This is a genomic window from Pseudoscardovia suis (genome assembly GCF_002797875.1).
GTDB classification, from domain to species: domain Bacteria; phylum Actinomycetota; class Actinomycetes; order Actinomycetales; family Bifidobacteriaceae; genus Pseudoscardovia; species Pseudoscardovia suis.
Map to the genome: position 1 here is coordinate 115,343 of NZ_PGFC01000004.1, position 57,671 is coordinate 173,013.

Annotated in this window: 43 protein-coding genes, 1 tRNA gene and 1 pseudogene (2 of these 45 running past the window's edge); 35 read left to right on the forward strand and 10 right to left on the reverse strand. The window is 60.9% G+C overall.

Annotated features, from left to right (window positions below; genetic code table 11):
* From CLV65_RS05960 to dtd, 5 genes and pseudogenes are all read left to right on the forward strand, one after another.
* Nucleotides 1-1,206 carry the 3' portion of a DEAD/DEAH box helicase gene (locus tag CLV65_RS05960; RefSeq protein ID WP_420848403.1) on the forward strand. It extends 792 nt beyond the left edge of the window, so 1,206 of the gene's 1,998 nt are visible here — the last part of the coding sequence; its start codon lies beyond the left edge, outside the window; its stop codon occupies nt 1,204-1,206.
* Nucleotides 1,207-1,208: 2 nt separating this feature from the next.
* Nucleotides 1,209-1,889 (forward strand): annotated as a pseudogene (locus CLV65_RS05965) (DNA-3-methyladenine glycosylase); the annotation flags it as partial.
* A 243-nt stretch (nt 1,890-2,132) separates the two neighbouring features.
* A complete protein-coding gene (locus CLV65_RS05970) occupies nt 2,133-2,504 on the forward strand; it encodes a DUF488 domain-containing protein (RefSeq protein WP_244569165.1) in 372 nt (123 codons plus the stop codon).
* Nucleotides 2,505-2,828: 324 nt separating this feature from the next.
* Entirely contained in the window at nt 2,829-4,370 is a 1,542-nt protein-coding gene (locus tag CLV65_RS05975) for an MFS transporter (RefSeq protein ID WP_094691453.1), read from the forward strand.
* A gap of 85 nt (nt 4,371-4,455) precedes the next feature.
* Nucleotides 4,456-4,938, forward strand: a complete 483-nt coding sequence (gene dtd / locus CLV65_RS05980; RefSeq protein WP_094691454.1) for a D-aminoacyl-tRNA deacylase — start codon at nt 4,456-4,458, stop codon at nt 4,936-4,938.
* A gap of 737 nt (nt 4,939-5,675) precedes the next feature.
* Here the strand turns inward: dtd and CLV65_RS05985 are convergent.
* Nucleotides 5,676-5,749, reverse strand: a tRNA-Ile gene (locus tag CLV65_RS05985).
* 253 nt (nt 5,750-6,002) lie between these two features.
* Here CLV65_RS05985 and CLV65_RS05995 point away from each other — a divergent pair.
* Nucleotides 6,003-7,940: a hypothetical protein gene (locus tag CLV65_RS05995; protein WP_094691455.1), complete on the forward strand. Its 1,938-nt coding sequence runs from the start codon at nt 6,003-6,005 to the stop codon at nt 7,938-7,940.
* A gap of 195 nt (nt 7,941-8,135) precedes the next feature.
* Here the strand turns inward: CLV65_RS05995 and CLV65_RS06000 are convergent, their stop codons facing one another.
* From CLV65_RS06000 to CLV65_RS06010, 3 genes are all read right to left on the reverse strand, one after another.
* The gene (locus tag CLV65_RS06000) at nt 8,136-9,275 is read right to left on the reverse strand and encodes a 4-hydroxybutyrate dehydrogenase (protein ID WP_094691456.1); all 1,140 of its coding nucleotides are present in this window, start codon (nt 9,273-9,275) and stop codon (nt 8,136-8,138) included.
* A gap of 243 nt (nt 9,276-9,518) precedes the next feature.
* Complete coding sequence (locus CLV65_RS06005; protein ID WP_094691457.1) at nt 9,519-10,967, reverse strand: APC family permease; 1,449 nt, start codon at nt 10,965-10,967, stop codon at nt 9,519-9,521.
* 157 nt (nt 10,968-11,124) lie between these two features.
* Nucleotides 11,125-12,090 carry a carbon-nitrogen hydrolase family protein gene (locus CLV65_RS06010; RefSeq protein ID WP_211278421.1) on the reverse strand — a complete coding sequence of 322 codons (966 nt, stop codon included), beginning with the start codon at nt 12,088-12,090 and terminating at the stop codon, nt 11,125-11,127.
* Between the two features lie 227 nt (nt 12,091-12,317).
* On the opposite strand from CLV65_RS06010, the gene CLV65_RS06015 reads away from it, so the two are divergent.
* Nucleotides 12,318-14,111 carry a PucR family transcriptional regulator gene (locus CLV65_RS06015; RefSeq protein ID WP_100346284.1) on the forward strand — a complete coding sequence of 598 codons (1,794 nt, stop codon included), beginning with the start codon at nt 12,318-12,320 and terminating at the stop codon, nt 14,109-14,111.
* A 210-nt stretch (nt 14,112-14,321) separates the two neighbouring features.
* Nucleotides 14,322-15,677 (forward strand): NAD-dependent succinate-semialdehyde dehydrogenase, encoded by a 1,356-nt coding sequence (locus CLV65_RS06020; RefSeq protein ID WP_244569158.1) that lies wholly within the window; start codon nt 14,322-14,324, stop codon nt 15,675-15,677.
* 496 nt (nt 15,678-16,173) lie between these two features.
* Here the strand turns inward: CLV65_RS06020 and CLV65_RS06025 are convergent, their stop codons facing one another.
* Nucleotides 16,174-16,680, reverse strand: coding sequence for an Lrp/AsnC family transcriptional regulator (locus tag CLV65_RS06025; protein WP_094691460.1), 507 nt, complete (start codon nt 16,678-16,680; stop codon nt 16,174-16,176).
* A gap of 341 nt (nt 16,681-17,021) precedes the next feature.
* Between CLV65_RS06025 and CLV65_RS06030 the strand changes: the two genes are divergently transcribed.
* From CLV65_RS06030 to CLV65_RS06095, 14 genes are all read left to right on the forward strand, one after another.
* Nucleotides 17,022-18,215: an ABC transporter ATP-binding protein gene (locus CLV65_RS06030; protein WP_244569159.1), complete on the forward strand. Its 1,194-nt coding sequence runs from the start codon at nt 17,022-17,024 to the stop codon at nt 18,213-18,215.
* The gene (locus CLV65_RS06035) at nt 18,212-19,348 is read left to right on the forward strand and encodes an ABC transporter permease (protein ID WP_244569160.1); all 1,137 of its coding nucleotides are present in this window, start codon (nt 18,212-18,214) and stop codon (nt 19,346-19,348) included. Before CLV65_RS06030 ends, CLV65_RS06035 begins: the two co-directional genes overlap by 4 nt.
* Complete coding sequence (locus CLV65_RS06040; protein WP_244569161.1) at nt 19,345-20,427, forward strand: ABC transporter permease; 1,083 nt, start codon at nt 19,345-19,347, stop codon at nt 20,425-20,427. Before CLV65_RS06035 ends, CLV65_RS06040 begins: the two co-directional genes overlap by 4 nt.
* A 240-nt stretch (nt 20,428-20,667) precedes the next feature.
* Nucleotides 20,668-21,897, forward strand: coding sequence for an ABC transporter substrate-binding protein (locus tag CLV65_RS06045; protein WP_157847235.1), 1,230 nt, complete (start codon nt 20,668-20,670; stop codon nt 21,895-21,897).
* Between the two features lie 1,472 nt (nt 21,898-23,369).
* Nucleotides 23,370-24,743, forward strand: a complete 1,374-nt coding sequence (locus CLV65_RS06050; protein WP_094691462.1) for an aspartate aminotransferase family protein — start codon at nt 23,370-23,372, stop codon at nt 24,741-24,743.
* A 397-nt stretch (nt 24,744-25,140) separates the two neighbouring features.
* The gene (locus CLV65_RS06055) at nt 25,141-25,470 is read left to right on the forward strand and encodes a hypothetical protein (protein WP_094691463.1); all 330 of its coding nucleotides are present in this window, start codon (nt 25,141-25,143) and stop codon (nt 25,468-25,470) included.
* Between the two features lie 326 nt (nt 25,471-25,796).
* Nucleotides 25,797-26,774 carry an ABC transporter ATP-binding protein gene (locus CLV65_RS06060; RefSeq protein WP_094691464.1) on the forward strand — a complete coding sequence of 326 codons (978 nt, stop codon included), beginning with the start codon at nt 25,797-25,799 and terminating at the stop codon, nt 26,772-26,774.
* Between the two features lie 205 nt (nt 26,775-26,979).
* The gene (locus tag CLV65_RS06065) at nt 26,980-27,684 is read left to right on the forward strand and encodes a hypothetical protein (RefSeq protein ID WP_144441890.1); all 705 of its coding nucleotides are present in this window, start codon (nt 26,980-26,982) and stop codon (nt 27,682-27,684) included.
* Nucleotides 27,685-27,790: 106 nt separating this feature from the next.
* Nucleotides 27,791-28,003, forward strand: a complete 213-nt coding sequence (rpmE, locus tag CLV65_RS06070; RefSeq protein WP_094691466.1) for a 50S ribosomal protein L31 — start codon at nt 27,791-27,793, stop codon at nt 28,001-28,003.
* Nucleotides 28,004-28,096: 93 nt separating this feature from the next.
* Nucleotides 28,097-29,197, forward strand: a complete 1,101-nt coding sequence (gene prfA, locus CLV65_RS06075; protein ID WP_094691467.1) for a peptide chain release factor 1 — start codon at nt 28,097-28,099, stop codon at nt 29,195-29,197.
* Complete coding sequence (gene prmC / locus CLV65_RS06080) at nt 29,197-30,342, forward strand: peptide chain release factor N(5)-glutamine methyltransferase (RefSeq protein ID WP_094691468.1); 1,146 nt, start codon at nt 29,197-29,199, stop codon at nt 30,340-30,342. Before prfA ends, prmC begins: the two co-directional genes overlap by 1 nt.
* Before the next feature lie 382 nt (nt 30,343-30,724).
* Nucleotides 30,725-31,177: an SMI1/KNR4 family protein gene (locus CLV65_RS06085; RefSeq protein ID WP_094661012.1), complete on the forward strand. Its 453-nt coding sequence runs from the start codon at nt 30,725-30,727 to the stop codon at nt 31,175-31,177.
* Nucleotides 31,178-31,644: 467 nt separating this feature from the next.
* Nucleotides 31,645-32,076 carry a hypothetical protein gene (locus CLV65_RS06090; RefSeq protein WP_094691469.1) on the forward strand — a complete coding sequence of 144 codons (432 nt, stop codon included), beginning with the start codon at nt 31,645-31,647 and terminating at the stop codon, nt 32,074-32,076.
* A gap of 13 nt (nt 32,077-32,089) precedes the next feature.
* Nucleotides 32,090-32,620 (forward strand): hypothetical protein, encoded by a 531-nt coding sequence (locus CLV65_RS06095; RefSeq protein WP_094691870.1) that lies wholly within the window; start codon nt 32,090-32,092, stop codon nt 32,618-32,620.
* On the opposite strand, the gene CLV65_RS06100 is transcribed toward CLV65_RS06095, so the two are convergent.
* Nucleotides 32,599-33,339 carry an ABC transporter ATP-binding protein gene (locus CLV65_RS06100; protein ID WP_094691871.1) on the reverse strand — a complete coding sequence of 247 codons (741 nt, stop codon included), beginning with the start codon at nt 33,337-33,339 and terminating at the stop codon, nt 32,599-32,601. The genes CLV65_RS06095 and CLV65_RS06100 overlap by 22 nt on opposite strands.
* Before the next feature lie 137 nt (nt 33,340-33,476).
* Nucleotides 33,477-35,489, reverse strand: coding sequence for a hypothetical protein (locus CLV65_RS06105; protein WP_094691872.1), 2,013 nt, complete (start codon nt 35,487-35,489; stop codon nt 33,477-33,479).
* 452 nt (nt 35,490-35,941) lie between these two features.
* Between CLV65_RS06105 and CLV65_RS06110 the strand changes: the two genes are divergently transcribed.
* From CLV65_RS06110 to CLV65_RS06170, 13 genes are all read left to right on the forward strand, one after another.
* Nucleotides 35,942-39,808, forward strand: a complete 3,867-nt coding sequence (locus CLV65_RS06110; protein WP_158216109.1) for a starch-binding protein — start codon at nt 35,942-35,944, stop codon at nt 39,806-39,808.
* Between the two features lie 12 nt (nt 39,809-39,820).
* A complete protein-coding gene (locus CLV65_RS06115) occupies nt 39,821-40,291 on the forward strand; it encodes a hypothetical protein (RefSeq protein WP_144441910.1) in 471 nt (156 codons plus the stop codon).
* A gap of 89 nt (nt 40,292-40,380) precedes the next feature.
* The gene (locus tag CLV65_RS06120) at nt 40,381-40,965 is read left to right on the forward strand and encodes a KH domain-containing protein (protein WP_094691875.1); all 585 of its coding nucleotides are present in this window, start codon (nt 40,381-40,383) and stop codon (nt 40,963-40,965) included.
* 103 nt (nt 40,966-41,068) lie between these two features.
* On the forward strand, nt 41,069-41,500 hold the full coding sequence (locus CLV65_RS06125) for a hypothetical protein (protein WP_144441911.1): 432 nt from the start codon (nt 41,069-41,071) through the stop codon (nt 41,498-41,500).
* A 13-nt stretch (nt 41,501-41,513) separates the two neighbouring features.
* Nucleotides 41,514-42,044 carry a hypothetical protein gene (locus tag CLV65_RS06130; RefSeq protein ID WP_094691870.1) on the forward strand — a complete coding sequence of 177 codons (531 nt, stop codon included), beginning with the start codon at nt 41,514-41,516 and terminating at the stop codon, nt 42,042-42,044.
* A gap of 367 nt (nt 42,045-42,411) precedes the next feature.
* Nucleotides 42,412-43,875 carry an FtsX-like permease family protein gene (locus CLV65_RS06135; RefSeq protein ID WP_144441918.1) on the forward strand — a complete coding sequence of 488 codons (1,464 nt, stop codon included), beginning with the start codon at nt 42,412-42,414 and terminating at the stop codon, nt 43,873-43,875.
* A gap of 100 nt (nt 43,876-43,975) precedes the next feature.
* Nucleotides 43,976-44,734: an ABC transporter ATP-binding protein gene (locus CLV65_RS06140; RefSeq protein WP_094691934.1), complete on the forward strand. Its 759-nt coding sequence runs from the start codon at nt 43,976-43,978 to the stop codon at nt 44,732-44,734.
* 79 nt (nt 44,735-44,813) lie between these two features.
* Nucleotides 44,814-45,539: an L-threonylcarbamoyladenylate synthase gene (locus tag CLV65_RS06145; protein WP_094691933.1), complete on the forward strand. Its 726-nt coding sequence runs from the start codon at nt 44,814-44,816 to the stop codon at nt 45,537-45,539.
* Nucleotides 45,536-46,663, forward strand: a complete 1,128-nt coding sequence (locus tag CLV65_RS06150; protein ID WP_094691932.1) for a glycosyltransferase family 4 protein — start codon at nt 45,536-45,538, stop codon at nt 46,661-46,663. Before CLV65_RS06145 ends, CLV65_RS06150 begins: the two co-directional genes overlap by 4 nt.
* Nucleotides 46,656-47,306: a hypothetical protein gene (locus tag CLV65_RS06155; protein ID WP_094691931.1), complete on the forward strand. Its 651-nt coding sequence runs from the start codon at nt 46,656-46,658 to the stop codon at nt 47,304-47,306. The genes CLV65_RS06150 and CLV65_RS06155 overlap by 8 nt, the downstream gene beginning before the upstream one ends.
* A 168-nt stretch (nt 47,307-47,474) precedes the next feature.
* The gene (gene guaB, locus CLV65_RS06160; RefSeq protein ID WP_094691930.1) at nt 47,475-49,016 is read left to right on the forward strand and encodes an IMP dehydrogenase; all 1,542 of its coding nucleotides are present in this window, start codon (nt 47,475-47,477) and stop codon (nt 49,014-49,016) included.
* A gap of 1,652 nt (nt 49,017-50,668) precedes the next feature.
* Nucleotides 50,669-51,736, forward strand: a complete 1,068-nt coding sequence (locus CLV65_RS06165) for a hypothetical protein (protein WP_094691929.1) — start codon at nt 50,669-50,671, stop codon at nt 51,734-51,736.
* A gap of 1,955 nt (nt 51,737-53,691) precedes the next feature.
* The gene (locus tag CLV65_RS06170) at nt 53,692-55,404 is read left to right on the forward strand and encodes an ammonium transporter (protein WP_094691928.1); all 1,713 of its coding nucleotides are present in this window, start codon (nt 53,692-53,694) and stop codon (nt 55,402-55,404) included.
* A 441-nt stretch (nt 55,405-55,845) separates the two neighbouring features.
* Here the strand turns inward: CLV65_RS06170 and CLV65_RS06175 are convergent, their stop codons facing one another.
* The 3 genes from CLV65_RS06175 to CLV65_RS06185 form a co-directional block, all read right to left on the reverse strand.
* Nucleotides 55,846-56,385 (reverse strand): peptidylprolyl isomerase, encoded by a 540-nt coding sequence (locus CLV65_RS06175; protein WP_094691927.1) that lies wholly within the window; start codon nt 56,383-56,385, stop codon nt 55,846-55,848.
* A 143-nt stretch (nt 56,386-56,528) separates the two neighbouring features.
* Nucleotides 56,529-57,497 (reverse strand): hypothetical protein, encoded by a 969-nt coding sequence (locus CLV65_RS06180; protein ID WP_094691926.1) that lies wholly within the window; start codon nt 57,495-57,497, stop codon nt 56,529-56,531.
* A gap of 9 nt (nt 57,498-57,506) precedes the next feature.
* Nucleotides 57,507-57,671: the final stretch of a starch-binding protein gene (locus CLV65_RS06185; protein WP_158216111.1), read on the reverse strand. Its footprint extends 3,441 nt past the window's final position; the window shows 165 of its 3,606 coding nt (coding positions 3,442-3,606); the start codon falls outside the window, past its right edge; the stop codon is at nt 57,507-57,509.

Sequence of the window (57,671 nt, forward strand, 5' to 3'; positions counted from 1 at the left end):
ACCCAAGGCAACAAGCATGAGGTGATTCGCGAGCTGGCGAGCGGCATGGGCAAGCGCATTTTCTTCACGCGCACGAAGTTCCAGGCGCAGAAGATGGCCAAGAAGCTCATCCAGCAGGGCATTCCTGCAGTCGACCTGCAAGGCAATCTGTCGCAAAACAAGCGCGACCGCAACCTTGCTGCGTTCGCTGACGGCACTGTGCGCGTGCTGGTCGCCACCGATGTGGCGGCACGCGGCATCGATGTGAACGGCGTGGAACTCGTGGTGCAGACCGAGCCGCCGAAAGACCCCAAGTCGTTCCAGCATCGTTCCGGCCGCACCGCGCGCGCCGGCAACAGCGGCGACGTGGTGACCCTCGTGCTGCCTGACCAGCGCAAGCTCGCAAGGAATCTGTTCCGCAAGGCCGGCATCGAGGTCGAACCGGTGGAGGTCACTCCCGGCAGCGACGAGATCGAGGCGCTGGTGGGCGAGCATGCGCCGCTGGTGGAAGGCTGGAGCCTGCAAGGCGTGCTGGACGCCCAGAAGGCCGCCAAGAAGGAAGCGCAGAAAGCGCAGAAGGAAGCGAAGGCTGAGAAGGAAGCGCAAAAGGCTGCGCGTAAGGCCTCCAAGAAGGCGCACGGAAAGTCCTCTGGCAAGAAGCGTTCCGATGGTGGCGAGGACGTTGCGTTTGCCAAGCGTGGCAAGGCTGCGGCGGGCAATCGTGCGGCGGAGCGCCATGGGCACAAGCATGACCGTGACGACCGCTGGGATGACCGCCGTGACGACCGTCGCGATGACCGTCACAGCAAGCGGAATCGCCGTGATGACCGCCGTGATGACCGCCGCGGTGGTTTCCGCGATGATGGATTCCAGGATTTCGGTCCCCAGCGTGGGCGCAAGGGCAAGCATCATCATGATGATGCGAATTTCGAATACGGGCGCGCCGAGTATGAGCGTTCGCAGCGCGAACGTGGCTGGGATCGAGATGATCGCGACAATGACGGCCGTCACGACCGCAGCGATTATGTCGATTTCGGCAAGCGTGGCGGGGCGCGCGGCGGCAAGCATGGTGGACGCAAGGGCAACGGCGGCAACGGTCACGGCAACAGCCGCGGTGGTCGCGGCGGTGTGCGTTCGTTCGGCGGTTCGCGCGGCGGTGGCAAGCGCGGTGGCAATTATGGTGGCCGTGGCAATGGTGGCCGTGGCTTCTCGCGCGGCAGGCACTGACCATGACTGACGGTTCGCGGGCGGGCAGTCTGCAGGCTGACGGTGTGCAGACTGACGTTTTGCAAGCTGGAGGGTCGCAGACTAGCGGTTTGCATTCCGATGGCCTGCAGGCGGGGGATTCGCAGGCTGACTATTTTCGCGAGTGCTCTGAGCAGGCCGACCGCATGGCCATCAGCCTGCTCGGCAGCCTGATCGTGCGTGATTTCGACGATGGCACGCGCATTGTCGCGCGCATCGTGGAGACGGAAGCATACGATCAGACCGACCCGGCGAGCCATACATACCATGGGCGTAGTCAACGCAACCGCGCGATGTTTGGGCCGGCGCGTCACGCCTACATCTATGTGAGCCATGGCATACACCATTGCATGAACGTGACCGCTGGTCCTGATGGTTTCGGCGCCGGCGCCTTGGTGCGCGCCGCACAGGTAGTGGAAGGCGTGCCGGCGGCGATTCACAACCGTGGTGGGCGTGACGGCAAGGCGTTGGCGAACGGTCCGGCAAAACTGTGCCAAGCGCTGGGCATCGGCATGGACCTGTATGGCCATGACCTGGATCAACCGCCGCTGCGCGTGGTGGATGCGCCGCTGCGTGACGGCGAACGCATCGTGTGCAGTCCCCGCATTGGCATCAGCAAGGCGAAGGAACGCAGGCGCCGTTATTTCATTGATTCCGATCCATGCGTGTCAGCCAGCCCGTTCAATCGGGATGCACAGCTTATTGTGATTCATGACGCTGGCCAGCAAGATGCTGGATGGATGGGTTCAACACACGCAGTTTCACAGGAGCGCATGATGCTTAGCAATGATGAACGCGGCAATGGCATACAGGTCGATGGCACGCAGGTCAATGGCGCGCAGATCAATAGTGAACACGGTGACGGCAAAGTGAAAGACAGCAAAGTGAAAGACGGCAAAGGTCTCGCGATTCCCGTTGTCTCCATCAAACGTGCCTACGCGCAGCCGCAGGAATCCGACGGTTTTCGCGTGCTCGTCGACCGTCTGTGGCCCCGCGGCACGTCCAAGGCGAAGGCGTGCATCGATGCGTGGGTCAAGGATGTGGCGCCGTCCAAGGAACTGCGCACATGGTTCGCGCACATTCCCGAACGCTTCCCTGAATTTGCCGAGCGCTATGCGGGCGAGCTCGATGCCAATCCCGAAGGCATTGAGCGGCTGCGGCAGGCATGGGCGGGAAGCGCGCGTGTGACACTGGTATTCGCCGCCAAAGACGAGGCGTACAACAACGCTGTGGTGTTGCGCGATTATCTTGTGCGTCAAGGATTCGCCCGCGAACAGTAGCAGGGACTGCGCTGGCACGGTGGTTGCGGCACAGCGGTTGCGCAGTGGTTGCGGCACGGTAATCGTATTCATGGCAATTGCATTCGTCAGGATGGCGATTGCGGTGCGTGTGTCTGGTCTCCAGTCCAGACCTAGGACGTAAAGTCACGTGTCGGCGATGCTACCTGTGCTGGACGGGAAGACTGTGCGCAATCTTCCATGAATTCCCGTGAGATCGGCCTGAGCATTCGATATGAAATCAATCGATCGACCAATCAACCAGTTAATCAATGAACCAGGGATTCTGCTATCCAGGATTCCCCTAGATTCATCAGGAGCGTATTCATGACCTCACGGCAGCCCCAGCAATCCCAGCAAACACAACAGTGGGAACGGGAACGACAGACACAGGAACAGCAGACACGGACCGGCACATCCGTCGCGCCATTGCAGGAACCCACCCGCACCGCACCGAACTTCGCAGCGCCCGCCGCTGCCGCATCCCATGTGCCGCTGCGCACCAAACTCGCTATCGTCTCGGTAGGCCTGCTGTCATTCGTTGGCATTCTCACCGAAACCTCGATGAACGTCACATTCCCCACGCTCATGGTGCAGATGGGCGTCTCGCTCGCCACCGTGCAGTGGCTCACCACCGGCTATCTGCTGCTTGTCACCATCGTGATGAGCACCACGGCGTATGTGCTCAAGCGTTTTGGCGCTCGCAGCCTGTTCATCTTCGCGCTCGCCATGAGCGTAATCGGCACTGTGATGTGCCTGGTGGCACCGAACTTCCCCGTGCTGCTCGCCGGACGCATGTTCCAGGCGTGCGCCACGGGCATAGCCACGCCGCTCATGTACCAGCTCATTTTCACGCGCGTTCCGCTGCAGCGCATCGGCCTTTACACGGGCTTCGCCAGCGTCATCATTTCACTCGCCCCCGCGCTGGGGCCCACTTACGGTGGCGTGCTGACGAGCATGTGGTCGTGGCGCACCATCTTTTCCGGCGTGCTGCCGTTGCTGGTGCTCATCGCCATCGCTGGACTGGTGAGCGTGCGCGACGGCGCGGCAAGACAGCGGCCAAGCGGCTTGGCATTCGACGCCGTGGGTGTGGCGTTGCTTGCTGTCACCTTCACCTCCGTGCTCGTCACTTTCGATGCCGCCGGCGTTGGCGGCTGGACGGCGCCAGGATTTTGGATCGGCGTCGTGGCGTGCGCAGTGCTCATCGGCTTGGTTGTATGGCATGCCAAGCGTGGCACGCGCAGGATCTTCGATTACTCGATCCTTGGCATTCGCGCCGTGCGCCTGAGGCTTTTTAGCTATGTGGGATTGCAGTTCATCAACATCGGCATGTCGTTCATCCTGCCGCTGTACGCGCAGAACGTGCTCGGCGCCACGGCAATGCAGGCGGGGCTCATGCTGCTTCCCGGCGCGCTGCTGGGCGCGGTGGCGTCTCCCGTGGCGGGACGTTTCTATGACCGGCATGGCGCGCGTGGACCGCTCGGTCTGAGCGTGGCGCTTGTCTGCGCGGCTCTTGCGCTGATGCTCGCGTTCACGCATTCGTTCACGCTGGTGCTCATGGGTGTGCTCTATGCGCTGCTGCGCGTGGGCTTCAACACTGGTTTCGGCGTGACGATGTCGGATGCCAGCACCCATGTCGCCGGGCCCGCCAAATCAGATCTCAATTCGCTGTTTTCGATGATGCAGCAGTTCGCGGGATCCTTCGGCACGGCTGTCGTGTCTGCGGTGATTTCCGCCCAGACGCTTGTGCAGCCTGCGGCGGCTGGCACGGTGGATGGAAGCCGTGTCGATTTCGCGATATTGCTTGCGCTCTCCGTGTGCATGGCGGCCGCGGTCGTCGCCTCGTTCAGGCTTGCTCGGCGCGACTAACGGCGTGCGGTGGCGCGGGCTGCAATCGGCCTGAAATCGGGCTTTGATGGTGGGGTCCGAAATCGGCCTGCGATACAGTACCGGTATGAGAATCGTATTGCAGCGTGTCAGTGAAGCAAGCGTCGATGTTGTGGACCCGGCGACCAATCAGGTGGATCCGACATTTGAGAAACAGTCGATTGGCGCTGGTTACGTTCTGCTCGTCGGTGTTGCGGATACCGACGGCCAGCGTGAAATCGACTGGCTTGCCCGCAAAATCGTGAATCTGCGGGTGTTCGAGGATTCCGATGGTCGCATGAACGAGTCGATTGCCCAACATGACGGCGCAATCCTGTCAATCTCCCAATTCACCCTGTATGGGAACATCCGCAAGGGGAACCGGCCAAGTTTCATCAACGCAGGCGAGCCGGAACACGCCAAGCGCATCTGGCTCGCTTTCAATGATGCGCTGCGGGCGCAGGGACTCACGGTCAAGGAAGGGCGTTTCGGCGCGCATATGCGGGTGTCGTTGCTCAACGATGGACCGGTGACGCTGATGATCGACACGGCGGAGCTGCTGGGGGACTAGCGGACTCCTGTCGGTTTTGAACTCATGACGGCCGTGTCCGGAAGCCATCGCTAACACCGAGTTCGACGGCTTATCCGTAGGTAGAGGCATGGCAGGAAGTCATGCAGCTGTGTCAGACGTCGTTTCGGACGGCAATGTGTGAGTGTCGGCTGGCACATTGGGGTGTGGATGGGGTGTGTGGTTGGTGTCGGGTTTGTGGGAGTGGCTGTTTTCTGCGGTTGTTGTGTTTTGGGAGTGTCCGTTGCTTGGCTATGTGTGAGGGTCGGCTTGCACATTGCGGACGATGTGGGGTGGATGGTGCTTTGGATGCAGGTTTCTGGTGGCTATGTGTGAGTGTCGGCTGGCGCTTAAGTGGGAGTTGCGTTTGGATCCGGGCCTATGTGTGAGTGGTGACTGGCACATTGTGGGGTAGGTGGGGTGCTGGTCTGGTGGTGGAACTGTGGGAGTGGCTGTTTTCCGCGGTTGTTGTGTTTTGGGAGTGTCCGTTGCTTGGCTATGTGTGAGTGTCGGCCGGCACATTGTGGGGCGGTGCGGGGTGTGCGGCGCTTTGGGTACAGGTATTGGCGGTTATGTGTGAGTGGTGGCTGGCACATTGCGGGGTAGGCGATGTGCGGCCGTGGGGAATGAGATTCGGGGTTTTGTTGAGAAATGGCCCAGATAAGTCATGCATCCGAGAAACGTTGCAATCGCAACGAAAAAACCCTGCAGGCATTGTGTCTGCAGGGTTTTGAGAATCGTAGGGCCGCTGGGACTTGAACCCAGGACCAACGTCTTATAAGGACGCTGCTCTAACCGACTGAGCTACGGCCCCGTGCGGATGGGCTGGCGACGCGTGCGCGGGAAAACCCATGCGTGGCGTTCATCGATGCATCCGTACGCAGATATCATACACATCCCCAAGTCATGTCTGTCGCCGGACTGCTGCGAACACTGTCGTCGGCTGGCTGCGCGCACCGTCGCCGGACGGTTGTGTGCAATACGGCTGGGCGGTCGTGGACGGAGCTGAGTACTATGGCAAAAGAAGCTGGAAAACCGATTGCGCTGTGTGCGCAGAGGGGGACGTTATGCCTTACAGTGATGATGCTTCGCAACAGCGAGATGATTCTGCCGACACCCAGGCGACGCAGGCTTACAATCCCTTCGCAGAAACGATGGCGGGGGAAGAGATGCCAATAGCGGCAACGTCCGTACCTGCCCCTGCGACCACACAGCAGGTGTCGGGTCTGCCCCATACACCGGTTGCACAGTCCATGCCTGCGCCAGCATCGGTGCCAGCCGCGCCAACACCCGATCCGATCTCGTCTTCCTTCCCCATGCCTACGCAGCAGGTGCCCGCTCCGTCCAATGCGCAGCCCACGCAACCGATGCAGGAAGCGCCTACGCAGGCGATGCCACCGTTGCCCCAGCAATCCATCCCGACGCAGCAATTCGCCGCCGCCCAGACAACTCAGGCCACACAGCCTCTGCAGTCCTCCCAGGCAACGCAGCCAACCCAGCCAACACAGCCGCTGCAGGATATGGCAATGCAGCAGCTGGACGATCCCTACGCTGGCCGTCGCATGGCGACGCAATCGATGAACTTTTCAAGCCGTCCGTCCGTGCTTCCCCGGTCGGCGAGCGAAGATGCCCTGATGGGAGCCACCGGCGTGGTGGGCGCTCCCATCGGGTCGGCGCAGGCGCGGGATGCCGCAGAAACCCAGGTGATGCAGCCCACCGTCTCCGTGCCGCCGACCATGCCAATGACCGCCGGACAGACGCAGACGATAGCCTATGGGCAGAATCCCTATGCTGCGGTTGCTCCCACTCCCGATGCGGATGCCGCTGATGCTGCGACCATGGCGTATGGCGGGCGCATTCCCCGTTCTGCACAATCCGCCCGCATGTCATCCACGGCCACCCCGGGCTATGCGGGCGACGAGGATTCCGTATCGATGGAGAGCGCCCCGGCTTACGGCACGCAGACTTTCGGCACCATGCCGCCCGTTTCGGCTGATGCAACCGGCTATGGTCAGCAGAGCGTCGCAGCCAATCGCCAAGGCTCCAATCCGTCTGATGAATTCACCGCCATCGTGGGTTCCGATGATTCGTCGAGCCATTCCTCCCATCGCGATGAGGGATCATCGTCCACTGGCAAAACCGCCCGCGTGATTGCCATCATCGTCGTGGTAGTGCTTGTTATCGTGGGGATTGCCGTGGCATTGAGCCGCAAATCCAAGTCAAATCCGGGGCAGGTCGCGTCATCATCGGCAAATGCAACGACTTCGCTTGCCTCATGCCAGGAATCCGTGAACCGATACAATGATTCGCGCAACCGTTGGAACAGCGTCGTGTCGGAAGCTTCCGCGACGTCGGCAATCACAGCAGACCAAGTGCAGGATGCTTCCACGGTCGCCAATCTGCAGCTTGCGCTCAAGGCGACGGTGCCTGACCTAACCCAATGCGATACCTCCGCCACGGACACGCAGCTTCAGCAGACCACCAGCCTTAACAATGATGCGGCGGATACTTTGCAAAAGAATGCGGATGCCGTGACCGCCGCCGCGCAGAAAGTCACGGATTCCAAGTCCGCGAAGGATTCCGCCGATGCTTCCGCTTCGGCTGAGGCGTCGCAGCAACAGCAGCAGGAGGAAGCGCAGCAGCTGGCGCAGGCGCAAACCGACCTCAAGACTGCAATCGACGCCGCCAACGCCCAGCTTTCCGAAGCCCAGCAGCGGTTGGGGCCCACGGATCCGAACGTGCAGCAGTTCCAGCAAGAGATCGCCGCTTCGCAGCAGGTGCTCAACAACTCCTCGGCGGATTATGCGACGGTGACTGGCAGCACGAACACACTGACTAGCGCGACGTCCTACATGAAGCGGCAGGTGGACTCGGCGACGGTGAGCGCCGCCCCTGATACCAATCCGCAGCCTCAGCCGAGCGAGCAAACGCAGCAAGACCAGCAGACCCAGTCAGATCAGGGAAGCGAGTCAAACCAGCAGGAGTCGGCGAATCAGGGGCAGTAATGGTGAAAGCCCTAGGGCTGGCCAGCACCCTAGGGCAAATTAGAAACCGCAGAGCGAATTGGAAACCGCAGCCGATTCGCTCTGCCATCGTGCGGACCGGGCCCCTGCGGCTTGCAGCCCTGCGGTTCGAGGCTTTGCCGCCCTGCGCCCCTGCGGACCGATGGCGCGACCCCGTGAGATCGGCGCCCCGACGCCTCAGTACAGCTCTTCGAAGATCTTGAGCACGCGCTTCTCGTCGAGGGGCACGAAATTGTTCTTCATCAGGCGGTGCTGCGTGGTCATCACGCGGTGCGTGAACTCCGGCAGGTCCTCGCGCGTCACGCCATACTCATGCAGCGCCTTCTTGGGCAGCAGCTGGTTGATGAGCTTCTCCAACTCGTCGTAGACCACGGCATCGTCGCATCCGAGTATCTGCGCGATGAAGTGATTCATCGTGGCAATCTCGCCATCGGACTTGATCTCCATGTAATTGCGCAGCACGCCGGTGAACATCGCGTAGTTCGATTCGCCGTGCGGCACGTGGTATTTGCCTCCCAGCTGGTAGCTGAGGGCGTGCACGGCAGCGCAGCCGCCCGTTTCGAAGCTCAGCCCCGCGTAGTCCGAGGCGATGAGGAAGTCGCTCATCAGTTCGTTGCGCTTGGCGCGGCGTTCCGGCGAACCTGCGGGTCCGGCGGCGGCAATCTGCATGTATCCGCTGATGATCATCTTCATGGCTTGGTAGCCAAACAGCTTTGTGTATGGCGTGGCGTTGGGCGACAGCGTGGATTCGACGGAATGCACGAGCGCGTCCATCGAGCTGGTTGCGAATACATGGTCGGGCAGGCCGTAGAGCAGCTCGGGGATGAGCACGGCGTCATCGGCGAACATCTCGGGGCTGGCGATGCCGGCCTTGCTTCCCAGACGCGTGCGGTTGATGGCGGCGATCTCCGTCACTTCGCTGCCGGTGCCGCAGGTGGTGGGCACGAGCACAAGGCTGACGGTGCGCTTGTAATCGGGCAGATGGTCGATCACCGAGTCAATGTCGTCGCCGCCTGCGACCGCCACGACCTTCGACATATCCATGACTGCGCCGCCGCCGATGGCGATGATGCGGTTGTAGTCGAACGCCGAGGCATCCTTGAGGATCGCGTCAATCATCTCATCCGTGGGCTCCTGCGAGCCGTACTTGTCGACGGTGAGCACGGATGCTCCGTTGAGCACCGGTTCGAGGAACTGCTTGCGCACGAAGTCGATGGTGACGACGAGGTCATCGGGGCCGAGTGCGAATTCCTCGGCGAATTCCTTGACGGTGGGGAATTCGTGAATGTAGTTGGGGCCAGTGGTGAGCATCTTCATGATGGTCTTCTTTCGGTTGTATTGGCGGGGGATTGGTCAGGATTGGTAAGGATTGGTAAGGATTGATGGGGAATTGATGACGGATTGCTAGACGATTGATGATGGGCGGGTGGTTTGTTGGGCTTTGCGAAGATACGCGAAGACCGGCCACGCCGTGCGGTTATCGCTGGCGGCGTCGTCATCGTTGCGTGGCGCCGACAGCGTTGCGTGGCGCCGACAACGCCGTGCGATAATCGCGGCTGCTTATGCTTCATCCGCGCTGTATTCCGGCGGATCCTTGCGCAATCCCTTCGTGAGGAACAGCAGCACGACGACGCCGATGGCAAGCCATGCCAAGCCCAGCGCAAGGGCATTGGAGTCCAGATGGATGAGCAGATAGAAGCAGAACATCGCGCCGAAGGAGGGAAAGATCACGTTGCGCAGCGCGCCGTGGGGGAAGTTCTCCGCGCGGTCCTTGCGGGACGCCTTCGCATAGGCGACGATGAGCGAGACATTGACGAGGGTGAAGGATGTGAAAGCGCCGAAGTTCACGAACGACGTGGATGTGGACACATCCATGCACAGTGCGATGAGGCCGACGGCGGCGATGATGAGGATGCACGGCACGGGGGTGTTGAAACGCTTGCTCAGGTGGCCGAACACCTTGCGCGGGAGCACACCGTCCCTGCCCATCACATACATGAGGCGGGAGGCGCTCGCCTGCGTGGCGATGCCAGAGGTGAACTGACCCACGCACAGGCCGGCGACGAAGATGGATGTGAACAGGTTGCCGCCGATTGTCATTGCGATTTCATATGCGGCGGAGGAGGAATCCGCGAACATGCCGCCGGGATGCACGAGCTGGGTGAAGTATGCAACGCCGATGAAGATGAGGCCGCCGATCACGGCGATGAGCATGATGGCGCGTGGCATCGTGCGCTTGGGGTCCTTGGTTTCTTCGCTCATTGTGGTCACGGCGTCGAATCCCAGGAACGAGTATGCGGCGACGGCGGCGCCGGCGACCATCGCGGTGAGCGACGAGCCTTGGCCGGTGAACGGCGAGAGGCTCAGCAGCGTGCCGGTGCCTGTGCCGCCCATGACGGAGCGAATGGAAAGTCCCACGAACGTGGCGATGACAATCGCCTGGAACACCATGAGCACGAAGTTGATCTTGTCGGCCACGTTGATGCCGACGATGTTGATGGCGGTATTGAGCGCGATGTAACCGATGATCCACGCCCACATCGGCACCGCCGGGATCAGCGCGTTGAGGTATGACGCGCCGATGAGCCACACGACCATGGGCAGGAACATATAGTCGAGCAGCACAGCCCATCCCACGAGGAATCCCAGCTTGCGGCTGATTGTCTTGCCCACGTAGGTGTAGGCGCTGCCTGATTCGGGGTGGAGCACCGACATGCGGCCATAGCTGTTGGCGGTGAAGAGCATGGCGATTGTGGCGAGCAGGTAGCTCATGGCAGCGGCGCCGTGCGAATCCTTGGCAATGACGCCGAACGTGCCAAGGGCGATGATGGGCGTCATGTATGCCAGGCCCATGAGCGTGACGGAACGCAGGTTCATCGTGCGCTTGAGTCCTGTGCCGCTTTCGGCGGTGGTGGATTGCGTGGTGTCGCGGGTGAGACCGCCGAGGTCGATGATGGAACTCGTGGCGGACTCCGGGATGGTTCCCGGTCCGATCAGTTGTGCTGTCATGGTGTCTCCTTTCGATTGCTCTTCACGGTGTGCTCTATGCGTCGTGTGGTGTGCGGTATGGGTGTGAAGTCTGTGATGTGTTGTGTGGTGTGTGGTGTTGTGTGGTGTGGGGTAGGGGTGTTGTTTGTGGTATGGCGGTATCAGGTGGCGCGCGGTATCAGGTGGCGGTGATGGCGGTGTGCCGCGGGTGCCAGGATTGCGGATCGATGCGCCCGCCATACAACGGCAGGGGAACCGGCAGATCCTCGGGGTGGAACTGATGCCATATGCGGTTCAGGCCGAGCGTGCCATGTTCCTGCGTGCGCCGCGTGGCGCCAAGGTCGATGGTGCGAATCAGCAGGCCGGGCGTGGCGCCTTCCATCGCCGCGATGACGTCGCCTTCGGGGCTGACCAGCAGCGAGCTGCCATAGCCTTCCGGTTCCGGGGCGTTGAGGCTGAGCACGAACGTCTGGTTCGCAATGGCGTTGGCTCGTGCGAGCACGAGTTCCTGCGCGCGGTCCGGGGTGGTGGTGCGCACGAGGTTGATGATGAGGTCGGCGCCCATCCACGCCAGATTGCGGCTGATTTCGGGGAACCACGCGTCGTAGCAGATCGTGAGCCCGAGGCGGCCGAACCCTGGCAGGTCCACCGTCGTGAGGCTGGTGCCGGGGGTGTATTGCTCATAGGGACGCCATGGGCAGATCTTGCGGTATGCGGCGGCGAGTGTGCCGTCTGGCGCGTAAACGGGCATGGTGTTGAACACGTAGCCGCCCGGATTCTTCTCACACACGGTGCCGGGAATCAGCCACACACCCAGCTCCTTGGCGAGCGCGGCGAAGTTGTCTGAGAGCTCGTCGTGCAGGTCGGTCGCTGCGGAGCGTTCCATTGTGTGTCGTTCGTCGTCCGTCATGCCGGGCGTGCCGAACAGGTGCATTTCGGGGAAGGCGATGAGCTGTGGCGTGCGGCCTTCCGCGCCGGTCTCATGGGCGATGTGACGCACCGAGTTGGCGAAGCAGCCGAACGGGCGGCCAATGGGCAGCTGACTGTATTGCGCCATTGCGATGGTGATCTTGCGTGGTGTCTGCTGCGTGGCCTCGGCGACGGCGTTGATTGCTGCCTGGGGTGTGGGGATTGCCTGTGTCATCGTTCGCCTCCTTGGTGGTGTGTTCTGTGGCCGTGGTTTGTGGTTTGCGGTATTGCCGCTTGCGGGCTGCGGCCTGCTGTGTTTTGGCTGGCGCTGGGTGTTTCCATTGCCTGACACTTGAGAAATTAGAGGGACGGGTGATGGTAATCGATGGACGGAATGGATAAAATAGGGTGTGTTCGAGGACGTTCCGTCCATTCGTAACATCGATGGCAGGAGGCCGATACATGTCCGTAACACTGAGCGATTTGCTGGCGGAATCCGCCTTGGGGCTTTCGCTGGTGGTGAGCGGTGACCCGGGCGCACTCGACGCGCCGATCGTGTGGGTGCATTCATCGGAATCCATCGACCCCACGCCGTATCTCGAGGGCGGTGAAATGCTGCTCGTCACCGGATTGCAGTGGCCGGAGGAATTGCCACAGGAACCCCAGGGATTGCCGCAGGAGCGGGAGGGTGCGGCGCCATCCCGCGATGCCCGGCATCTTCCCGGCGCACAACCTGCCGATCTGCAATCCTTCGACGCGCAGACGATCGCAGCGCTGCGCCAATACGCCTCCCGTCTCGCCGATGCCGGGGTGCGCGGCATCGGTTTCGGCATCGGGGTGGCACATGCGGCGATACCCCAATGGCTTGTTGACGAATGCCAGCAGACGGGTGTGCCGCTGCTCAGTGTGCCGTTGGAAACGCCATTCATCGCAATCTCCAAGCGCGTGGCGCGTGGTGTGAGCGATGGCCGCCGCCAGGAATTCGCCGCCCTGTATCACAACCAGCAGCAGCTCATCCGCTCCACCCGCCAGATCGATCCCGTGCGTGGAATCATCACGAAAACCGCGCAACTCGTCGGTGGATGGGCGGCGTTCCTCAATCCTGCGGGCAGCGTCAGGGAATCCTCCCACCACTTTTTGCCCGTGGATGTCAATGGGTTGTCCGACGCGCTCACCTTCAGCAAACTCGGTGAGGCGAAGTTCTTCCAAGCCCGCGGATACGACATCGCGGTGCTTCACGTGGCATCCGCCGACCGCATCACATTGGGCTATTTGGTGGCGGGTTGCAAAGGCGAGAAAGGCGCGCTCGACCAGACGCTGTGCGCCGAAGCGGCGACGCTGCTTGCCTTGTCGGCAGGCGGATCATCCCGCGGCATCCGCGCGCTCACGCATTTCCGTTCCGCCATGACCCGGGATTGTCTTGAGGGGCGCAGCGACGCCGTGGTGCGTTACGCCGACGACCTGTGGGGCGGCATGCCGCGCGAGCCGCTCGAGGTGCTGCGCATCATGGGCGAGGACGCGGCAGTGGAGGACGCCGCCCGTCTGTTCGAGCCCTTTGGCTCGCACATCGCCCGTTCGATGAACCCCGCCGTCTATGGCAAGCTCGACGACGAGCTGTGGGTGGTCGTGTCGCAGGGTAACGCTCCCGAGTGGCTCGGGCAGTTGGCGAAGGATTCGCGACTCACGGTAGGCGAATCGTCCGGCTGCACATGGCATGACCTGGCGCGCGCACGCCATGAGGCGTTCCAAGCGGGTTCCCAAGCGCTTGCCTCCGGGGCGAAGGCGGTGCGTTATGGCGACACCGGCGGTGCGGCGTCCTTGGAGGCGATGGTGGATCCCGCGGCGATGCGCGCTTTCGCCGATCTGCGGCTTGCTCCCATCGTCAATCTCACATTCGACCGTTCCACCGGGCCACGCAAGACGAGCATGGCTGGCGGTACCGGCGGCATGGGTGACACTGGTACCGGCGGTATCGGAGCTGGAAGCGTCGATGCGGTGCATGCGGTGGACATGGCTCATGCGGTTGACATGGCTCATGCCGCGGACGTGGTGCATGCAGTGGATGTGGTGCGCGCGTGGGTGAGTTGCCGAGGCCGTGTGGAAGAGGCGGCACGGTTGCTCGGCGTTCATCGGCACACGATGACGAAATACGTGGCGAAAGTGGGCGAGGCCCTCCACATGGAGATGGGCGACCCCGGTGTCATGGCAGAACTATGGTATGCGTGCCGTTACACGCGTTTCGGCTCCAAGCTGTGAATCAGCCCCGAGTCTGCATGGCGGTCCGTGCGGGAATCCGCCGCATTCCGCCGCATTCCTCAGCATTTCGGCCATCCAATGTTACGAATTACCGTGAAAACGTAACACAACAGATATGAATCACGCATAGCCTGACCGATAAATACAAAGGAATTCGCAATCAGAAGCGATTCGCCAGCGCAAACACTGCGCACGCTATGCAAGGAGACCATGATGAGCGCATACACCGTCACCAATCCAGCAACCGGCACCGTCGAAGCAACATACCCCAACGCGACGGACGAGCAGGTCGCCGCCGCCATTGATGCCGCCGACGAAGCCTACCGCACGTGGGGTCGCACCTCCACCAAGGCCTCCCGCGCCGCGCTGCTCGCGCGCGTCGCCGACCTCTACGACGAACGCAAGGACGAACTCGCCACCATCATCAACCACGAGATGGGCAAGAAACTTGATGAAGCGGTGGGGGAGGTTGAATTCAGCGCATCCATCTACCGTTATTACGCCGAGCATGGCGAGGAATTCCTCGCCGACCAGCCCATTGACCGCGACGCCGCGGGGTCCGCTGTCGTGCGCAAGATGCCGATTGGTGCGCTCGTCGGCGTCATGCCATGGAACTACCCGTACTATCAGGTGGCGCGCTTCGCCGCTCCGAACCTCATGCTGGGCAACACAATTGTGCTCAAGCATGCAGCGCTGTGCCCCAAGTCTTCGGCGGCGATGGAAGCGATCTTTAGCGAAGCGGGCTTCCCCAAAGGCTCGTTCACAAACCTGTATGCTGACTTCGACCAAGTCCATTCCCTGATTTCTGACCCACGGGTGCGAGGGGTGTCGCTCACCGGATCGGAACGCGCCGGCGTCACGATCGCCCAGGAGGCGGGCGCCGCGCTCAAGAAAGTCGTGTGCGAATTGGGTGGATCCGATCCGTTCATTGTGTTGGGAACGTCCGACATGGATGCGCTCGTGCAGACGGCCGTTGCCGGCAAGTACGAGAATTGCGGACAGGTGTGCAATGGTCCCAAGCGCTTCATCATCGTCGATTCGCTGTATGACGAGTTCCTCAAGCGTTTTGCCGAGGCGTCGAGCGCCGTGGAATTGGGGCCGCTGTGCTCCCTCAAAGCCGCGGAAAGGCTGTCGGCGCAGGTGGCCGATGCCGTGGCGGACGGTGCCACGCTCGCGTTGGGTGATGGCAAGAACGACGGGGCGTTCTTCGCTCCTACGATTCTGACCGACATTCCCGCAGGCTCCAAGGCTCGCTACCAGGAGTTCTTCGGACCGGTCTCGCAGTTCTACCGTGTCAAGGACGAGGCGGAGGCGATTGCGCTCGCCAACGATACCCCTTACGGACTGGGCTCTTATGTGTTCACCACCGATCCCGCGCAGGGCGAGCGCGTCGCCGATGCGTTGGAAACCGGCATGACGTATGTGAACGAAGTGGGCGCGGATTCCGCCGAGCTGCCGTTCGGCGGTGTGAAGAATTCCGGTTTCGGTCGTGAATTGGGCTCGCTGGGCATCAATGAGTTCGTGAACCTCAAGCTCATCAGCCTTGATACGCCGGATTACTTCTGAATCAGCCCGGCTTAGGCATAACTGGGGTCGAGGGTGCACGGTGGTGCGCCCTCGATGCGGGTTGGGGTGCTTTGAGGGGTTGGTTGGCAGGGTAATCGTGGTCGAGGGTGCACGATTTTGCGCCTTCGGCGGAGGTCAGCGTGCTTTGAGGGGTTGGTTGGCGGTCTAACTGGGGTCGAGGGTGCACGGTGATGCGCCCTCGATGCGGGTTGGGGTGCTTTGAGGGGTTGGTTGGCAGGGTAATCGTGGTCGAGGGTGCACGATTTTGCGCCTTCGGTGGAGGTCAGCGTGCTTTGAGGGGTCGGTTGGCGGTCTAACTGGGGTCGAGGGTACGATTTTGTGCGCCCTCGGCGCACGGTGGGGCGCCGAGGGCGCATGTGGATGGGGGATTCGGTCGGTGATAATCGTGTACCCTCGCCGGCCAAATCGTCTGTGTATTGCCCGCCGCGCACCGACCGGCCAACCCCGCCGCGCACAGTGCCAACCCGCACCCGACCTAGGCGACGCCCCAGTCGTAACGCTGGCTTTCCAGGCGCATATAGGTGAACAGCTCCGTGTGCCCGATGCCGTCGATGCGTCGAATCGAGCGATTCACCAGACGCAGCAGCGCTTCGTCGTCCGAGGCGAATACTTCCGCCAGGATGTCGAAGCGTCCTGCGGTGATGATGATGTAGTCGATTTGCGAGATCTTGCGCAGGTCGCGCGCCACCTGCTCGATGTCGCCGTTGACGGTGATGCCCACCATCGCTTGGCGGTGGAAGCCCATCTCCATGGGATTCGTCACGGCAACGATTTGTATCACGCCGTCATCGGTGAGGCGTTGCACGCGCAGTCTCACTGCCGCTTCGGACAATCCGATTTCCTTGGCGATCGACACATACGAACGCCGTCCGTTCTTCTGCAGCAGCGAAATGATCTTTTTATTGGTGTCGTCGAGGCCGGTGGCTTCCGCAACGGGCGGGGTCACGCTTTCCTGTGCCGTGTCATCTGTGAGATTCTTCATGCAAATATCGTAAGCAAGCGCATATGAATTTTCGGTTTCGTGCGATGGCGGGCGAGACGTGCGCGAAATCCGCAGTGCTGTTTATGTAAACTTTTGATAACGAAAGCAAATGCCCGTTTACGATGCGGAAATTCCCGTGCCCTTTGATGATTTTCAAGGAAAACATCGAAAAATCAAGAATTGAATGCGAAGTTCGATTCTTCATATTCAATCAGCATCCGACTATCGATATCGGTCGACGGATTGATTGACATTCCGATGCAACCAAGAGCATGCCGTAGCAGCACCTTGTGTATCACCTTGCGCCGCCGCGGCATGGGGACAAGAGGAAACGAGGCATCATGATGAATCCACAGACAACGCCGGTAACGAAACCTCCCGTCGCCGCAAGCGGTGCGTCCGCAGGCGCAGCGCCATCAGCGGTGATTTCACGCGATCCGGCTGTGGAACGACGTGAATCCGGGCTTACGATCAACAGGGCGCGCAAGACGTTCATCTCCGCGGAAGGCAAGCAAGTCAAGGCGATAGACGATGTGAGCCTTGCAATCAATTCGGGTGAATTCTTCATCATGCTTGGCCCCTCCGGTTGCGGCAAGACGACATTGCTCCGGTCAATCGGCGGCATGGAGACGCTGGACGCCGGGGAGATTTACATCGGCAACCAGCGCATAGACCAGTTGCCGCCGTATGAAAGACCTGTCAACACGGTGTTCCAAAGCTACGCGCTGTTTCCCCATATGAGCGTGGCGGACAACGTGGCGTTCGGATTGGAGATGGAAAAGAAGCCCAAGTCCGAAATCCGTTCGACGGTGGCGGACATGCTCGACCTCGTGCACTTGGCTGACATGGGTGCGCGCCGCCCCAGCCAGCTTTCCGGCGGCCAGCAGCAGCGCGTGGCGTTGGCGCGTGCCTTGGCAAAGAAGCCCAAGGTGCTGCTGCTTGACGAATCGCTGTCGGCGTTGGATTTCAAGCTGCGCCGTCAGATGCAGACCGAATTGAAGCGCATCCAGCGCGAAACCGGCATCACGTTCATCTTCGTCACCCACGACCAGGAAGAAGCGCTGTCCATGGGGGACCGCATCGCCGTGTTCCACAACGGACGCCCCGAACAAGTCGGCACTCCCGAAGAAATCTACGACAAGCCGGTAGATCGATTTGTCGCTGATTTCATCGGTGACATCAACTTCCTCTCGGCTACGAAAACCGGCCCCAACGAGGTTTCCATCGCCGGGCAGCGTTTCAACGCCGACAGCAGCGTGCTCAGCCATGCGGTGGGCGAGGACCTTACGGCCGCCATCCGTCCCGAACGCATCGACGTGGTGCCGCAGGGCTCCCCGGTGGCCGCCGGCCGCCCCACACTGACCGGCACGGTGACCGATGCGATGTTCATGGGTTTTGACACGCGTGTTCACATCACTTTGGAGGACGGGCAGACGGTCATGACCCGTGTGGCGCCGCCGTTCGACGCCGAGCTCATCAAACCCGCCTCCCGCGTGCAGCTCGTGATCGATGGCCTCGTGAGGGTGGTGGAATGATGAGTGACAGCAAGCCTCCTACCATGGCAATCGATGGGCGTGATAATTCCGACAATGTCATCAACTCCGCCAGCGGCACGGATTCCGCTGCCGTTATGACCGCTGCGGCCGCTGCGACATCCGGGCTGTCAAGGTCCCAGAAGTTGCAGAATCCACAGGAATCGCAGGAATCACGGGAATCGCAGAAGTCGCAGAAACCGCAGAAACCGCCGTGGTACAAGCGCATGTTTGGGGCGGATCGCAAGGTCAAGCCAGGCATGCTCCACCGCATCTGGGCGCTGCCATCCATCGTCCTGGGGCTGATGTTCACCCTCGGTCCGGTGTGCGTCATCGTGGCATTTTCGTTCATGAGCCGTCCGGACGTGGGCGGCGGCGTGAAATATCAATTCAGCCTTGACGGCTACAAGAAACTGCTGTTCCGTGAGGATTTCTTCGGCAACAGTTACTTTGACGGCCGTTATCTGCAAGTGTTCTGGACGTCCCTGTGGATGGCGCTGGTGACCACAGCCGTGTGCGTGGCGCTGGCGTTTCCCATCGCGTTGTGGATTTCGATGCGCAGCGCCAAAGCCCAGCGCATACTCGTGATGCTCGTCACGATTCCGTTCTGGACCAACCTCATCGTGCGTACGTATGCGTGGATGCTCATCCTCAACGACAATGGTCCGATTAACCAGTTCACGCAACGGCTGGGCATGGGCGCTCACGAGCTGCTATACACTCCGGTGGCGTCGCTCATCGGTCTTATCTACACGTTCTTGCCATTCGCTGTGTTGCCTATGTATTCCGCATTGGCAGGATTTGACTTCCGCCTTGTTGAGGCTGCCTATGACTTGGGTGCCACGCGGGGCGTGGTGATGCGCCGCATCATCCTTCGCGCCGCGCGTCCCGGCATCGCCAGCGGCATTGCGCTGTGCCTCATCCCCGCTTTCGGCGCATACGTGCAGCCCGTGCTGCTGGGCGGAGGCCGCGTGCTCATGGTGGGCAACCTCATCTCCTCGCAATTCTCGGAGGCGCGCAACTGGCCGTTCGGCTCGGCCATCTCCACCGTCATCCTCGTCATTACGCTGCTCGCTGCGCTCATCGCCAGCGCCGTCGGCAACCGTTCGGCACGAAAGGCAGGAATCGCATCATGACGCACGACAATCGCACACAAGGCAATCGCACACGCAGCAATCGCATGCAAGGCAACGAACCCATGGCGGCATCCGCGGCGGAACTTGCGGAGGCAGCCGCGGCAACATCCACGGCAGCTGTCGGTTCGCCAGCCGAATCCGCACAATCGCAACCCAGCTCCGTCAATGCGGAATACGCCGACCTTGTGGTGCGGGCGGCGGCAGGCGGCAACGGCGGAATAGTGGTTCCGGACTGGCTTGAAAGCAAGCAGCCCGACAAACCGCTCACCACACGCCGCGCAGGCCGTGCGAAAAACGACCTCAAGCGCTTCCCGTTCATAGGATTCATCTCCATTCTGGTCCTTGCATTTCTCTACATCCCCATGGCCATCGTCGTCGGCTATTCGTTCAATGGCGGGCGCCAGGCGTTGCTGTGGCAAGGATTCTCGGTACGTTGGTATGGCGAAGTCTTCCATGACCCGGCCATCATCGCCGCCACGCGCACATCACTCGTCGTGGCGCTCGCGGCAACCGTGCTTTCCACGCTGCTCGCGCTGGGCTATGTGCTCGCCATCGACCATATGTCGCGTCTGGGGTCGCGTCTCGCCTCCGGCCTCATCAACGCCTCGATGATGATCCCGGAAATCGTGCTGGGCGTGGCGACCATGGCATTCATCCGCATGATCGGCATGGCGCCGGGCTATCTGCCACTGATCTTGGCGCACACCACGTTCTGCATTCCGTTTGTGGAAATGCCGATTCGCGCACGGTTGCAGACGCTTGACCGCAGCTGCTTCGAAGCCGCGCAGGATCTGGGCGCATCGCAGTTCACCACCGTGCGTCGCATTACCATGCCGTTGCTTACGCCCGGCATCATTTCGGGCGCGCTCATGGGATTCGTTGTGTCGATGGACGATTACATGATTTCGAACTTCCTCACGACAGCAGGCACCACCACGCTGCCCATCTACATCTTCTCGTTGATTCGCAAGGGCGTGAACCCCAGCATCAATGTCATCGCCACGCTGCTGCTCCTGTTGGCGGTGGTCGTGACCGTCGTCTCATCCGTGCTGACTGGCCGCAAGGGCAGCAAGCGGTAGGCGGCGGGCGATACGGCGAGGTTTGGCGCGGTCGGCGCGGTCTGCTTGGCTCCTCGCCCGACGCCATCGTTTCGCAATGCAGCATTCGCTAGGAGGAATATCACCATGTCACAGCACAGCACACACGCATCCCGGGAGTCTTACGAGTCTCAGAGGTTTCAGGGATTGCAGGGGCTTCAGGGATTGCAGGGGCGTCAGAATACTTTGGTCGCTTCGGATACTTCAATCGCTTCGGATACTATGAAATCGCTTCAATCATCGGTATCAGCGTCGGCGTCGGCAACGGCAACCGCATCGGCAACAGCGACGCCGCCGGTGAAGAACGCGCCGCGGCATTCGCTTCGGTCGGCATTCGCTTCACTGCTTCGTCCCCTCGCAGCAGCGGCAAGTGTTGTCGCGCTCGCCCTGTCATGCTCAGCGTGCTCGGGCGGTGTGAGCGATGTCGCCGCCGCCGGCAACACCACCGCCGGACTCGGCCCCTATGTCGAGGCGACAAGCGGCGAGCTGCACATCTACACGTGGGCGGGCTACATGCCCGATGATGTGATCGATGCCTTTGAGCAAAGCACAGGCATCACCGTCACCGTCGATACGTTCGACAGCAACGAGGCTCTGGAGGCCAAGCTGCAATCGACGGGCGGGGCGGGCTACGACATCGTGATGCCGTCGGATTACATGGTCGAGCAGCTTGCACAAGAGGGTCTGCTCATGCAATTCGACGCAACCAGCCTGCCCAACTACAACAACATAAAAGAGGAATTCCGCAAACCGTACTACGATCCGCAGAACCTGTATTCCATCCCCTACATCGTCAGCTACACGGGCATCGTCTACGACTCAGCATCCATTCCCGCCGCGGATGCGCCCACGTCTTGGGCGGATTTCTTCCATCCCAAGGCAAGCTGGGGCAAGCTGCAGGTGCTCAATGACCAGATTGAGACGGTGAACGCCGCACTGCGTGCCACTGGCAGCGATCAGTGCCCTACGGATCCCCGGGATTACCAGAATGCCTCCGATTTGCTCGAAAGCTTCAAACCCAGCGTGGGCGTGCTGAGTTCCGAAGGCGTGGCGGACCGCCTGGCTTCGGGCGAGCAGAAAGTGGGAATGGCGTGGAGTTACGACGCTTATCAGGCGATCTCTGCGAACCCTGACCTGAGGTTTGTGTTCCCCACAGATGGGGCGAACATGTTCGTTGACAATGCGGCGATCGCCAGCGGTGCGCAAAACATCGACCAGGCAAAGACATTCCTCAACTGGATGCTCGATCCCGCCAACAAGACGGCCGTGGAGCAGAACGCTGGCGCTGGCAGCGTGCTCATCGGTGGCGACGATCTGTTGCCCGATGACATGCGGTCCGTGAATGTGGTTGTGCCCAGCGACGAGGAGCTCTCTCACGCCATCATGGAGAAGCACTGCTCCAACAAACTCAACGACAACTACACGCAGATGTTCGAGGACTTCCGCAGCTAGTCGCAGCGGGGTGCGGCGGGGTGCTGGGTGAGTGGTGGCGGTGAGCGGCGAGCCGCCCGAAATCCCAATCTTGGCCGACTATGTGTGAGTGGCTGCTTGCACATTGCGTGCGGTTGGGGTGTGTTGTGGGGCGGACTGGTTGAGGTTCCCGCTATCGGCCGGTTATGTGTGAGTGGTGGCTTGCACATTGCGGGGTTGGTGGGGTGTCTGGCTGGTTGGTGGGGTGTGTGAGTGGCTGTTTTCTGCGGTTGTTGTGGTTTGGGAGTGTCCGCTACCCGGTTATGTGTGAGTGGTGGCTGGCACATTGCGGGGTTGGTGGGATGGCGGTCTGGTGGTGATGTTGTGGGAGTGGCTGTTTTCTGCGGTTGTTGTGGTTTGGGAGTACCCGCTGTCTGGTTATGTGCGAGCGGTGGCTGGCACATTTTGTGCGGCTGGGGTGGGTTGTGGGGCGGATTGGTCGAGGCTCCCGCTATCGGCCGACTATGTGTGAGTGGCGGCTGGCACATTGCGGGGTTGGCGGGGTGTCTGGTCGGTTGGTGGGTCGTGGGAATGGCTGTTTTCTGCGGTTGTTGTGGTTTGGGAGTGTCCGCTACCAGGTTATGTGTGAGTGGTGGCTTGCGCATTGCGTGCGGCTGGGGTGGGTTGTGGGGCGGACTGGTTGAGGCTCCCGCTATCGGCCGGCTATGTGCGAGTGGCGGCTGGCACATTGCGGGGTTGGCGGGGTGTCTGGCTGGTTGTGGGGTTGTGTGAGTGGCTGTTTTCTGCGGTTGTTTTGGTTTGGGAGTGTTGGTTGCCTGGTTATGTGTGAGTGGCTGATTGCACATTGTGTGCGGCTGGGGTGGGTTGTGGGGCGGACTGGTTGAGGCTCCCGCTATTGGCCGGTTATGTGTGGGTGGCTGCTTGCACATTTCGATCCGGTGGCGGTTTTGCCGGTTATGTGTGGGTGGCTGCTTGCACATTTCGATCCGGTGGCGGTTTTGCCGGTTATGTGTGAGTGGTGGCTTGCACATTGCGTGCGGCTGGGGTGGGTTGTGGGGCGGACTGGTTGAGGCTCCCGTTATTGGCCGGTTATGTGTGAGTGGTGGCTTGCACATAGTGGGGGTGGTGGTGTGTCTGGTTGGTTGCAGGGTATGGGGTGGCTGTCTTCCGGGGCTGTTGTGTTTTGGAGTGTCCGCTAGCCGGCTATGTGTGAGTGGTGGCTGTCGCATTGCGGTGCGGGTGGTGGTTTTGCCGGTTTTGTGCGAGTGGCTGCTGGCACTTTGTGTGTGGCTGGTGTGGGTTGTGGTGTGGGTTGTGGGGCGGACTGGTCGAGGCCCCGCATCAATACCCCTGTATCTGCCATCTTTATTGATTCCACTGAAAATATCGTCGGGCAATTCGAAACAGATGGTTAAATCTGTTAATAGCTACGAAATACGATGATGATTATCTACTATCAACAACGAAAACGAAATCAAGGGAAGGTGCATATCATGCCAAGGGTAATCGATCCGGTCAAGGTCAAGGAACTCACCGCTCGCGAAGGAGCCAAGCTCGACGCAAGGCTTGGCAAGTCGCGCGAGATGTACGGCAAGGCGCGCGAACACTTGTGTAACGGTGTGGCATCCAGCTACCAGCTGCGCGATCCGTGGCCGATTTACGTTGACCACGGCCAGGGCGCCAAGCTGTGGGACGTGGATGGTAACGAGTATTACGATTTCCACAACGGTTTTGGCGCAATGGTGCAAGGCCATGGCAATCCGATCATCGGCGAGGCGATTGCAGAGCGCTTCCCCAAGGGCACGCATTTCGCACTGCCCGATGAAGACGACTTCGTGGTCGCTGATGAGCTCACCCAGCGTTTCGGCCTTCCCAAGTGGCGTTTCACGAACTCCGGTTCCGAAGCCACGATGGACGCGATCCGCATCGCCCGTGCTTACACGCATCGCGACCACATCATGAAGATCTTCGGCTCCTACCACGGTCATCACGACGCTGTGATGGTTTCCATCGTGGGCGATTATGAAAACATCGGCGACAAGAACCACTTGAAGAAAATCCCGTATGGCGCGGGCATCCCCAAGTCCCTCGTGCCGCTGACCGTGCCGGTTCCGTTCAATGATGCCGACGCGCTCGAAGCCCGAATCCGCGAGATGGAAACCGATGACGAGGCGCCCGCCTGCCTCATCATGGAAGCCTGCCTGATGAACATGTCCATCGTGCCGCCTGAGCCAGGCTACCTTGAGAAGGTGCGCGAAATCACGAAGCGCCACGGCATCGTGCTCATCTTCGACGAGGTCAAAACCGGCCTCACCATCGGCCCCGGTGGCGCGACGAAGCTGTTTGGCGTGACTCCCGACATGGTGACGATGGCCAAGGCGCTTTCGGGCGGCCTGCCGATGGGCGCCATTGGTGGCACCGACGAAGTGATGAGCGTCGTCGAGTCCGGCGAGGTCTACCAAGTGGGCACGTATTCCGGCAACCCGCTGTGCGTGGCGGCAGCTCGCGCCAACCTTGAGAAAGTGCTCACCCCCGAGGCATACAAGCATTTCGATGAGCTCAACTCCTACCTGATGGAAGGCTGCACCGAGGTCGTGAAGAAATATGACTTCCCGGGCTATTCCATCGGTTTCGGTGCCAAGGGCTGCGTCACGTTCTCGCCGCACAAGATTGTGGACTACGTCACGTTCAAGCAGGGGCAGCGCACCGACGTCAACCAGTTGTGCTGGCTGTATGCGATGAACAACGGTGTGTTCATGACCCCGGGCCGCGAGGAGGAATGGACACTGTCGGTCGCTCACGACAAGGCGGCCTGCGATGCCTACATCGAGGCGTTCGCCCGCATGGCGCATGACGTGACGGAGTGACGCTGGTCTCATCCGAATCTGATAGGCGGATTCATGATGATGTGATTTCGTTGCAATTCGAGAGCATGTGAAGCGAAAGTCACAGAGTCAAGAAGCCAAAAAGATAAGGATTCCTGCGCGACGGTCCGTGAGATTATTCGGGCGACAGTCCGCGCAACGATCGGGAATCCGCATATGTCTGAGAACACGTGTCCCGAGGCTGCGAGTGCCGATTCAACGAATCGGTGGAATCGCAGCCCCGGGACTTCCAATTTCAATCCATGTTTCAGACATGTGACGGAATCGGGCGACGCCGTTTACGTTGAGAAAACCGCCGGGGGATTAACTGAAGAATCGGAGACCAACAACGGATCAGCCCGCTGGATTCGCGGGGCTGATGGAAGAAAGGCGGCTGGCGATGACGTATGCAATCGGACCCGACATGTGGACTCCTCGCAACGATGCGGTGGCGTTGTCCCGCCGTTGGGGAGGCGCCGTTCAGACCGCTGCGTCCCACACGGCTGGCGCGGTGAATGGCTGTGCAGATTACATGGTCCGTGCTGGCGTTGCGCGTCATGGCATGCTGCTGGTGGGCGGCGACGATATGCCAGCGGTAGGTGAGGCAGCGATGCCCCGCATTTCCGGCGGCTTGGCGCTCGCGAGCGGCGAAGAAAAGAAAGGCCTTGGCGCGATGCTTGCCAGGGCGTTCGTTGCAATGAGGGATTTTCTCAACGCTCCGATGTGTTGATGCGCCTACACCTGATATCACTTGTGTATGCCGTGCCGTGCAGTGCAGTTCAGCCTGGAATCGATGCTGATTACAGGCTGAACTGCATTTGTCTGTAATGTGGGCAATCACGTTGTCCGGTAGCCGATAGGTGTGTTATCTTTTCCAAGTCATGCGCATGACTTGGTGATCGTTGGAAAGGCTACGGTCGCTGAAAGCAAGCCGGATGATTGTTGGAAAGAGCCGGGAATCATCTAGAACTACTAAAAAAGGATTACTGCATTGGCAGCATTGTTTCGTCTCATAGCGTGTGTGTTGGCGATGGCAGGGAAATACGGAGACCGCTCATGATCGAGTTCTCTGAAGTGAAGAAGAGTTTCGGCGACCATGTGGTGCTCGACGGCATAAGTTTTACGGCGCCCAATGGCAAGGTGACGGGACTTGTAGGCCCCAATGGTGCGGGCAAATCCACCGCGTTCAAGATACTGCTGGGGTTGCTTCCTGCGGATTCAGGCGCATGCTTGGTCGACGGGGTGCCTTATGCCCGGTGTGCGTGCCCTGGCGAGGCGCTGGGCGTGACGTTCGGACCGGAATGGATTCCGCCGCGGATGACCGGCGAAGGATACCTGCTGTATGTATCCGATCTGAAGGAATGCGGCGAACGCAGTGCGGATGGCAAGCGCACCGTGGCGCAGCGCAAACAGGAAGTCCGCGACTTGCTCGCCCTTGTGGGGCTGACCGCGGCGGCCGACAACAAAGTCGGTTCCTATTCCCTGGGCATGCGTCAACGCCTGGGCCTTGCATCCGCATTGGTGGGGCAGCCACGCAACCTGGTGCTGGACGAGCCTGTCAACGGTCTGGACATCGAAGGCGTCAGATGGGTGAGGGATTACCTTCACACAGCAGCACAATCCGGACGGAGTGTGCTGCTGTCGTCACACATCCTCAGCGAGTTGGAGATGGTCGCTGATGATATCGTCATGCTTTCTCAAGGCCGCGTTGTGCGCAGCGGAACATTGCAGCAGGTTCGCACGTCCGCAGCGCAAACCCGCGGCGTGATTGTGACCACGAACGACATACCGGGAATGCTTGCATTGCTGCAATCCGGAGGATTCTCGGCACAAGCCACGCCTCACGGCGTGCGGGTTGCAGACGCCGACATTCACCGTGTCGCCTCCTGTGTGGGCAATGGCAGCGTGCCGGTGCATTCCATCGCATGCGAAGAAACGTCCCTGGAGGATGCATTCCTCCAGCAGATCCATTCCGGCGCGAGTGTGCAGATGCGCGCCTCCCAGAGCATGCCTGCGAATGCGCAAGCGGCATAACGGAAAGACGGAGAAACAGGGAATGCAAACAAACGAGACGAAATCCACAGGAATGAAACCAACCGCAGCACAACCAACAGGAATGAAATCAACAGGCCGGTGGGTGCGTACCGTTGCAATCACACGTGCCGAACTGCGCAAAATGATGAGGAGACGGGGTGGCATTCGCGGCTGGATGACGGGCGCATGCATCGTCGGAATCATCATGACCGCTGTGACCATGGCGATGGGGCACGACCGGGAATTGCAAGCATCCCTGGGAATCGGCGTCTCCACCGTTGTCAGCTCCATGAACTCGGCCATCATCTGCGTGCTCGCCCTCGCAGCGTGCAGTTTTGTGACACGGGAGGTGCAGGATGGCACCATCGGCACGGCACAGACAATCGTGCCGGCGCGGGGAGCCTTGTTTGCGTCACGCCTTCTCGCATGGTCCGCGATCGCCACGGCGATGATTTTTTGCGCATCCGTGGCAAGCTCGCTCGTGGCGCTCGCGGATAGCGCAACGCGTCACGGGAGTGTTGCAGGAGTGGCCGCCACTGTCTGCGCGAACATCGTGGTGGCGTGGATTGTGCTTGTGTTCGCGCATTGCCTTGCGTTGCTGCTGGGGCGCGGGGCGAGCGTGGTCGCAGTGCTGTTCCTGCTATTCGCAGTCATTCCCCTGGTGCTTGTCATCGTCGGCATTGTGGTGCCGGGCGCGCCTCAGTGGGTGTCTCGAATCAATGCGGCGATGCCGGGGCATCTGATGATGGCGGCTCTCAACACTCCCGGCGATGGTGGGTCGCTTGCGGCTTCCGGACGGTGGGGCAAGGTGTGGTCTTCCGCCGGATGGCTTGCCTGCTGGTCGGTGGCGGCAGGGGTGGCGGCGTTCGCCCGGTTCCGCTCTCCGCTGTATGGTGAGCCCAAGGCATAATTGCATTGCCTCGGTCGGCTCATGCGTATATACTCCATATGGTTCCGGTTCACGTCTGCCATCGGGGCGGGCGACCCGGGCTTCTCAATATCCTAGGAGAACAATTATGAAGCAGGGTATCCATCCTGAATATGTGCCGACCGAGGTCGTGTGCTCTTGCGGCAACCACTTCGTGACGCGTTCGACCGTCAAGTCCGGTCACATCACCGCTGATATCTGCGCCAAGTGCCACCCGTTCTACACGGGCAAGCAGAAGATCCTCGACACCGGCGGCCGCGTGGCCCGCTTCGAGGCTCGCTACGGCAAGCGCAACAAGTAGTGTATGCGTTGACGCCAGCCCCGGCATCGTTGTGCTGCAGCGCAGCGGTGCGGGACTGGCGTTTTTTGTATGCTTGAGCAAGGAAGGCGAAGTATGAGCGACGAGAAGTTTCCAGCGGCGCAATCCGCGTTGGAAGAATACCAGGACATTGAGAAGCAGATGAGTCAGCCGCAGGTGGCGGCGGACCCCGCTGCCATGCGCAAGCTCGGGCGTCGCCATGCGGAACTCGGCACCATCGTCGAGGCCTACCGGGCTTGGCAGCGCACGGCGGACGATTTGGAAGCGGCCCAGGAGCTTGCTGGCGAGGACGCGGCTTTTGCTGACGAGGCAAAGCGTCTCGAAGGTCAGCTCGCCGCGGATGAGGAGACTCTGCGCACGGCGCTCATCCCGCGCGATCCCGATGACGCGCGCGACACGATTATGGAGATCAAGGCCGGCACAGGCGGCGAGGAAGCGGCGCTGTTCGCCGGCGACCTGCTGCGCATGTATACCCGTTATGCCGAAAAGCGTGGGTGGAAGGTCGAGATCATGGACCAAAACACCACGGAGCTTGGCGGAATCAAGGATTGTGAGGTCGCATTCCGCGCCAAGGGCAACCCCAGCCCGCAGGACGGCGTATGGGCGTCGCTCAAATACGAAGGCGGCGTGCACCGCGTGCAGCGCATTCCCGTCACCGAATCGCAGGGGCGCATCCAGACTTCGGCGGCAGGCGTGTACGTGTTCCCTGAAGCCGATGACGACACCGATGAGATCGAGATCGACCCCAAGGACATCCGCGTCGACACGTACATGAGCTCCGGCGCCGGCGGCCAGGGTGTCAACACCACGTATTCCGCAGTGCGCCTGACTTATCTGCCTACGGGCATGATGGTGACGATGCAGGACGAACGTAGCCAGATTCAGAACCGCGAGGCCGCCATGCGCGTGCTCAAGAGCCGTTTGCTCGCCATCAAGCACGAGCAGGAGGCTGCGGAAGCCGCGGATTTGCGCCATTCGCAGGTGCGCTCTCTTGACCGTTCCGAACGAATCCGCACCTACAACTTCCCTGAGAACCGCATCGTGGATCATCGCACCGGTTACAAGGCCTACAACCTTGACCAAGTGCTCAACGGCGATCTGCAAGCGGTGATTGATTCCGACATCCAGGCGGATGAAGCTGACCGTTTGGCGCGTGCCGCTGGCGGAAATGACTGATGGCTGATTCACCGGCCACCAGGGGTCTTCCTTGCGGCGGCGCCGGGACCGGCGTGCCGAGCCCCGCGACGGATTCCGCGATGGATTATGCGACGGGGCGGTCGGGGAACGGCACGCTCCCGGACGGGCGGCTTTCCAGCGTGCGCTCCGCCGTGGCGGCCGTGGGCGCCGCCTTGGGGTCGGCCGGCGTGGACCATGGCGATTTCGAAGCCGTGATCCTGCTCGCATGGGCATGCGGATGCGAGACCGGCGACGTGCGCCGCGCCATGCTCATGGGTGACACGGTGGAGGAACTTCTCGCGCGCATCGTCCATGCGAACGACGATGCGGACGGTGACGCGGATGGTGACGCGAACTGTGACGCGGAGGAGTGCGAAAACAGCTCGCGAAGAGGCTACGATCCGTCCGAAGCCATGGCACGCCTGCGCGACGCCGCTCGGCGCCGCTGCGCTCGCGAACCGCTGCAGTATATCGTCGGCGCCGCGCCGTTCCGCTATCTGAGTCTCGCTGTCGGCCCCGGCGTATTCGTGCCGCGGCCCGAGACGGAAACAGCCGTGGATCTCGCGCTCGAATGGCTGCGTTCCGCCCGCATCGCGGACACGGGCGCCCGCGTCGTGGACCTATGCGCCGGAACCGGCGCCATCGGGCTGTCGATCGTCACCGAACTGCCGACGAGCCAGGTCTGGGCAGTCGAGAAAGACGATGACGCCATCGTCTGGACGCGCCGCAACGCGCGCCGCATTCTTGACGGCATGCCTGACGCGGCGGACCGATACCATCTCGTGCAGGCGGACGCCACGGACGCCGCGACGCTTGCGCAGCTCGACGGCACCATCGACGCGGTCGTCACGAATCCGCCGTATATTCCGCTCGCCACGCCGCCCGAACAGCCCGAGGTCATTGATTGGGACCCGCATGTGGCGCTGTTCGGCGGTTCGGATGACGGGCTGCGCATCCCCGTGCTGCTGCTGCGCCGCATTGCCGCTCTGCTGCGTCCCAGCGGGCTGGTGGTGATGGAGCATGACATCACGCAAGGCGCGGCGTTGCGCGACGCCGCGTTGCGCATGGGTTTCGTGCAGACGCGCACCGAGCCGGACCTGACCGGTCGCGACCGCTTCCTCGTCGCCTGCCGCGACGGAGAGTAAGGCGGGTTGCCGCGGGAATGCTGCGGCGGCGCGTTAGCTTTCCGGAGAGGCCTGGTGGCGGGGTATCTGCGGTCGAGGGTGCAGGATAATGCTCCCTCGACGCCGGTTGTGGTGCCGTAAGGGCGGCCGGGGTGGTCTATCTGCGGTCGAGGGTGCACGATGCCGCACCCTCGGCATTGGGCATCATGGCGAAACCATGGCGAAGCCAGGTGATTGGCATTGCGGGAGCGATCCGTGCTCGCTTCGCAGAGTCGTTTCGCCTGCGCGCCGCTGTGAATCGTGGTACGGTACATGCAATGGCGTCTGGAACGGCATCGCTCATGTACCGTTGGAAGCGTTACGTAATCCTGACCTGATCCGTTGCATCGTAAGGAACACAGACATGGTTGCAGAGGAAGACTTCACCGACAGGAGGAGAAAACTGATGCGGCAAATCGCCGCGAATCTGGCGCAGGTGGATGGGACGCGGTTGCGTCCTGGTGCGACCGATGCGGAGATTTCCGAATTCGAGTGCGGCAATGGCGTCGTGCTTCCCGCGTCGTTCAGGAGCTGGCTGGAGATCAGCGACGGCGGGCGTCTGTTCTCTCCGGAGGGCATCGAGCTGTATGGCGTCGTCCATCCGCCGCTGCTGGAGCTCGATGATCCCTATACGCCCGAGGGCGGCTGGCTTGTCGTCGGAATGATGCCGGATACCGACCTCGTGCTTGTGAGTCTGACGGGTGAGGCGACGGTGGTCTATAACCGTGAGGGTGGCACTTTCGACGATGCCGTGCGCTATGGGGACTTCTTTGCCTTCCTTGAAGACGTTCTTCGCCAATGGACGATTAGCGGTTAGTCTGCCGCGTGTCCGGCCGGGGGCCGTGCGCGGGGTAAGTGCTGGGCCGTGTCGTGTCCTGCCGGTACGGGTCTGCGTCCTGTGAGCGGGTTGCGCGGGGGCGCTGGGTGTGTCGGTTGCGTGGGGATTGTGATGGTGCCGTGCGCGTGGGGTGGTCCGGGCGTTCGTCCTGTTACGCTTTTTCCAATTTCGGTTGCCGTGGGGTGATGGAGCCCGGGCGGTGGCCGGGTTGCATCGGAATCGGAGAGCCGGAGGGGTTCGGTAATGCGCGGGATTGTTTCCACAAGGCGTTCGGCGCGCGGCGGCGTGCACCGCGGAGGTGCGCGGGGCGTGTCCCTGCGTCTGGCGCCAGGCATGACATCTGCTGTTGCCCTTCGATGCGCGATGCCGCGGCGGCTTGCATTGATGCGTTTGTGCGGTGTCCATGTCTTTGTCGATTTTTGTGGGATGAGGTTAGGGAGTTAGAAATGAAACGATTGAGATTTTCGGCTGCGGGTGCAGTCCGGGAAGGCTGCGGCGATCCGACGGCGGATGGAATCGGGCGACGCGTAGTGGTGAAGTTCGTTGCGGCGATTCTGCTCCAGCTGCTGGTGGCGGCCTTGTGCTTCCAGATTCAGTTGGGCTTCTATGACCAACCCGCTGGCAATTCCGGCTGGGACGCCATCAGGACGACGTGTCCCGGCGTTGCAGGCACATGTCTGCTCCTGTGGGCGAACTGGGATGATGCCGATGGCGGACGGACTTTCGTCGTCCCGGAGTGCGCGACGGGCGACCCGGCCTTGGCCGACTCCTACGACCGTGTACGACGTCTCGGCGGGAAGCCTGGCGGCAGGTATGTGCGCGTCTCCTTCCCAGGCTGCCCGTCGGATGAGGCCTTCCTCGTCCCCGTCACCGACTGAACGGGAGGGTGTCATGGAACCCGTGGAGGTCTTTCATCTGATCATATTCGTCGCACTGGTGATTGCGTGCCTTGCCATTCCACTGTGCATCGTTATGCTGGCGTTCTATTTCGTCTTGTGGCTTGTGGAAAGGGGAAGGCCGACCGGCGGCGCGCACGCGCTCCATGGCATGTCGACGGCGCTGAACGCGTTCCTTGGGTTCCTGCTGGTGTTTCTTCTCTATTACGGGGTAACCACAGTGCCGTACATCGGCAACCGCACGTGGTGCAGGTCCCAGTCGCCCGACGGGACGTACAGCCTGAGGGCGGACATGCTGGCCAGCGCCACGATCATGTCCGGGACGCCAACGCGGTTCACGCTGGAGCGTGTCGGTCCTGGGGGCGATGTGCTCTGGAGCCGTCGGTTCGTGGTGTACGTGCCTTACGACGGCGGGTCGTGTGCGGTGGAATGGGGTGACGGTTACGTTGACGTCGGGGCGGATAACCCTCGCTATGAGAAGCAGAAGGACTGCTTCTTCTCGTATTACTGGGGTGACGAGGAGTGATAGGGCGACGAGAAGAAGTCATCGGCTTGTTTTGCGGCTTGCCTTAGCTCTGCGAAACGCTGATCGTCCGCGGTGTAATGCTCCACGTCGATGATGCCGTCGCAATGGTGGATGAAGTCGGCGTCGTGCGATGCCGCGATCACGGTGGAGCCGGATTGCGCGCGCTGGAGCAGCAGTTCCGTCACGAGGTCTCGGTTCGATGCATCCAGTGAAGCGGTCGGCTCGTCGGCGAAAATGTAGGAGGCGTTTTTCCACAGCGCACGGGCTATCCCCACGCGTTGTTTCTCGCCGCCGGAAAGCACTCCCGCCCGTTCGTTCAGCATTCCGTCCAGCCCGACCTGCTGGGCGATGTGATGCAGTTGCGAAGATGCCTGGGGCCGAATCCTCCGGCAGTCGGCGAAGCGAGACATCAGCGTGATGTTGTATGCGACCGTTTCGCTGGGAATGATGCCGTAATCCTGATAGATGAAAGCCGCGTGGTCGTGCCAGAAGTGCCTGCGCTGACGGTCGTTCCAGCTGCGTGTGGGTCTCCCGTCGATCGTCACTTCGCCTTCGGTGGGTTTCAGAAGCAGCCCCATGATGTTGAGAAGGGTCGTCTTGCCGCTGCCGGAACTCCCTTGGAGCGCCCAGATGGCGCCGTCGGGAACTGATTGTGTGATGGCTTCGAACAATGGTCTTTTTCCAATGGTGAATCCAACGTTGTTCAATTCGATCGTCATGGGTTGCTCTCCGCTCTTTTGCGCTGTGATGTGGCTGATGTATCAATCCCACGAGGATCTCTGCGAAGGGATTCCAATGGGATTGCCTCAAGAGGATTTCTGTTTTCGGCGTCCTGCCGTCAATACCGTCAATACCGTCAATCGCTGCGCCGCATGATTACGTCGCGGAAAGCGGCCTTGGCATACAGCATGCATGCGCACGTTTCGATGGCCATCAGGGCGCAGGAAACTGCGATCATCGCATCGATGCCTTGTGTTTGCGCAAAAACCTTGGTGCACAATGTCATCACGGCAAGGGTGATTACCAGTTGAATGATGATTCGCGGTATGAAATGCCTTGCGCAAATGCGCGGATAGGCAACACCGGACGTGTGGCGCAAGAAAATCTCTCGCATATGCTGCCATGACCAGATGCGGGCAGATTCGCCGATGCAATACAAGGCCGTGCATAACGCGCATATCGCGGAGGCTATGTCGACCGTCATCTCGTTGCGTTTTCTTTTCGCGGCGTCGATTGCGGCGTCGCTTACCGTGCTCGCCGAGTAGAACACGCCATCAAGGCCTTCTTCATCGATGATTTTCTCGGCCGATGGCAGGTCGGTGAACACTATGTTGCCTGATGTCAGCGCAGCTTCCAGGAAGTTAACTGTGCTCAGGCCATGCGCGGCGTCGTCGAACACCAGCAGCAACGGATGGTGCACAGTTTTGATGTCTCCGGGATTCGGCGAATGCAGCAGCGCGGGGAAAGCCTGCGAGCCTTGCCATGTGTAAAGCTTGTAGGGCGTGGCGTCGCCGTCAGGGTGCATGAACCACAGTCCGTCATAGTCGTTCAGGGAATCTTGAATTCCCTTGGGGAGGGAGTCGGCATCTATGGGTGACATGGATGCTGTGTTGACCTTCAGAAGATCGAGGAACGTCGAATTGGTAATGATGACATCTTCGAATGGTTGCAATTGCTGGATGATTTGTTCGTCTGTCGGTGGCGCGCCTTCGGATGAGACCATCATTGACCCGACCGAGTACGACAGCGCCATGATGTTGTCATCCTGTGCCCGCTCGAAGAATTTCGCGAACGCCTTGTCATGGGTGCCGTCGTTGTAAGAAGGCTGGATGTCGAAGGTGACCGCGTCCTGGGCGTTGAGCCATACCTCTGCGTCCTTGAGGATGTCGCCGGATTCCGCATAGGCCGAGGCGGACAGGGGGATGGACAGCAGCGCCAGGAAGACACACAGCCATGAGAAGGCTCCGTCGCCTCGACGGATGCGCGTGGATAGATCCTTCCGCGATGCGATTTCTCGGACTTTTGGTATGAACGCGAGGGAAAAGAGCAGGGTGAGCACGGCGGCGATGATGATGAGCGCCGCGATGATCGCAACGCTTGTGGTCGCGAATTCCGCCCAGGCGTGCCAGCTGTGCGATGCCGAAACGATGATGAACGATGCAATCGTTGAGATGGCCGCGGGAATCGCTGCCATTCGAATCATCGACACGAATGAGGCGCGCACAAGGACTGTGGGGGAATCGCCGTTCACGATTCGCACGGAATTGAGGTTGCGGCGCGAGCCTGCCCACGTCCACACCACCACGAAGGTGAGGGAAACAAGGGAAGCTGCGAGGAACAGCACGCCAACATTGTTCGCGACTGCTTCCGTCACACCGGCGATGGGTGAGCGACGTCCACGCGGCTGCACTGTTGCGTTGAGTTCACCCGTGGCCTGTGCGAAAGCGGCAGCTGTCTGTTCGTCGGCGAAAGAATACGATCCGGAAAGATTGCTGAGCCCCAGATCCTGCCAGGACCTGACAGTCGCATGGCGGCCATTGTGAAACCACTCGGGTTGGTTGGATTGAAACGCGGTGTTCTCGGCCTCTTCGGGCTCATTGCCGAACCATGTGATGGAGAGGCCGTTCGCGGCATCGCCGGGGTCCGTCTTCGTCAGGAGGAAGTATCCGGATGGCGTATTCTGGGCCGCGGAAGCGAGATGAGCGGCGACATCTTCTTTTCTGAGGGTGGTTTGCGAGAAGTCCGCGTAGCTGGCGACCTGTGTGCCCCAGGGGTAAATCTGTTCGTTGGAGTCAACGCAGAAGCCCGCGAACACCACGCACAGCGCGCAGAACAGGAGCCACCATGCTTGGACAGCTCGTTTTGCCATGATGCCCGACCTATCGTTGCTTTATTAATGCTTTATTGATCGCTGAAACGCATATGGAAAGAGAATGGTGGGGGTGACGCGCCGCCGGCTCAGCCTTCGGGCGAGCAGAGCCGATAGTAATAATGCGATTGAAAGCCGAGGGTGATGTTAAGTCCCATGTTTGTTCTCCTTTTTCGTTTTCATTGTATGCCGGTGTTCTGCGTGTCGCAGCGGGTATCGGCATTTGATGGCTATTGGACTTTTCGTCAGCGGGCGTTGCAAGTGACGCGCTCGCTGACGGCAGTGGCGTGGCCGTCTGTGGCGGGGCTGTATGCGGGGTTGTGATGATGTTGTGTGTGGGTGTGTCCTGGGCGCTTGCTTGTTATGCTCTTTTCAATTCTGGTTGTGCGGGCCGCTGGTGTCCCGTGACCGGGTTGCGTCGGATTAGAGAGCCGAGTCAAGGGAGGCTGGGGATGCGTAGGATAGTTGCCGGATGGCGTTCGGTGCGTGATGGTGTGCGCCGTGGCGGTGCGCGGGACGCGTTCCTGCGTGTGCTTGCGAGCGCGGTGGCTTTTGTGATGGCGTTGGCCTGTGGGGTCGCTCCGGCATTGGCTGAGGAAACAGGCGGCTCGAGTGGCGCGAGTTCCTCCTCGGATTCTTCATTGGATGTGTGGTTTTATGATTCTGCGGGCTGGGCGAGCCCGTTTTTCTATTACTACACGGATGACGCTCAGCCGGTGTCGTGGCCTGGGGTGGCGATGGAGGATGCCGGCGGCGGCTGGTACAGATATGAGGTGACGGGTCTCGATTCAGTGAAAGGCATTTTCAGTGATGACGGTGCGAGTCAGTCTCCGGGCCAGGGCGAGCCGGGACTGAGCTTAACGGGCGGTGATGCCGGCAGCGTGTGGGTTGTGGGCGGGCGGGTGTATGACCATCAGCCCGAAGGTGTAACGGTGCACTATTTCGATTACGGCTCGTGGGGCAACGTGAATTTGTATTGGTATGACTCCACGGGGGCTACCGGACCGGCATGGCCTGGCGCCAGGATGTTTGCGGATGGGGACGGCTGGTGGAGCAGGACGGTGTTCGGTATGGGCGACGGCTTGAAGGTCCTGTTTAGCAACGGAGCAGATGCGCAGGTTCCGGCGCGCATGGAGGACGGGTTCCCCGTGTCCGGTGAGATGTGGTACAGGGGTGGTGAGTGGAGCGACGCGCGCCCTGAGGGAATCACGGTGATGTTCCACAAACCAGACGGGTGGGGCGATCCGCGCGTGTATTACTACAAGGATGCTTCCGATACGGGGCCGGCATGGCCTGGCGTTGCGATGGAGGAGTTGTCGGACGGCTGGTGGATTTATCGGATTGAGAAGTATTCGCAGGCTCGGATTGTGTTTACAGACGGGAGTAGTCAGATTCCAGGGCGCATGGAGCCGGGTTTGGAAGCCAGCGGCGTGATGTGGTACAGGGACGGCGCGTGGGTGGACGGCGAGACCGATTCGGACGCGGACGGGCTTGCCGATTGCATGGAGCTTGTGCTGGGCACGGACCGGAGCAACCGGGATTCGGATGGTGATGGTCTGCCGGATGGGTTCGAGCAGGGGAAGGCGGGCACCGACCCGCTGAACATGGATTCGGACGGTGACGGCGTTGCGGACGGGGGCGCGGACCCGGATTCGGACAGCTTGACGAACCTGCGGGAGCAGGGTCTGGGTACTGACCCGCTGGAATCGGACACGGACAAGGATGGCGTGGATGACGGTTCTGAACTGGGGTTGGGCACCGACCCATTGAACGCGGACTCGGACAAGGACGGTCTGAATGACGGCGCGGAGACGGTGCTGGGATTGGACCCTCATGTGGGGGATTCGGATGGCGACGGCGTGCCGGACGCATCGACCAACATGTCGCGGACGCTGGACAAGGTGGATATCAATGATCTGTCCGGCGTGGGCGGCATAGGCTCCGACCTGCTCGACGGGAAGAATCTGGCTGTGCCTTCGCTTACGGTGACTGGCGCGGCGCGGGATGTGGCCGGCGTGTCGGTGGATGGGTACGACGGGTGGATGCTGGGCGATGCGCGTGGCTACGTCGGCCGGGTCATCCACGTCGATGGTTCGTTCTCTTCGGGTACCCTCACGTTCACACTTTCTGGCGATTACACACTCAACGAGTATGCGCTTCCCGACGGCACCACGTCGAACGGCCTTCTTGTCATGCACTCCACGGGCGGGCAGGCCGAGGCGTTGGACGCTGCGTGGGATGGGAAGGCGCGCAGCCTGTCCGTGCCAGTGGCGGAAGGCGGCTACTACTTCGTGTTTGACTTCATCGCTTGGGCCAGCAGCATCGGTCTGGAGCCCATCGGGGATAACACGAGCGGTGTCGATGACAGTGAGGATGCCTCCGTCTCCGCGGCAGCGACGGTCGCGCCGTTGCGGGCGCCGTCCCTGTCGGACACCTCAATCGCCACGTGGGATGTGAAGGGGCAGGCGGACATCGTGTTCGCCATCGACACGACCAGCAGTATGTATGGCGCGATAAGCAACGTGAAAACCAACGTGGAAGAGTTCGTCGACAGGATCGACGGCACGGATGTTTCCGCCAGCCTCGCCCTCGTCAGCTTCAGAGACACGACCGCGGACGGATCCGACAGCACGCAGGTTGTGCGGAACAACGGGTCGGCATGGTATACGGATCTCAGCCTGTTCAAGCAAGCCATCGATGGGCTTGCCGTGGACGGGGGAGGCGATGACCCCGAAACCCCGCTGGATGCCCTCGGCGAGGTGCTGGACATGGACTCCCGTAGCGGCGCGGAGAAGTTCGTCGTCCTTGTTACCGACGCGGGTGCGAAAACCAACAATTCGCATGGCTTGGCCGACATGCAGGATGCCGCTGACAAACTGGCCGCGGCCGGCTGGCATGTGAGCGTAGTCACGACGGCATCGCACAAGGCCGAGTATCAGGCGATGTGGGAGACGACCGGTGGCATGTGGGTGGATTTGAACGGCGACTTCCAGGCTCAACTTCTGCAGATAGCCGACGGGGTGCATGACAAGACGGCCGATGGTCAGTGGGTCGTTCTGGGCGACTGCGTCGGAGGGGCCACTTTCCTGCCCAGAGTAGTGCGCCTCGCGGCGCCCCTTGCCGAGGACGGAACGGACACCGACGGGGACGGTGCCGGCGACCTGGCCGAGCTTGGCGGCGTGGTTGCGTCTGCCACTGTTGATGTGCGTCCCTGGGCGGAGAGGCTCGCTCGGAGCGGGTTGCCGACCGCCGTGTACTCGCTGCCCGCGCTGCCCGTCTACATGGATTACGTATCCGATCCCACCAAGACGGACACGGACGGCGACTTTGACCATGATGCCTGCGGCGGGCCCGTGACCTCCGCAGTCGAGGATTGCGAAACCGACCCCCACCCGAGGTCTTTCACTCTCAACGACAACTTCATCGACAAACTCGGACAGCTCGAGGAACTCGCCTATGACTACACGAGTGCCAGGACTGTGAATGTGACACTAGTCCGGTACAGCCTCCCCTATGAGTATTGGCTTGTATTCATGTTTTTACGGCAATTCAATGATGCCTATGTCGGTGGATTGCACAATCCGAAGGATTTTCTGATGTGGGATTTTACTGGTGGAATGGTGAACTCCGATTTCGTCGCGTATGTGGAGAAACGACAGAACAGATATCCGGGGCTATACGAGTATTTCTCGGGAAAGGCCACAATCCATGCCGATACGGCTGACGGAGCTGTGGATTTGCCGCATTTCGGAGCGACTCTCACGGGACTCATCTACAATACAAAAGTAGCCGTGGCGGAGGATGGAATCGTTTTGGGGAACAATATGCTGTACGTACTTTTTGAAGCATATGTTCTGGCCGCCAGCGAGACGGTCTTTGATGATTTGAGCGGTTGGGCTGGCGACTTGCAGACGATTATGAAATCTGCATATACAAGTACCTCCAGCTACAAAATCTATTATGACGACCTTTATGCCTTGATAGGTGGTGACCCGCAGAAAGGATTCGGCCCTGGCGATGTCTATGCCGACATTGATGCGAAAAACATTTCTGAGAAACTGAAAGGAACAAACCGGGCTCTTGCCGATAACATGAGCGATTACTACAGCAAATACGGTGAGTGCCAGAGTCGTTCTGCAACCTTCATCGCTGGAAGAAGCGAAGATGCATTGAACCGAGACATCCGCGTGTACACAAACAGCACATATCACGGTATTCCCCATGTTCTCTTTCTGAAATTCGGCTTCACCAAGATAAAATCCGTTCACTCGGAGGCGGCAGCCGACGCGTTCGCCAACTACCTTCTGAGCCATATGTGAGAGAAGGACGCCATGCGTAACGATATGGAGGCACAGACGCCATTTGGCGATGCGAGGGTCGGTTCCGGCCGAACCATGCACAGCGGGAGGTCGCGGAAGCGACTGATTTCCAAGTTCGTGGCCATTCTTGTCCTGTTTCCGCTGGTGGTTTGGTGTTTCAGGATCCCACTGACGGTGAACCTGCGCAGCGAGCTTCTTCCGGATTCGTGGGATGGCGGTGAAGCCTGGCTTGAGGAGAGGCCGCACTGCTGGGCATGGAAAACATGCATGACCGTCACCTATTTCTCACCTGATAAGTCCGCTGACAATGGAGTGGGCACGCAGACCTTCATCCTTCCCACATGCGCCACGGATTTTCCGGCCTTTACAACGAACGGCGAGGATGCGCTCATTGTCACCTACCCGGATTGCGGGAGGGGACGAGCGACGTTTCGCATTTATCCTGAGGATTTCACGTCTCATGGCAAGGATGAGGTGGACTGACATGAATCATCGCGAGACCTTGGTCGGTTTGGAGGCGGGGTTGGCATGAATCGTCTCGATTCTGAGATTTATCCGAAAAGGAACCAGACATGACGCCCTCCATGATTCTTACTGAGCTCGCCGCTGTGCTGATGGTCGTCATCCTGTTACTGTTAGTGGCTCTGTTTGTTGCGTTGCCCGTGCTCGTCGTCATTGTGATTGTCATGAGTGTCAACATCGCCCGTCATCGCCGGACGGGTGTCGTGTCCGGCGCGCAGTCGCAGACGCGCAGCCTGTCCTGGGTCATGAATGCGATGCTGATTGACCTTCTTGTCCTTCTGGTTCTCGCCGCCGTCATCTGGCTTCCTCCGCTTGCCGGCCGCACATGGTGCCGGTCCGAGTCGCCTGACGGTGCCTACGCGGTCACGGTCGATAAGATGACATCCCTGCCGGCCACATGGGACGGTGTGCCGGTGACGGTCACCATGACCCACGCCGTTGATGGTGGGCGAACGGAGAAGGCTAGTTTCCAAGCCGTGATGGAGGACACCGACACCATCCACTACGAGTGCGTCGTCACTTGGCAGCCCGATCATGTCGCCATCGGTTCTCGGGCGAAGAATCCCGACTCCTTTGATGATGCTGGGGCCGTGACGTTCTTCCATGTGTATTGGGATGATGTGGAGTTCTCATGACATCTCCTGTTGCCCTTCGGTGCGCGTTGCTGCGGCGGCTTGCGTTCGCGCGCTGGAACGCTGCCCGTATTTTTACTGATTTTCTCATGGGGTGAGGTTGGAGATGAAACGATTGAGATTTCCGGCTGCGAGCGCCGTCCGGGCGAGTGGTGGCGATCCGACGGCGGATGGAATCGGGCGACGCGTAGTGGTGAAGTTCGTTGCGGCGATTCTGCTCCAGCTGCTGGTGGCGGCCTTGTGCTTCCAGATTCAGTTGGGCTTCTATGACCAACCCGCTGGCAATTCCGGCTGGGACGCCATCAGGACGACGTGTCCCGGCGTTGCAGGCACATGTCTGCTCCTGTGGGCGAACTGGGATGATGCCGATGGCGGACGGACTTTCGTCGTTCCGGAGTGCGCGACGGGCGACCCGGCCTTGGCCGACTCCTACGACCGTGTACGACGTCTCGGCGGGAAGCCTGGCGGCAGGTATGTGCGCGTCTCCTTCCCAGGCTGCCCGTCGGATGAGGCCTTCCTCGTCCCCGTCACCGACTGAACGGGAGGGTGTCATGGAACCCGTGGAGGTCTTTCATCTGATCATATTCGTCGCACTGGTGATTGCGTGCCTTGCCATTCCACTGTGCATCGTTATGCTGGCGTTCTATTTCGTCTTGTGGCTTGTGGAAAGGGGAAGGCCGACCGGCGGCGCGCACGCGCTCCATGGCATGTCGACGGCGCTGAACGCGTTCCTTGGGTTCCTGCTGGTGTTTCTTCTCTATTACGGGGTAACCACAGTGCCGTACATCGGCAACCGCACGTGGTGCAGGTCCCAGTCGCCCGACGGGACGTACAGCCTGAGGGCGGACATGCTGGCCAGCGCCACGATCATGTCCGGGACGCCAACGCGGTTCACGCTGGAGCGTGTCGGTCCTGGGGGCGATGTGCTCTGGAGCCGTCGGTTCGTGGTGTACGTGCCTTACGACGGCGGGTCGTGTGCGGTGGAATGGGGTGACGGTTACGTTGACGTCGGGGCGGATAACCCTCGCTATGAGAAGCAGAAGGACTGCTTCTTCTCGTATTACTGGGGTGACGAGGAGTGATAGGCGACGAGTTGCCGGGGCGATGGGGTGATGGGATGTGCACGGTGGAATCGGGCGGGCGCGGCATAGATATCCTTCGAGAACGCCATCGGCCGCGGATTCATATTTCTCGATCGTCGTGTCGTCATCATCGCCGGAGTACCTGAAGCTGAAAAGATACTGGGTCAGGTCATCCAACGTCGTTGAGGGTGTGTTGTCCGAGTTGCTTTTGTTGTCTTGCATCATCTCTCGCCTCGTGCCCATGCAGAGTCCGTAACCAACGCTAACGTCGACGGAACCGATGCGCCGTTGCGCAAAGGCCTCCGGCCATCCTTGAGGCACCTAGAGTTTCCGTGTTCTTATGCAACCTACTTTTCCGTAATGTAACATGAGGAAGATATTCGGCGCCATGATGCTGCGGATATCAGGAGGTGACGGTTCGATGATTCGTTTCATCGCGGAAGAGATGCATGCATGTCGTCGCCAATGGATCGCATTGGGCGTATTCCTGGCGGTGGCGGTGTGTCTGCTGTGCCTGTCGATCGGCTTCATCGCCGCCGGCGCCCCCTATGCCGATGACCTTGACTTTGGATTGCGCGACATTGGTGAGGAATACATCTCCCTAGGCGGTATGCAACTGGCTTTCATTGCGTTCGGGGTGCTGGCCATCGTCCCCGCCGTTGTTTCCACGTCAATCGCCGTGGATTCGCCGCGCATCGCGCGGTGGCAGCTGGCGGGTGCCAGTGTCAGGCAGAGTCAGGGTTTGTACTGGTGCTCTCTTGTCATCGATGCCGTCATCTTCAGCATTCTCGGTGGCCTGGTCGCCTGGTTTCTGTGGCCGGCTTACTCGTCGTGGGCCCTTCGCGTATCGTTTCCCTCGATCGATGAAATGCACGAATCGATTTCCGCCATCGCGCTTCCGATCGGTATCGCTGCCGGCATAGCGGTGACGGCGCTTGCCGGAGCGGCCAGCATGAGGTCCATCTCCCACATCGATATCGCCACGGTCGTGCGCGACACGGGCCTGTCGAGAACGCGCCACCACCCTGTGCGTCTTCTTTTGGGTATCGCCGTGGCGGTAGGAATCATCACCGGATATGTAGCGATTTCGAAGCAGCCATCCACCATTTCCTCCGACACCTTGGACGGCCTGATGGCGGCCTATTGGGGCTGCGCCTTGGGTTGGCTTCTTGCACTCGCATTGTGCGAATCCGCTGTTGTGCCTCTTGCCGTCGCAGTCGTGTCCCGTCTCATCCCGCAATCGGGAGGACTGGGCTCCTTCTTGGCGTGCGGCTCTGCCAGGCGTCGCATCCGCATGTCGACCGCCATGGTGACGCCTATCTGCGTGGCGGCGGGTACCGTCGGCGCCATCATGGGGCTTGTACGGCAGATCAGGAACGTCTCACGTGCCCGGGGCGTTCCCGAATCCGAGTTGCAGGTGACTCCCGCCGGGCAAATCGTCTTCGAATTCATGTCACCGATCATCCTCGCCGCGGTCGCGGCGTTTTGCATCATCGTCATCACAGGCGCTCAACGTAAAACCGATACTGCACTGCTCATGGTCGCCGGCGTTCCGCGGCGTGCCATCATCGCGTCCGGCTTTGTGGAAGCCTTCGTTTATTCCCTCGTCGCGGCCATCCTGACCGTTGCGATTCTCGAAGTCAATGCGCTGGCCATCGGTGCGGCGTTGGGCGCAGGACCAGTTCCGGGCGCCGGCTATGCGGGCATCAACTCCAGTGCGTTCTGCATCATCGCAGCGGGATTTGCACTTCTCGCAATCCTGCTCGTTTCAATACTCGCCTTACAAACACAGCGCGATCCGCTCACTATCGTTCGTGCAACGGACAGATAACGAGTGGTGACGCGGAGATCCCGTTCGTGATACCACGATTCCCGCGCCTCCATCCATATCTTCACTCATCACACATGTCTAACAGACTCAAGGACCAGCCATGATTTCTCACAACAACACAAAAACCGACGCAACCGCAAGCGATGCACCTGAATCGGCCGAAGACTGGCGGCCAGTACAAGCGCAAGGCGTGATTAAGCGATTCCGCCTCGGCAGGCGCAAGGAATGGAACGAGGTGCTCCACGGCGTGGATTTTTCCGCAGATGTTGGTGAATTCGTCTCCATCGTAGGGCCGTCCGGTTCCGGGAAATCCACACTGCTGTACTGCCTGTCGGGACTGGAAAGCGTGGACGGAGGAGCGGTACGGCTTGGCGGAACCGACATCACTCGCATGTCGCGCCAAGATGTGTCTGTGGTCAGGCGTGATACCGCGGGTTTCATCTTCCAGGACTACAACCTCATCGATTCGCTGACCGGGCGGGCGAATATCGAGTTGTCGCTGCGCCTGTGCGGACATCGTGCAGGCCAGGCGCGGCGGCTGGCGGAGGATGCGATGGGTCGTCTCGGCGTGGGGTATCTCGCTGGCGCATATCCATCCGATATGTCGGGTGGCGAACGTCAGCGCATCGCCATCGCGCGCACTCTCGCGTGCTCGCCAGGCATTGTGTTCGCCGACGAGCCGACGGGTGCACTCGATTCGAAGAACGCGGACATCGTGGTCGGCCTTCTCAGGCAGATCGCCGAGACGGGCACCACCGTCGTCATGGTCACGCACAGCCTCGAGCTCGCCGCCCGTACCGACCGCACGGTGGTTCTGCGTGACGGCAGGATCGTCGATTCCATCGCGCATGCCGACTAGCCGATTCGCCGCCTGTTGCGTGTTCCCGCGGTGTGAAAATGCACGGCAGGCAATAGCATGGGATGCGATGGAATCGAGTATGGAACAACTTTGCACATCGCACACGCGGCATGCGGCACCGGTCCTGCCGGTGAGCGACGAGTCGCTGGCGCAGGCAGAACGCATCATTGCAGCAGGCGGTCTCGTGGTCATTCCCACGGACACGATTTACGGCATTGCGTGCAATCCGACCAACAATGCGGCAATCGACCGTCTTTTTACGGTCAAGCGCCGTCCGCGTACCAAGTCCCTGCAGGTGCTGTTGGATTCCCCAGACAGGTTGGCATCTTTAGGCCTGAGCCTGCCTGCGCCTTTGGATGTCCTTGCTGCGCGATTCTTGCCCGGCCCATTCTCGCCGATTTGCCTCGCGGGCGAGCAATGCCCGCTTGCCACGGTGCGCGTCGACGACCGCACGCAGGCCGTGCGTGTGCCTGATTCCGATGTGACGCGGCGCATCATCGCAGCCGTGGGGCCGCTCGCAGCATCCAGCGCCAACATCTCAGGCGGCGAATCATGCGCTACCGTCGAGCAGGCGAAACAGCAGTTGGGCGATTCCGTTGACTTGTACCTTGACGGCGGGCCAACGCCAGGACCGGTGGCGAGCACCATCGTGACGGCGGATCCGACTGGTGCCGATGGCATTCGCATGGTGCGCGAAGGCGTGATTAAAGAATCAGCGATCCGAGCGGCGTTGCATGCCGCTATCGCTGCGCGCAACGCTGATGGAGAAGCGCACAGCAAGGATCTCAGTAAGGCGACCGCATGAGAATCTACTTGTTCATTGCTGTCATCGCCTGTGCCTTCACGTGGCTTCTCACGCCGCTTGTGCGGCACTTGGCGATTCAATTCGGTGCCGTCGGCAAGGTGCGCGCCCGCGACGTGCACACCATCCCCACGCCTCGCATGGGTGGAGTCGGCATGCTCGCGGGCTTCGTGGCGGCGATTGTGTTCGCCTCACGGCTGCCATTCATTTCCAATGCGTTCATCGGCAACGACGAGGCGTGGATCGTCACAATCGGCGCGGTGCTCATCGTGGCGCTTGGCGTGCTTGATGACATTTTTGATCTTGATTGGATGCTCAAACTCGCCGGGCAGCTTGGCGTTTCCGTATTTGTTTCGTGGGGCGGCATTCGCATTGTGTCGCTGCCGTTCGGGTCTCTTGTCACAGCGTCATCCAGCTTGTCGGCAGCGTTTACGGCACTCGTGCTCGTCGTGTCCATCAATGCGGTGAATTTCGTCGACGGCCTCGATGGCCTTGCGGCGGGCATCGCGGGCATTGGTGGCATCGCGTTCGGGGCATATTCCTACATGATTGCGCGGCATTCCCCCAGCTACGCGTCCATTGCCACGCTCATCGACGTGGCGCTCGTGGGCGTGTGCGTGGGATTCCTGTTGCACAACTGGCATCCGGCGAAATTGTTCATGGGGGATTCCGGATCCATGTTGCTGGGATATCTCGTCACCTGCGCATCCGTCATCATGACCGGCCATCTCGACCCCGCCACTCTTCACACGAGCCAGTATGTGCCTGCCATCATGCCGGTGCTTCTGCCGCTGTTTGTGCTGTTCCTGCCGCTGCTCGACATGATTCTCGCCGTTGTGCGACGCTTGGCGCGCGGCCAGTCACCGATGCACCCGGATCGTCAGCATCTGCATCATCGCATGCTGCGCATCGGGCATTCCGTGCAGGGTGCCGTGCTCATCCTGTGGGCGTGGGCGGCGCTGTTTGCGTTTGGCTCGCTGCTCACGATGTTCTACACCTGGCAGAAGGTGGTGGGGCTGTGCTTGTGCGCGGCGGCGGTGCTCATCGTGCTCACGATGCGCCCATGGTTGGTGCAGCGCGTGCGTGTGAATCGGCAGCTCAATAAGCCGGGGCATCATCATGATTGATCGCATGCGTGATGATGGCGGTGCCGGTGCCGGTGCCGGTGCCGGTGCCGGTGGTTGTGACAGCAGCAGCCGCGGCGGCGAACGCAACGGTGGCCGGCGTGGCGGTCGCGACCGCAGCGGTGGCGAACGCAGCGGTGGCGAACGCAATGGTGACCGCGACTGCGGTATGCGCGGCAATTCCCCTCTCGCCCGTGCCCTGCGCCGGGCGGCCGCATGGTCGTCAGCGGTGATTGTCGGCGGATTCGCAATCGCCGCAGTGGTGCTCACTCTGACGTTCCACGCTCAGGCGGCGGCTCTTATCTCTCTTGCGATCGCAGGTGTGTTGGCGCTGTTCGTGTGCGAGGCGACACCGTTGATTGCTGCGCGATCCGCGTCGCGAGGCGCGCGGGGCGCTGACCTTTCCAGGCGCATGGTCGCATGGTGGGGTGTGAAAATCGTGCTTGTTATGGTGGGTGTGTGGGCTGTGATTGCGTTCATGCCCGCGGGTGTACTTGACAGGTGGGTTTTCGGCGTGGCCCTTGCCGCCGGCGTAGTGGTGGGGGACAACGTGAACGTGCTGGCGCTTCATTCCGCGCGTATTCCCGTGCTTGATGACTTCAATCCTGGCGATTCTGCGCGCACATCCGGACCTGCGCAAGTGTGAGATTCGCCCGCATTCAATGGTGAATGTGGATGCGTTCAAAGGCTGATTCTCACGCGTTCGACGGTGAAGAAGGCGCAGGTCGGATTTCATTTCATCCCACGGCGAAACGTTGCGGCGTGTCTGAGGATTCGACGTGTCGAAGTCGTGCGTGACCCATAAAGTATTTTTATGGCTTTCGATAACACAGCTGACAACAACTACAATCCACTTCCCGCGCCATTCCAGAAGCTGGGATTGGCTTATGATGACGTCCTGCTGCTCCCGAACGAGTCCGATGTCATTCCCTCTGAAGTTGATACATCCACCCATCTCACCCGCAACATCACGATGAAGTCCCCGGTGATTTCTGCCGCAATGGACACCGTGACCGAAGCCCAGATGGCCATCGCCATGGCCCGCAACGGCGGCATCGGTGTGTTGCACCGCAATCTTTCCATCGAAGACCAGGCCAACCAGGTCGACATCGTCAAGCGCAGTGAATCCGGCATGATCACCGATCCGCTCACCGTGCAGCCCGAAGCCTCCCTCACGGAACTCGACAAGCTGTGCGGCGCCTACCATGTCTCCGGCCTGCCAGTCGTCGACAACGAGAACCATCTCGTCGGCATCATCACCAACCGCGATATGCGCTTCGTCGACCCCGCTGATTACGACACGCTCAAGGTCAAGGACATCATGACCAAGGACAACCTCGTGACCGGCCCGGCGAACATCTCCAAGGAGGACGCCCACAAGCTCCTCGCCCAGCACAAGGTCGAGAAGCTGCCGCTCGTCGATGACGAAGGCAAGCTCGCCGGCCTCATCACCGTCAAGGACTTCGTGAAGACCGAGCAGTACCCGGACGCCACGAAGGATGAGCAGGGACGTCTGCGCGTCGCAGCCGCCGTCGGTTTCTTCGGCGATGCTTGGCAGCGTTGCACCGCTCTGGTGGACGCTGGCGTGGATGTGCTCGTCGTCGACACCGCTCACGGCCATGCCAAGCTCATGATCGACATGATCAAGCGCCTGAAGGCTGATCCCGCATTCCGCGGCGTGGACATCATCGGCGGCAACGTCGCAACCCGCGAAGGCGCACAGGCCCTCATCGACGCTGGCGTTGACGCTGTCAAGGTGGGCGTCGGCCCCGGCTCCATCTGCACCACGCGTATCGTGGCTGGCGTGGGCGTGCCGCAGCTGACCGCCGTGTATGACGCAGCCCAGGCGTGCAACCCGGCGGGCATCCCGCTCATCGCCGATGGCGGCATTCACTACTCCGGCGACATTGCCAAGGCAATCGTGGCTGGCGCTGACTCCGTGATGCTCGGCGGCCTGCTCGCAGGCACCGAGGAAGCTCCGGGCGAGAAGGTGCTGCTGCACGGCAAGCAGTACAAGGTCTACCGTGGCATGGGCTCCATGGGTGCCATGGCGCCGCGCGGCAAGAAGTCCTACTCCAAGGACCGCTACTTCCAGGCCGATGTCACCAGCAACGACAAGGTCGTGCCGGAAGGCGTCGAAGGCGAAGTGCCGTACCGCGGCTCCCTCAACTACGTGCTGTATGAACTCGTCGGTGGTCTGCACCAGACGATGTTCTACACCGGTTCCCGCACGATCCCCGAGCTCAAGCAGAAGGGTCGCTTCGTGCGCATCACCGACGCCGGTCTGCGCGAATCCCACCCGCATGACATCGTCATGACCAAGGAAGCCCCGAACTACACCGGTTTCCACGAGTGATCCGCACGGTTTAGGCGGTTTGCTATCGGTGGTGATCCGCGCGGTTCGCTAACCGCCCGCTTTAGACGGTCCGTCCGGTTCATTCCCCACCGATTGTTAGTCGGCAACCCCCACGGTTCATAAAACCGTTAGCTCAAAGCCCCGCGTCTGCTCTTGCAGTCGCGGGGCCTTTGCATGCGCTGGCAGGTGGGGCAGTGCGGGGCTGACGCGAGGCGCAGGCTGTGTCACCGCTGGCTTCTGCCGCCGAGGGTGCATTGTTGTGCTCCCTGGGTGCTAGATAGCTTGGGTTGGGGCTGCAGCCGGCGGGGTTTCCGCTGCCGAGGGTGCAGGATTGTGCTCCTTGGGCATGGGAAAGGCCGGTTGAGGTTGCAGCTGGTGTGGGTGTCTGCCGCCGAGTGTGCGGGATTGTGCTCCTTGGGTGAAGGATGGCGCGGTGATGATGGCAGTTTGCGACCGCATCTGCATCCGAGGGTGCAATGTTGTGCTCCCTGGGCGTGGGGTGGGACAGCTGGAGCTGCAACCGGCGGGGGTTTCTGCCGCCGAGGGTGCAGTGTGGTGCTCCTTTGGCCTGGGAAGGCCGGTTGGGGTTGCGGCTGGCGTGCGCATCCGTTGCCGAGGGTGCGGGATTATGCTCCCTCGGCGTGGGATAGGTGCGTCGGGTTAGCCCCAAGCGTGCGCATCCGTTGCCGAGGGTGCAGGATTGTGTGCCTTGGGTGAAGGATGGCGCGGTGATGATGTCAGTTTGCGACCGCATCTGCATCCGAGGGGGCAGTGTCGTGCGCCCTCGGCGCGGGTTGGGGTTGCGATGAGATCAGTCGACGTGTGTATCTGCGCCGAGGGTGCAGGAGTGCGTTCCCTGGGCGTGGGTTAGGAGGGCGGAGGCGGTGGCTGGTGTGCGCATCCGTTGCCGAGGGTGTGGGATTATGCTCCTTGGGTGAAGGATGGTGCGGTGATGGTGGCGGTTTGCGACCGCATCTGCTGCCGAGGGTGCAGTGTGGTGCTCCCTGGGCGCGGGTTGGGGTTGCGATGAGATCAGTCGACGTGTGTATCTGCGCCGAGGGTGCAGGAGTGCGTTCCCTGGGCGTGGGTTAGGAGGGCGGAGGCGGTGGCTCTGGTGTGCGCATCCGTTGCCGAGGGTGTGGGATTATGCTCCTTGGGTGAAGGATGGCGCGGTGATGATGTCAGTTTGCGACCGCATCTGCTGCCGAGGGTGCAGGAGTGTGTTCCCTGGGCGTGGGTTAGGCGGGTTGAGGTGGTGGCTGGCGTGCGCATCTGCTGCCAAGGGTGCGGGATCATGCTCCCTCGGTGGGGGATAGGTGGGTTGGGTTAACCCCAAGCGTGCACATCCGTTGCCGAGGGTGCGGGATTGTGCTCCCTGGGTGTTAGTTATGACGGCTGTGCGTGGCTGAGAGCTGCTGACTTGCGGTTGAGGGTGTGTAATGCTGCACCATCGGCACTGATTATTGAAGCATTTGCTGTCTGGGGAAGGCGGCGAGACATTGTGGAAATCGTCCCTGTGGATAACTCCCTCAGGTATTGATACCCCCGTATTTAAGCCCTAATTGGCAATCTCGATTGCTGAAGCAGATGCCAGTTATCAACATTTGTCAAAATGCCCCCTGCGCGCCGGCGTATTTTGGTACGGTGCCTGCATGAGCACGAAGAAATCACGATTGCTTGAGCAATCAGAAAGAATCCATTTCGAATCGACCAAAGTCGCATTGCTGCGCAAACGCGCAGAGACCTTGGCGCGCTGCCGTGAAGCGCAAAGCCGCACATCACGGCAGCTGGTTTTCGGCCTTGACACCGCGCTGGAATTGCTATGCATCGAGGTGCCGCGTGAAGTCGAAGAACAGTTGCGGTTGCGCCGCCGTGCGCCATTCCCGTCATCAGCGTCTACGCAATGTTCGCCCTCGAATGGCTGGAGAGATGAGGCCGCGGAGCCAACTCCAGCCGAGGACCTTGTCATCCTTGCCGATTCACGTGCGTCGCGCCGACGAATGCGGGGATTGCGGTGCGTACAGTGGAGCCATCCGGTGGAAACCATTACCAGTTGCGGCATCACGTGTGTTGCTCCGCTTGACACGTGGCTGATGTTCGCGTCGTATGTGGGACTGACGGAACTCGTGTTGCTCGGTGATGCGATGATGCGCCGCGATGCCGATATGCGATGGCTGTCTCTTGATGATTTCGATCGAAGGATGCGCGAATTTGAGCGGGACCTTGAGTATAAAGGTCTGTCAGCTCCGAGAGGATTGCGCAACTGCCGCCGTGCACTGCGCCTCATGCGTGAAGGGGCGGATTCGCCGCCCGAGACACAGGTGCGGCTTCTGCTGGAGAGTTACGGCCTGCCGTGTCCCGCGGTCAACATGCCGGTTGATGTTACGGATGAGCGTGGTGCGAAGCAACGCTATTATCTCGACCTTGCATTTCCGCAATGGCGCGTCGCTGTGGAATACGACGGACGGCATCATGCAGAGGCGTGGGAAAACGATCAGCGGCGCATAAAATTGCTTGGCGATGCGCAATGGTCGCTGATTAACGTGACACGGAATGACTTGTATGAGGAAAGTCGGCGGGAAGGCTTGGTGCGCAGCGTGGTCGACCGCATTGCACGGCGCGGTGGCAAGGTGACGCCGCTCGGGATGCCAATGAGCTTGCGTCAGTTGACCGACCGCAGACGATCGCGTGCTCGGCTGGGTGATAGGGAAGGGCAATGATGACGGTTGAGGGTGCGGGATTGTGCGCCCTCGGCGGGGTTGGCATGATGACGAGGGCAGTTGGCGCGGGCATTTGCTGTCGAGGGGGCAATGTTGTGCTCCTTGGATGCGGGTTGGATGGGGTTGAGGCTGCGGTTAGTGGATGTATCTGCTGCCGAGGGCGCGGGATTGTGTGCCCTCGGTGGGGTTGGCGTGGTGATGGGGCGGTTGGCGCGGGCATCTGTTGCCGAGGGTGCGGGGTTGTGTGCCGTGGGCGGAGGATGGGGTGGGGATGGGTGTGGCTGGTGTAGGTTTCTGCGGGCGAGGGTGCAAAATGATGATCCCTGGGCGTGGGTTGTGTGGGTTGGGGTGGTGGTTGGCGGGGGTATCTGCTGTCGAGGATGCAGTGTTGTGCTCCCCGGGCATGGGTTAGGTGGGTTGGGGTTGCGGCCAGCAGGGGCACCTGTTGTCGAGGGTGCAGTGTGGTGCTCCCTGGGTGTGTGATGGGGTGACGTTTAGAGTGATTGGCGGGGCTTTCTGCTGCCGAAGGTGCATTGTAGTGCTCCTTGGGCGTTGATTGGCGTGGTGATTGTGACGACGGGTAGGGGTATCTGCGGCTGAGGGGTGCAATGTTGTGTGCCCTCGGCGCGGGTTGGGGCTGCGATGAGATCAGTTAGCGCGGGCATCTGTTGTTGAGGGTGCAGGGCCGTGCACCTTGGGCGCGGGGTAGCGTGGCGAGGGAGGCAGCCAGCGCGTGTATCTGCTGCCGAGGGTGCGGGATTGTGCGCCTTGGGTGAAGGATGCTGTGGTGATGAGTGTGGTTGGCGCGCGCATTTGCTGCTGAGGGTGCGGTGTTGTACACCCTGGGCGTGGGATAGGTGGGTTGAGGTTGCGGATAGCGTGGGCATCTGCTGCCGAGGGTGCAGGAATGTGTTCCTTGGGCGTGGGTTGGCGCGGCGATGGGGTGGTTGGCGTGGTCATCTGTTGCCGAGGATGCGGGGTTGTGCGCCTTGGGCGCAGGTTGGGGCTGCGATGAGATTAGTTGACGCGCGTATCCGTTGATGAGGGTGCGGGATTGTGCGCCTTGGGTGAAGGATGCTGTGGTGATGAGTGTGGTTGACGCGCGCATCTGTTGTCGAGGGTGCAGGGCCGTGCGCCCTGGGCGCGGGTAGCGTGGTGAGGGAGGCGGCCAGCGCGTGTATCTGCTGCCGAGGGTGCAGTGTTGTGCGACCTCGGTGGGGTTGGCGCGGTGATGGGGGCGGTTGGCGCGGGTATCTGCGGCTGAGGGGTGCAATGTTATGTGCCCTCGGCGCGGGTTGGGGCTGCGATGAGATCAGTTGGCGCGGGCATCTGTTGCTGAGGGTGCGGTGTTGTGTGCCTTGGACAGGGGATGGAGTGGTGATGGAGATGGTTGATGGGGTTTTCTGCGGTTGAGGGTGCAGTGTGGTGCTCCCCGGGTGCAGGTTGTGCGGGTTGGGGTTGTGACAGGCAGTGGCATTTGTGGGCGAGGGTGCAGGGTCGTGCTCCCTGGGCATGGGTTAGGCGGGCTGGGACGGTGGTTGGTGTGGGCATCTGCTGTTGAGGGCGCGGGGTCGTGCTCCCTGGGCATGGGTTAGGTGGGCTGAGGCTGTGGTTGGCGCGGCTATCTGCGGCCGAGGGTGCGGGGTTGTGTGCCTTGGGCGCGGGTTGGGTTGTTATTAGGGACAGTTGGTGTGGGCATCTGTTGCCGAGGGTGCAGGATTGCTCACCCTCGGCTCAGCAACCGATGTGTCGTTGGTGTTTCTATGCGGTAACAGTTGATAGATACACGAAACCTTTCTCCCTGTCAGATGAAACAGCCCATTTCTAGTGTTGGCACTGTCAAAGTTCCTAACGATCAGTGATTGTGCATGCCGCTCGTGCAACGCAAATGTGCCGTGCAGCGCACATGTGCTGTGAGGCGTGAATGTGCATTGAGAAGAGAGAAAGGCAGTGACATGACAAGCGACATTGCAAGTGCGATTTCCGACAGCGTGTTCGGAGTGTGGTACATACTCGGCGCCACGATGGTGTTTTTCATGCAGGCAGGCTTCGCGATGGTCGAGGCGGGCTTCACGCGAGCGAAGAACGCCGGCAACATCATCATGAAGAACCTCATGGATTTCTGTATTGGCACCGTGGCGTTCCTGTTCCTGGGCTACGGCCTCATGTGTGGTGAGGATGCCGTGGGCGGCTTCCTCGGCAAGCCCACCCTGGGCATGCTGTCCACGAGTGGATTCGATAGCGTCGATTGGTCGAACTTCTGGTTCCAGCTTGTGTTCTGCGCCACGGCCGCGACAATCGTCTCCGGCGCCATGGCAGAGCGCACGAAGTTCATTTCATACGTGATTTATTCATTCTTCATTTCGTTCGTCATCTATCCGATCGAAGCCCACTGGGTGTGGGGCGGCGGTTGGCTGAGCCAGCTGGGTTACTTCGATTGGGCAGGCTCCACCGTCATCCACATGGTCGGCGGCGTAACCGCTTTGATCGGCGCCATCTTCCTGGGACCGCGCATCGGCAAGTACACGAAGAGCGGCAAGGCTAACGTCATCGCCGGTCACAACATCACCATCGGTGCCCTCGGCTGCTTCATCCTGTGGTTCGGTTGGTATGGCTTCAACGGCGCTGCAGGCACTTCCGTCGCGCAGGTCGCGCAGATTTTCGTGACGACGACGATTGCCCCGGCGGTCGCTTGCTGCACGACGATGTTCTTCACGTGGATCAAGGACGGCAAGCCGGATGTGGGCATGACGCTGAATGCCTCGCTCGCAGGCCTCGTCGGCATCACCGCTCCGTGTGCCGTTGTGGATTCAATCGGCGCGATCATCATCGGCATCATCTGCGGCATCCTCGTGGTGCTGTCGGTGGAATTCGTTGACACCAAGCTCCACATCGACGATCCGGTCGGCGCATTCTCCGTGCACGGCCTGTGCGGTCTGTTCGGCGGCATCGCCGTGGGCCTGTTCGCCAATCCGAACATCGCTTCCGAATACGGTGTCGAAGTCGGCGCCGGCCTGTTCTACGGCGGTGGTTTCAAGCAGCTGGGCATTCAGCTGCTCGGTTGCGTGGCCATTCTCGCCTGGACCATCGTGTGCGCCATCGTGCTGTTCGCGATTCTGCGCGCCACCGTCGGTCTGCGTGTGAGCGCCGACGAGGAGGTCACTGGCCTCGATGTCTCCGAACACGGTCTGGCCACTGCATATGCAGGCTTCCTGCCCACCGTCCCCGCAATCGCCTCCCAGACCACGGGTGGCGTGGATGTGAAGGATCTCAAGCCTGTGCCGGTCAAGACGCCGGGCACCACGATGACGAAGATCACCATCATGTGCAAGGAAGACAAGTTCGTGGAGCTCAAGGACACCTTGGCGCGCATCGGCGTGACGGGCATGACGGTCAGCAATGTGCTGGGCGCTGGCGTGGAGGCTGGCAAGACCGGCCAGTTCCGCGGCGTCAAGACGAACTTCAACCTGCTGCCCAAGATCCAAGTCGACATCGTGGTGTCTGAAGTCGACCCCAAGCTCGTGGTCGCCGCAGCCACCAAGGTGCTGCGTTCCGGCGAGAAGGGCGAACCGGGCGACGGCAAGATCTTCATCTCCGCAGTGTCTGACACCTACCGTGTGTCCACCGGTGAGGATGGCGTTGCCGCGCTCGACATGACCGTGCGCTGATGCCGCGGCGATGCCGTTTGGCAAGGTGCGCTGTCCGCAGTGATTTGGCTCAACGCCAATCAGCCTGCATGTTGATCAGGCTGCGTGTTGATCAAACTGAGGTCTGATCAAGCTGAGCACACATAAGAAAACCTCTGATGATTTGTCAATGATTCACGTCATCAGAGGTTTTTGTATGCCGTATTGTGTCCCCTGTATGCCGTTTTGTGAGTCCTCGTGATGCAATTTGGTGTGCCTTGTGATTTGATCCGCTGCTCGGCGCGCTTGCACAGCGGGCTAGCGGTCGTGTGTGCCCTTGTAAAGACACAAAGAAATGGAGATGCGGGGATACAAAAGAAAGCGAGGCATGAACAAGAAAAACCCTGTGCAACCAGCCACGAGGGGTTACACAGGGTATGCGGATGTGCAACGGCGGGCACCGCTGCAGCAGGTTAGCGATTATTAGTCCTCGAGCACTTCGATGGATTCGATGGTCACCGGTTCGAGCGGCATGTCGCGCGCGTCGGTCGCCACACTTTCGATGGCGTCCACCACAGACTTGCTGTCGTCGTCGCTGACCTCGCCGAAGATCGTGTGGTGTCCGTCAAGCCACGGAGTGGGGACGGTGGTGATGAAGAACTGGCTGCCGTTCGTGCCGTGCATGCGGCCGTCAGGACCGGGATGGATGCCTGCGTTCGCCATGGCGAGCAAGTAGGGGCGGTCGAACTTCACGTCGCTGATTTCGTCGTCGAAGATGTAACCGGGGCCGCCGGTGCCATTGCCGGCAGGATCGCCGCCCTGAATCATGAAGTCCTTGATGATGCGGTGGAACGTCGTGTTGTCGTACAGCGCGTCATTGCGGGTTTCGCCCGTCTCGGGGTCGCGCCACTCCTGGCTGCCTTCGGCGAGAGCGATGAAATTCTGGACGGTGAAGGGTGCTTTGTCTTCGAACAGGTCGACGGTGATGTCGCCCTCAGACGTATGAATGATTGCTTGTGTCATAGCCGTATCATACCCACTGCGGTTGTGCGCCACGCGACGGATGGGCGGCGTTCGCTGAACATCCGTCGCGTGGCGCGCTCTCCTGTGGGCGCCGTGTGTGCCTGTGCGCACACGGGGAGGGAGATGCGGCCTCGGCTTTATGTTTAGTTTTCGGGTGGGGCGGGTGTGATGCGCGTGGCGCGCGCGACGTCCACGAGGGCCTGTTCCAGGCGGGCCGCCATGCGGGCGCGGCGCCTGGGGGACTCCACGTCCAGGCACAGGCGCACGGCCGCCTCCCCGCCCACGGGCGCGACCAACGCGATGGAAAGGGAGGAGGCGTTGCGCGCCTCCCAGCGCACGCCGAACGGGCCGCCGTCCCACGCGCCGCGAGACACGGAACGGGGCTCCCCGCACGAGACGCGCCACCGCCCCACCCACTCGTCCCACGCATCGTCCCCGCCGGGCCCGTCCCAGTCGCCCTCCTCCAGGTACACCCATGCGACGGGCTCCCCGTCCCGTCCGGGCAGCGACCATTGGAGCAGCACCTCGGCCGCGGACGGAGTCTCCTCCACGAACCCGCCGGCCGGGGCGGGCAGCGTCACCACGCTGCCGTCGCACGCGCTCGCGCTCGCATCGGGCGGCGCGGCCGGGGGCATGCCGCCCGGATGCGCCGCCTTCCACCCGTCCAACGCCGCGTACGCATCCAGCACCGCACGTCCCAACGCCACCGGCGGCGCACCAGCAGGAACCCGGATGCTACACACCTCGTCGCCGAGGTCCTCGCCCACCCTCGGCGGGTATGCGTGCACCCAACAGACTCCGTCCTCGTACTTCCAGACAATGATGAAATCATTGTTGCGTGCGAACGACCTCCACGTCTTGTACTTGGTGTCGTGCCGCCAGTAGTTCCGCTGCTCCTCTAGGTCCATCTCGATGGGACCGGTGCGCTCGATGTACGCATACGCTTGCTCCAGCGCCTCGCCGATCCTCTCCGCGGTCGCATCGGCGCCCCGCAGGCTCACGAAGAACCTGTCCGTGACACGCAGTATGCCCCAGCATTTCACATACGGGAAGAACAGGAATCTGTCGCCCTCCCGATTCACAGCAACCAACTCGATTATCTCCCTAGACATGATCCTCCTTCACTTCGCGATCTTGAAAACAACCTGCACGTCATGCACACTCAAACCAGCATGGGTGTCATGCAACACCCTGAGCGTCTCAGCCACTTTGTTGGTGATTGGTGTGTCCGGAAACACGACTTCCAGGACCTTGAAGTCATAATCCGCGGTAGTCAAATTATCATT

Excerpts from the sequence above, each read along its gene's own strand:
- CLV65_RS06000 (WP_094691456.1), bottom strand. The coding sequence starts at position 9,275 with ATGAAGATGCTCACCACTGGCCCCAACTACATTCACGAATTCCCCACC.
- CLV65_RS06100 (WP_094691871.1), bottom strand. The coding sequence starts at position 33,339 with ATGACGATCGAATTGAACAACGTTGGATTCACCATTGGAAAAAGACCA.
- CLV65_RS06055 (WP_094691463.1), top strand. The coding sequence starts at position 25,141 with ATGACGTATGCAATCGGACCCGACATGTGGACTCCTCGCAACGATGCG.
- CLV65_RS06135 (WP_144441918.1), top strand. The coding sequence starts at position 42,412 with ATGAGGAAGATATTCGGCGCCATGATGCTGCGGATATCAGGAGGTGAC.
- CLV65_RS06155 (WP_094691931.1), top strand. The coding sequence starts at position 46,656 with ATGATTGATCGCATGCGTGATGATGGCGGTGCCGGTGCCGGTGCCGGT.
- CLV65_RS06140 (WP_094691934.1), top strand. The coding sequence starts at position 43,976 with ATGATTTCTCACAACAACACAAAAACCGACGCAACCGCAAGCGATGCA.
- CLV65_RS06095 (WP_094691870.1), top strand. The coding sequence starts at position 32,090 with ATGGAACCCGTGGAGGTCTTTCATCTGATCATATTCGTCGCACTGGTG.
- CLV65_RS06005 (WP_094691457.1), bottom strand. The coding sequence starts at position 10,967 with ATGACAGCACAACTGATCGGACCGGGAACCATCCCGGAGTCCGCCACG.
- CLV65_RS06165 (WP_094691929.1), top strand. The coding sequence starts at position 50,669 with ATGAGCACGAAGAAATCACGATTGCTTGAGCAATCAGAAAGAATCCAT.
- CLV65_RS06085 (WP_094661012.1), top strand. The coding sequence starts at position 30,725 with ATGGTTGCAGAGGAAGACTTCACCGACAGGAGGAGAAAACTGATGCGG.
- CLV65_RS06170 (WP_094691928.1), top strand. The coding sequence starts at position 53,692 with ATGACAAGCGACATTGCAAGTGCGATTTCCGACAGCGTGTTCGGAGTG.
- CLV65_RS06125 (WP_144441911.1), top strand. The coding sequence starts at position 41,069 with ATGAAACGATTGAGATTTCCGGCTGCGAGCGCCGTCCGGGCGAGTGGT.
- CLV65_RS06015 (WP_100346284.1), top strand. The coding sequence starts at position 12,318 with ATGTCCGTAACACTGAGCGATTTGCTGGCGGAATCCGCCTTGGGGCTT.
- CLV65_RS06130 (WP_094691870.1), top strand. The coding sequence starts at position 41,514 with ATGGAACCCGTGGAGGTCTTTCATCTGATCATATTCGTCGCACTGGTG.
- CLV65_RS06120 (WP_094691875.1), top strand. The coding sequence starts at position 40,381 with ATGACGCCCTCCATGATTCTTACTGAGCTCGCCGCTGTGCTGATGGTC.
- CLV65_RS06045 (WP_157847235.1), top strand. The coding sequence starts at position 20,668 with ATGAAATCGCTTCAATCATCGGTATCAGCGTCGGCGTCGGCAACGGCA.
- dtd (WP_094691454.1), top strand. The coding sequence starts at position 4,456 with ATGAGAATCGTATTGCAGCGTGTCAGTGAAGCAAGCGTCGATGTTGTG.
- CLV65_RS06010 (WP_211278421.1), bottom strand. The coding sequence starts at position 12,090 with ATGACACAGGCAATCCCCACACCCCAGGCAGCAATCAACGCCGTCGCC.
- CLV65_RS06040 (WP_244569161.1), top strand. The coding sequence starts at position 19,345 with ATGACGCACGACAATCGCACACAAGGCAATCGCACACGCAGCAATCGC.
- rpmE (WP_094691466.1), top strand. The coding sequence starts at position 27,791 with ATGAAGCAGGGTATCCATCCTGAATATGTGCCGACCGAGGTCGTGTGC.
- CLV65_RS06050 (WP_094691462.1), top strand. The coding sequence starts at position 23,370 with ATGCCAAGGGTAATCGATCCGGTCAAGGTCAAGGAACTCACCGCTCGC.
- CLV65_RS06090 (WP_094691469.1), top strand. The coding sequence starts at position 31,645 with ATGAAACGATTGAGATTTTCGGCTGCGGGTGCAGTCCGGGAAGGCTGC.
- CLV65_RS06020 (WP_244569158.1), top strand. The coding sequence starts at position 14,322 with ATGATGAGCGCATACACCGTCACCAATCCAGCAACCGGCACCGTCGAA.
- CLV65_RS06030 (WP_244569159.1), top strand. The coding sequence starts at position 17,022 with ATGATGAATCCACAGACAACGCCGGTAACGAAACCTCCCGTCGCCGCA.
- CLV65_RS06105 (WP_094691872.1), bottom strand. The coding sequence starts at position 35,489 with ATGGCAAAACGAGCTGTCCAAGCATGGTGGCTCCTGTTCTGCGCGCTG.
- prfA (WP_094691467.1), top strand. The coding sequence starts at position 28,097 with ATGAGCGACGAGAAGTTTCCAGCGGCGCAATCCGCGTTGGAAGAATAC.
- guaB (WP_094691930.1), top strand. The coding sequence starts at position 47,475 with ATGGCTTTCGATAACACAGCTGACAACAACTACAATCCACTTCCCGCG.
- CLV65_RS05975 (WP_094691453.1), top strand. The coding sequence starts at position 2,829 with ATGACCTCACGGCAGCCCCAGCAATCCCAGCAAACACAACAGTGGGAA.
- CLV65_RS06035 (WP_244569160.1), top strand. The coding sequence starts at position 18,212 with ATGATGAGTGACAGCAAGCCTCCTACCATGGCAATCGATGGGCGTGAT.
- CLV65_RS06065 (WP_144441890.1), top strand. The coding sequence starts at position 26,980 with ATGACCGCTGTGACCATGGCGATGGGGCACGACCGGGAATTGCAAGCA.
- CLV65_RS06180 (WP_094691926.1), bottom strand. The coding sequence starts at position 57,497 with ATGTCTAGGGAGATAATCGAGTTGGTTGCTGTGAATCGGGAGGGCGAC.
- CLV65_RS06145 (WP_094691933.1), top strand. The coding sequence starts at position 44,814 with ATGGAACAACTTTGCACATCGCACACGCGGCATGCGGCACCGGTCCTG.
- CLV65_RS05995 (WP_094691455.1), top strand. The coding sequence starts at position 6,003 with ATGCCTTACAGTGATGATGCTTCGCAACAGCGAGATGATTCTGCCGAC.
- CLV65_RS06175 (WP_094691927.1), bottom strand. The coding sequence starts at position 56,385 with ATGACACAAGCAATCATTCATACGTCTGAGGGCGACATCACCGTCGAC.
- CLV65_RS06060 (WP_094691464.1), top strand. The coding sequence starts at position 25,797 with ATGATCGAGTTCTCTGAAGTGAAGAAGAGTTTCGGCGACCATGTGGTG.
- CLV65_RS06025 (WP_094691460.1), bottom strand. The coding sequence starts at position 16,680 with ATGAAGAATCTCACAGATGACACGGCACAGGAAAGCGTGACCCCGCCC.
- CLV65_RS06110 (WP_158216109.1), top strand. The coding sequence starts at position 35,942 with ATGCGTAGGATAGTTGCCGGATGGCGTTCGGTGCGTGATGGTGTGCGC.
- CLV65_RS06150 (WP_094691932.1), top strand. The coding sequence starts at position 45,536 with ATGAGAATCTACTTGTTCATTGCTGTCATCGCCTGTGCCTTCACGTGG.
- CLV65_RS06115 (WP_144441910.1), top strand. The coding sequence starts at position 39,821 with ATGCGTAACGATATGGAGGCACAGACGCCATTTGGCGATGCGAGGGTC.
- prmC (WP_094691468.1), top strand. The coding sequence starts at position 29,197 with ATGGCTGATTCACCGGCCACCAGGGGTCTTCCTTGCGGCGGCGCCGGG.